44 protein-coding genes and 2 tRNA genes are annotated in these 53,837 nt (G+C 45.4%); 16 read left to right on the top strand and 30 right to left on the bottom strand.

The window, feature by feature from the left end:
- Nucleotides 1–10,819 (top strand): Ig-like domain-containing protein (locus QT990_RS24200; RefSeq protein ID WP_333465842.1); only part of this gene is annotated, 10,819 nt, incomplete at its 5' end.
- Between the two features lie 63 nt (nt 10,820–10,882).
- On the opposite strand, the gene QT990_RS24195 is transcribed toward QT990_RS24200, so the two are convergent.
- From QT990_RS24195 to moaC, 3 genes are all read right to left on the bottom strand, one after another.
- Entirely contained in the window at nt 10,883–11,185 is a 303-nt protein-coding gene (locus tag QT990_RS24195; RefSeq protein WP_333057367.1) for a DUF3181 family protein, read from the bottom strand.
- A gap of 64 nt (nt 11,186–11,249) precedes the next feature.
- Nucleotides 11,250–11,507 (bottom strand): 2TM domain-containing protein, encoded by a 258-nt coding sequence (locus QT990_RS24190; RefSeq protein WP_006633890.1) that lies wholly within the window; start codon nt 11,505–11,507, stop codon nt 11,250–11,252.
- 187 nt (nt 11,508–11,694) lie between these two features.
- Complete coding sequence (gene moaC, locus QT990_RS24185; protein ID WP_333465841.1) at nt 11,695–12,219, bottom strand: cyclic pyranopterin monophosphate synthase MoaC; 525 nt, start codon at nt 12,217–12,219, stop codon at nt 11,695–11,697.
- 78 nt (nt 12,220–12,297) lie between these two features.
- On the opposite strand from moaC, the gene QT990_RS24180 reads away from it, so the two are divergent.
- Nucleotides 12,298–12,371 (top strand) — tRNA-Arg (locus tag QT990_RS24180).
- A 270-nt stretch (nt 12,372–12,641) separates the two neighbouring features.
- Here QT990_RS24180 and QT990_RS24175 read toward each other — a convergent pair.
- From QT990_RS24175 to QT990_RS24165, 3 genes are all read right to left on the bottom strand, one after another.
- Nucleotides 12,642–13,886, bottom strand: a complete 1,245-nt coding sequence (locus QT990_RS24175; protein WP_333465840.1) for an MFS transporter — start codon at nt 13,884–13,886, stop codon at nt 12,642–12,644.
- Nucleotides 13,887–14,044: 158 nt separating this feature from the next.
- Nucleotides 14,045–15,232 (bottom strand): glycosyltransferase family 4 protein, encoded by a 1,188-nt coding sequence (locus QT990_RS24170; protein WP_333144820.1) that lies wholly within the window; start codon nt 15,230–15,232, stop codon nt 14,045–14,047.
- 251 nt (nt 15,233–15,483) lie between these two features.
- Nucleotides 15,484–17,208 (bottom strand): DUF2079 domain-containing protein, encoded by a 1,725-nt coding sequence (locus tag QT990_RS24165; RefSeq protein WP_333144819.1) that lies wholly within the window; start codon nt 17,206–17,208, stop codon nt 15,484–15,486.
- Nucleotides 17,209–17,261: 53 nt separating this feature from the next.
- Here QT990_RS24165 and QT990_RS24160 point away from each other — a divergent pair, with 53 nt between their 5' ends.
- Nucleotides 17,262–18,500: a histidine kinase gene (locus QT990_RS24160; protein ID WP_333144818.1), complete on the top strand. Its 1,239-nt coding sequence runs from the start codon at nt 17,262–17,264 to the stop codon at nt 18,498–18,500.
- A gap of 164 nt (nt 18,501–18,664) precedes the next feature.
- Here QT990_RS24160 and QT990_RS35870 read toward each other — a convergent pair whose 3' ends face one another.
- The 9 genes from QT990_RS35870 to QT990_RS24120 all read right to left on the bottom strand — a co-directional run bounded on the left by QT990_RS35870 (nt 18,665) and on the right by QT990_RS24120 (nt 25,592).
- Nucleotides 18,665–18,841 carry a hypothetical protein gene (locus tag QT990_RS35870; RefSeq protein ID WP_445252073.1) on the bottom strand — a complete coding sequence of 59 codons (177 nt, stop codon included), beginning with the start codon at nt 18,839–18,841 and terminating at the stop codon, nt 18,665–18,667.
- A gap of 90 nt (nt 18,842–18,931) precedes the next feature.
- Nucleotides 18,932–19,336, bottom strand: coding sequence for an 8-oxo-dGTP diphosphatase MutT (gene mutT / locus QT990_RS24155; protein WP_333144817.1), 405 nt, complete (start codon nt 19,334–19,336; stop codon nt 18,932–18,934).
- 188 nt (nt 19,337–19,524) lie between these two features.
- A complete protein-coding gene (locus QT990_RS24150) occupies nt 19,525–19,866 on the bottom strand; it encodes a DUF760 domain-containing protein (protein WP_172187001.1) in 342 nt (113 codons plus the stop codon).
- 221 nt (nt 19,867–20,087) lie between these two features.
- The gene (locus tag QT990_RS24145) at nt 20,088–21,047 is read right to left on the bottom strand and encodes an RNA polymerase sigma factor, RpoD/SigA family (RefSeq protein WP_333106022.1); all 960 of its coding nucleotides are present in this window, start codon (nt 21,045–21,047) and stop codon (nt 20,088–20,090) included.
- A 609-nt stretch (nt 21,048–21,656) separates the two neighbouring features.
- Entirely contained in the window at nt 21,657–22,454 is a 798-nt protein-coding gene (locus QT990_RS24140) for an RNA methyltransferase (protein ID WP_333465839.1), read from the bottom strand.
- A 73-nt stretch (nt 22,455–22,527) separates the two neighbouring features.
- A tRNA-Leu gene (locus QT990_RS24135) sits at nt 22,528–22,609 on the bottom strand.
- A 158-nt stretch (nt 22,610–22,767) separates the two neighbouring features.
- Nucleotides 22,768–23,445, bottom strand: a complete 678-nt coding sequence (locus QT990_RS24130) for a PEP-CTERM sorting domain-containing protein (protein ID WP_333465838.1) — start codon at nt 23,443–23,445, stop codon at nt 22,768–22,770.
- A gap of 102 nt (nt 23,446–23,547) precedes the next feature.
- On the bottom strand, nt 23,548–24,573 hold the full coding sequence (locus QT990_RS24125) for a site-2 protease family protein (protein WP_333465837.1): 1,026 nt from the start codon (nt 24,571–24,573) through the stop codon (nt 23,548–23,550).
- A gap of 773 nt (nt 24,574–25,346) precedes the next feature.
- Complete coding sequence (locus QT990_RS24120) at nt 25,347–25,592, bottom strand: hypothetical protein (RefSeq protein ID WP_333290687.1); 246 nt, start codon at nt 25,590–25,592, stop codon at nt 25,347–25,349.
- A 49-nt stretch (nt 25,593–25,641) separates the two neighbouring features.
- Between QT990_RS24120 and QT990_RS24115 the strand changes: the two genes are divergently transcribed.
- Together QT990_RS24115 and QT990_RS24110 are read left to right on the top strand one after the other, a co-directional pair.
- Nucleotides 25,642–31,266 (top strand): S8 family serine peptidase, encoded by a 5,625-nt coding sequence (locus tag QT990_RS24115; RefSeq protein WP_333465836.1) that lies wholly within the window; start codon nt 25,642–25,644, stop codon nt 31,264–31,266.
- A 64-nt stretch (nt 31,267–31,330) separates the two neighbouring features.
- Nucleotides 31,331–31,561, top strand: coding sequence for a hypothetical protein (locus tag QT990_RS24110; protein ID WP_333465835.1), 231 nt, complete (start codon nt 31,331–31,333; stop codon nt 31,559–31,561).
- Nucleotides 31,562–31,564: 3 nt separating this feature from the next.
- Here the strand turns inward: QT990_RS24110 and QT990_RS24105 are convergent, their stop codons facing one another.
- The 8 genes from QT990_RS24105 to QT990_RS24075 all read right to left on the bottom strand — a co-directional run bounded on the left by QT990_RS24105 (nt 31,565) and on the right by QT990_RS24075 (nt 35,112).
- Nucleotides 31,565–32,755 carry a transposase gene (locus tag QT990_RS24105; protein ID WP_333306402.1) on the bottom strand — a complete coding sequence of 397 codons (1,191 nt, stop codon included), beginning with the start codon at nt 32,753–32,755 and terminating at the stop codon, nt 31,565–31,567.
- Between the two features lie 234 nt (nt 32,756–32,989).
- Nucleotides 32,990–33,280, bottom strand: coding sequence for an endonuclease domain-containing protein (locus QT990_RS24100; protein WP_333306400.1), 291 nt, complete (start codon nt 33,278–33,280; stop codon nt 32,990–32,992).
- A 261-nt stretch (nt 33,281–33,541) separates the two neighbouring features.
- Complete coding sequence (locus QT990_RS24095) at nt 33,542–33,751, bottom strand: hypothetical protein (RefSeq protein ID WP_333058272.1); 210 nt, start codon at nt 33,749–33,751, stop codon at nt 33,542–33,544.
- A complete protein-coding gene (locus QT990_RS24090; protein ID WP_333144809.1) occupies nt 33,748–34,092 on the bottom strand; it encodes a hypothetical protein in 345 nt (114 codons plus the stop codon). Before QT990_RS24090 ends, QT990_RS24095 begins: the two co-directional genes overlap by 4 nt.
- Before the next feature lie 178 nt (nt 34,093–34,270).
- On the bottom strand, nt 34,271–34,414 hold the full coding sequence (locus QT990_RS35865; RefSeq protein ID WP_442921846.1) for a type II toxin-antitoxin system PemK/MazF family toxin: 144 nt from the start codon (nt 34,412–34,414) through the stop codon (nt 34,271–34,273).
- Between the two features lie 25 nt (nt 34,415–34,439).
- The gene (locus QT990_RS24085) at nt 34,440–34,628 is read right to left on the bottom strand and encodes a type II toxin-antitoxin system PemK/MazF family toxin (protein WP_333212237.1); all 189 of its coding nucleotides are present in this window, start codon (nt 34,626–34,628) and stop codon (nt 34,440–34,442) included.
- Entirely contained in the window at nt 34,628–34,921 is a 294-nt protein-coding gene (locus tag QT990_RS24080; protein ID WP_333144806.1) for a hypothetical protein, read from the bottom strand. The genes QT990_RS24085 and QT990_RS24080 overlap by 1 nt, the downstream gene beginning before the upstream one ends.
- 35 nt (nt 34,922–34,956) lie before the next feature.
- Nucleotides 34,957–35,112 carry a hypothetical protein gene (locus QT990_RS24075; protein ID WP_333144805.1) on the bottom strand — a complete coding sequence of 52 codons (156 nt, stop codon included), beginning with the start codon at nt 35,110–35,112 and terminating at the stop codon, nt 34,957–34,959.
- Between the two features lie 26 nt (nt 35,113–35,138).
- On the opposite strand from QT990_RS24075, the gene QT990_RS24070 reads away from it, so the two are divergent.
- From QT990_RS24070 to QT990_RS24060, 3 genes are all read left to right on the top strand, one after another.
- A complete protein-coding gene (locus QT990_RS24070; RefSeq protein WP_333144804.1) occupies nt 35,139–35,417 on the top strand; it encodes a hypothetical protein in 279 nt (92 codons plus the stop codon).
- Nucleotides 35,404–35,724, top strand: a complete 321-nt coding sequence (locus tag QT990_RS24065) for a hypothetical protein (protein WP_333465834.1) — start codon at nt 35,404–35,406, stop codon at nt 35,722–35,724. Before QT990_RS24070 ends, QT990_RS24065 begins: the two co-directional genes overlap by 14 nt.
- Before the next feature lie 117 nt (nt 35,725–35,841).
- Complete coding sequence (locus tag QT990_RS24060) at nt 35,842–35,991, top strand: hypothetical protein (RefSeq protein ID WP_333144802.1); 150 nt, start codon at nt 35,842–35,844, stop codon at nt 35,989–35,991.
- 22 nt (nt 35,992–36,013) lie between these two features.
- Here the strand turns inward: QT990_RS24060 and ald are convergent, their stop codons facing one another.
- On the bottom strand, nt 36,014–37,102 hold the full coding sequence (gene ald, locus QT990_RS24055; RefSeq protein WP_333144801.1) for an alanine dehydrogenase: 1,089 nt from the start codon (nt 37,100–37,102) through the stop codon (nt 36,014–36,016).
- 925 nt (nt 37,103–38,027) lie between these two features.
- Between ald and QT990_RS24050 the strand changes: the two genes are divergently transcribed.
- From QT990_RS24050 to QT990_RS24020, 7 genes are all read left to right on the top strand, one after another.
- Nucleotides 38,028–39,566, top strand: a complete 1,539-nt coding sequence (locus tag QT990_RS24050) for a DEAD/DEAH box helicase family protein (protein WP_333144800.1) — start codon at nt 38,028–38,030, stop codon at nt 39,564–39,566.
- A 97-nt stretch (nt 39,567–39,663) separates the two neighbouring features.
- The gene (locus tag QT990_RS24045; protein WP_333144799.1) at nt 39,664–39,840 is read left to right on the top strand and encodes a hypothetical protein; all 177 of its coding nucleotides are present in this window, start codon (nt 39,664–39,666) and stop codon (nt 39,838–39,840) included.
- Nucleotides 39,841–40,607: 767 nt separating this feature from the next.
- Nucleotides 40,608–43,433, top strand: coding sequence for a C2 family cysteine protease (locus tag QT990_RS24040; RefSeq protein ID WP_333144798.1), 2,826 nt, complete (start codon nt 40,608–40,610; stop codon nt 43,431–43,433).
- A gap of 270 nt (nt 43,434–43,703) precedes the next feature.
- A complete protein-coding gene (locus tag QT990_RS24035) occupies nt 43,704–44,165 on the top strand; it encodes a DUF3598 family protein (protein WP_333144797.1) in 462 nt (153 codons plus the stop codon).
- A gap of 15 nt (nt 44,166–44,180) precedes the next feature.
- On the top strand, nt 44,181–45,395 hold the full coding sequence (locus QT990_RS24030) for a DUF790 family protein (RefSeq protein ID WP_333144796.1): 1,215 nt from the start codon (nt 44,181–44,183) through the stop codon (nt 45,393–45,395).
- A 146-nt stretch (nt 45,396–45,541) separates the two neighbouring features.
- Nucleotides 45,542–46,261, top strand: coding sequence for a DUF2786 domain-containing protein (locus tag QT990_RS24025; RefSeq protein WP_333144795.1), 720 nt, complete (start codon nt 45,542–45,544; stop codon nt 46,259–46,261).
- A 42-nt stretch (nt 46,262–46,303) separates the two neighbouring features.
- The gene (locus QT990_RS24020) at nt 46,304–46,906 is read left to right on the top strand and encodes a hypothetical protein (protein ID WP_333144794.1); all 603 of its coding nucleotides are present in this window, start codon (nt 46,304–46,306) and stop codon (nt 46,904–46,906) included.
- Nucleotides 46,907–46,941: 35 nt separating this feature from the next.
- Here the strand turns inward: QT990_RS24020 and QT990_RS24015 are convergent, their stop codons facing one another.
- The 3 genes from QT990_RS24015 to QT990_RS24005 all read right to left on the bottom strand — a co-directional run bounded on the left by QT990_RS24015 (nt 46,942) and on the right by QT990_RS24005 (nt 50,368).
- The gene (locus tag QT990_RS24015) at nt 46,942–47,598 is read right to left on the bottom strand and encodes a restriction endonuclease subunit R (protein ID WP_333144793.1); all 657 of its coding nucleotides are present in this window, start codon (nt 47,596–47,598) and stop codon (nt 46,942–46,944) included.
- A gap of 71 nt (nt 47,599–47,669) precedes the next feature.
- On the bottom strand, nt 47,670–48,965 hold the full coding sequence (locus QT990_RS24010; RefSeq protein ID WP_333144792.1) for a tetratricopeptide repeat protein: 1,296 nt from the start codon (nt 48,963–48,965) through the stop codon (nt 47,670–47,672).
- Between the two features lie 8 nt (nt 48,966–48,973).
- On the bottom strand, nt 48,974–50,368 hold the full coding sequence (locus tag QT990_RS24005) for an ATP-binding protein (protein ID WP_333144791.1): 1,395 nt from the start codon (nt 50,366–50,368) through the stop codon (nt 48,974–48,976).
- Nucleotides 50,369–50,586: 218 nt separating this feature from the next.
- Between QT990_RS24005 and QT990_RS24000 the strand changes: the two genes are divergently transcribed.
- Complete coding sequence (locus tag QT990_RS24000) at nt 50,587–50,904, top strand: hypothetical protein (protein WP_333144790.1); 318 nt, start codon at nt 50,587–50,589, stop codon at nt 50,902–50,904.
- A 146-nt stretch (nt 50,905–51,050) separates the two neighbouring features.
- Here QT990_RS24000 and QT990_RS23995 read toward each other — a convergent pair whose 3' ends face one another.
- The 3 genes from QT990_RS23995 to QT990_RS23985 all read right to left on the bottom strand — a co-directional run bounded on the left by QT990_RS23995 (nt 51,051) and on the right by QT990_RS23985 (nt 53,490).
- The gene (locus tag QT990_RS23995; RefSeq protein WP_333144789.1) at nt 51,051–51,611 is read right to left on the bottom strand and encodes a Uma2 family endonuclease; all 561 of its coding nucleotides are present in this window, start codon (nt 51,609–51,611) and stop codon (nt 51,051–51,053) included.
- Between the two features lie 357 nt (nt 51,612–51,968).
- Nucleotides 51,969–52,685 (bottom strand): GUN4 N-terminal ARM-like repeat domain-containing protein, encoded by a 717-nt coding sequence (locus QT990_RS23990; RefSeq protein WP_333144788.1) that lies wholly within the window; start codon nt 52,683–52,685, stop codon nt 51,969–51,971.
- A 232-nt stretch (nt 52,686–52,917) separates the two neighbouring features.
- Nucleotides 52,918–53,490, bottom strand: coding sequence for a hypothetical protein (locus QT990_RS23985; RefSeq protein ID WP_333144787.1), 573 nt, complete (start codon nt 53,488–53,490; stop codon nt 52,918–52,920).
- Nucleotides 53,491–53,837 lie beyond the last annotated feature (347 nt).

Raw genomic sequence — 53,837 nt, 5'->3', positions numbered from 1 at the left:
CACTACAGGTGCAGCTACTTGGAATTTCACCACCGTAGCTGACACCACAGCGCCGACAGCCGCCAGTTTCACCCCCGCAGACAACGCCACCAGTGTTGCAGTTGTTGCTAATTTAGTTGTCACCTTGAGCGAAGCCGTACAAAAAGGTACAGGCAATATTGTCATCAAGAAAGTCTCCGACAACTCAGTGGTGGAAACCATTGATGTCACATCAGCAAATGTCACAGTTACTGGCAGTAGCGTCACCATTAATCCCACAGCAAATTTAGTTGAGGGTATAGATTACTACGTTGAAATTGCCGCCGGTGCGATTAAAGACTTAGCAGGTAACAATTATGCCGGCACTACAGGTGCAGCTACTTGGAATTTCACCACCGTAGCTGACACCACAGCGCCGACAGCCGCCAGTTTCACCCCCGTAGACAACGCCACCAGTGTTGCAGTTGTTGCTAATTTAGTTGTCACCTTGAGTGAAGCCGTACAAAAAGGTACAGGCAATTTGGTTATCAAGAAAGTCTCGGATAACTCAATTGTTGAAACTATTAATGTGACGGCGGCTAATGTCACAGTTAGTGGCTCTACTGTTACAGTTAATCCGACTGCTGACTTGGCAGCAAACACTGCATACTATGTCGAAATTGCCAACGGTGCAATTAAAGACTTAGCAGGCAACAATTATGCCGGGATTGCAGGTGCAACAGCTTGGAATTTCACCACGGCTGTTGCCGCTGACACCACACCACCGACAGCCACTTTCACCCCCGCAGATAACGCTACCAGTGTGGCGGTGGGTGCGAATTTAGTTGTCACCTTGAGCGAAGCTGTACAAAAAGGCATCGGCAATTTGGTTATCAAGAAAGTCTCGGATAACTCAATTGTAGAAACTATTAATGTGACGGCGGCTAATGTCACAGTTAGCGGCTCTACTGTTACAGTTAATCCGACTGCTGACTTGGCAGCAAACACTCCATACTATGTCGAAATTGCCAACGGTGCAATTAAAGACTTAGCTGGTAACAATTATGCCGGGATTACAGGCGCAACCACTTGGAATTTCACCACTGCTGCCGCCGTTGACACCACACCACCGACAGCCAGTTTCACCCCCGCAGATAACGCCACCAGTGTTGCAGTTGCTGCTAATTTAGTCGTAACATTGAGTGAAGCCGTACAAAAAGGCATCGGCAATATTGTCATCAAGAAAGTCTCGGATAACTCGCTAGTAGAAACTATCAATGTCACCTCAGCAAATGTCACCGTTACTGGCAGTAGCGTCACAGTTAATCCCACGGCAGATTTAGCGCCTGGTACTGGTTACTACGTTGAAATTGCTGCTGGTGCAATTAAAGACTTAGCAGGTAACAATTATGCCGGTACTACAGGTGCAGCTACTTGGAATTTCACCACCGTCGCTGATACCACAGCGCCGACAGGCGCCACTTTCACCCCCGCAGATAACGCCACCAGTGTTGCAGTTGCTGCTAATGTAGTTGTCACCTTGAGTGAAGCCGTACAAAAAGGCATCGGCAATATTGTTATCAAGAAAGTCTCGGATAACTCAGTGGTGGAAACTATAAATGTTACTTCCACAAATGTCACCGTTAGCGGTAGTACAGTCACAGTTAATCCCACGGCAGATTTAGCGCCTGGTACTGGTTACTACGTGGAAATTGCTAACGGTGCGATTAAAGACTTGGCTGGTAACAATTATGCCGGCACTACAGGGGCAACTGCTTGGAATTTCACCACTGCTGACACCACAGCGCCGACCGCTGCCACTTTCACCCCCGCCGATAACGCCACTAATATTGCAGTTGCTGCTAATTTAGTTGTCAACTTGAATGAAGCAGTCCAAAAAGGCACTGGCAATATTGTCATCAAGAAAACCGACGGCACGCTGGTGGACACTATAAATGTTACTTCCCCCAATGTCACGATTAGCGGCTCAACCGTCACCGTTAATCCCACAGCAGATTTAGCGCCCGGTACTGGTTACTACGTTGAAATTGCTGCTGGTGCGATTAAAGATATTGCAGGTAATAATTATGCCGGTACTACAGGTGCAACTGCTTGGAATTTCAATACTGCTACTGCTGTACCGGCTTTCGTGGAAGACTCTAATATCTCCTTGTCTGGTGGAGATTACGGTTCTGCAAGCTGGGCAGACTATAACGAAGACGGCAACGTAGACTTATTATTGACTGGTATGCAGTATGGCTCAATACTGTACAAAAATACAGGGAGTGGTTTTACACAAAACACCGGGATTTCTTTGCCCGGTGTTCGTAATAGCTCTGTAGCTTGGGCTGACTATAATGGAGACGGAAAACAGGACTTGTTGTTGACAGGTGATGCTTACCCCAGGATCTCCCGGATATACAAAAACCAAGGCACTGGTTTTACAGAAGACACCAATATTTCCCTACCTGGTGTTTCCTTCGGCTCCGTAGCTTGGGCCGACTATAACGGAGATGGAAAACAAGACTTCCTGTTGACTGGCTATGCACCTTTTACCTTAGGCATTGTTTCTAAACTGTACAAAAATACCGGCACTGGTTTTACAGAAGACACCAGTATTTCCCTACCTGGTGTTTCCACCAGTTCCGTAGCTTGGGCAGACTATAACGGAGACGGAAAACAGGACTTTCTATTAACAGGTAATTCAGCTTCAGGTGAAATATCCAAACTGTACAAAAATACAGGGAGTGGTTTTGTAGTAGACACCACTATTTCCTTGCCTGGTGTTCAGGAGGGTTCTGTAGCTTGGGCCGACTACAACGGAGACGGAAAACAGGACTTCCTGTTGACAGGTTATGGAGCAAATTTTGTTAGAACCTCCAAATTGTACAAAAATACAGGGAGTGGTTTTACAGAAGACACCAGTATTTCTTTGCCCGGTGTTGGTGGTAGTTCTGTAGCTTGGGCCGACTATAACGGAGACGGAAAACAAGACTTTGTGTTGATGGGTTCGTCGATAACCAAAGTGTACAAAAATAACAGTGTTTATCCAGATATAACCGTACCAAGAATTAACAGTTTAACACCGATTAATAATGCTAATAGTGTTGCTACTGATGGAGAATTAGTAGTCACTTTCAGTGAATCAATTGCCAAAGGAACAGGAAATATTGTTATCAAAAAAATGGGGGATAATTCCATTGTGGAAACTATCCCGGTTACGGGTAACAATGCCACTATTAGTGGCAGTCAGTTAAAAATTAAACCAACAGTTAGTTTAGCTGAAAAGACCGATTACTATGTAGAAATTTCGGGTGGTACTATTCAAGACTTAGCTGGAAATTCTTCTGCTGGAATTAGTGGTAACGGCAACTGGAAATTTCAAACAATTGACTCAATTGCTCCCACAGCCATAAGTTTTACCCCTGCCGATAATGCTCGTAATCTCAACGTTTCTGCGAATTTAGTAGTGAACTTCAGCGAACCTATTCAGAAAGGCTCGGGCGATATTAGTATCAGGAAACTATCTGATAATTCCCTTGTTGAACGCATTCCAGTTACGGACAATAAAATTACCGTTAGTGGAAACCAACTCACGATTAATCCAACGGCAGATTTAGCCCCAAATACGGACTATTTCGTTAGAATTGCCGGGGGAGCAATTAAAGACTTAACGGGGAATAATTTTGCAGAAATTTACGACAATGATGCTTGGAACTTTATTGCCGATAAAATTGCACCCACAGCAACAAGTTTCACTCCCACTCATAATGCTACGGCTGTTGCAGTTGCCAGTAATTTAGTTGTCAATTTCAGCGAACCCATTCAAAAAGGCACGGGCAATATTGTCATCAAGCGAAAGTCTAATAATTCCGTTTTTGAAACCATTTCTGTCGGAGCAAATAATGTCACGATTAGTGGCAGCCAACTCACCATTAACCCAACTGCTAACTTGGAGCTAAACACACAATACTACGTCGAGATTACTAACGGTACAATTAAAGATTTAGGAGTAAATAATTATGCGGGGATAAGCGGAAATAGTGCTTGGGACTGGACAACAAATGCTGTTAATGTTCTTCCCACAATTTCTATTAATGATATTGAAGTTGATGAAACGGGATCGAATGCTATCTTTACCATTGCGCTTTCAACAGCAAGCACTACACCAGTAACGGTTGACTATGTAACCGTTGACGACACGGCAAAAGCAGCCGATAAAGACTATACAGCGATCGCCAAAACTCCGATTAAATTTGCATCAGGTGAACAAACAAAAACTATAACCGTCCCAATCTTGGAAGATAATAATATATGGGATCCTGATGAAACATTTAAAGTTGTTTTGAGCAACGCTCAAAATGCTGCGTTGAGTAATAAAGTGACTGGGGTAGCTAAAATCAAAGATAGCAATAAGCCTGTACTTAGCCTAGAAACTCGCCTGGACACCCCGATCTCTGTTCAAGAAGGAAACAGTGGTATTTCTAATACTTACGTTCCTATTTCCCTTGACAAACCGAGCAGTGTTCCGGTCAAAGTTAAGTTTGAAACTTATTATGGGCCAAATTGGGTGAACGACTTAGCAACGCCAAATGAGGACTATACCCCCATTCCACTCCAAACTATAACCTTCAATCCCGGAGAAACCAAGAAAAAGATCGATATAGCTATCAAAGGCGATCTCATTGACGAAAAAGATGAGTTTCTTGGTGTTCGCATCAGTGATCCTGAGAATGCTTTATTGTCTACATTATATAGGAATGATCGGGGTATATACATAGAAAACGATGATGCTCCGCCAGAAATTTCTGTAGAAAATATTACTCTGAACGAGGGAAATGCTGACGGGAATAACAATACCTTTTCTACCCAAGCCAATTTTACAGCTACTCTCTCTAAGCCATCTAGTCAACCGATTAGTTTCTATTATCGGACTGAAAATGTAAGTTCTTATGGTCAGATCGGGGCTGCCTATCAGCCGGTTCAACGGACTCTCGCAACATTTGCCCCAGGTGAAACCAGTAAGACGATTAGAATTCCAGTAAGAGGTGACACGGCATTTGAAGAAAACAGCACTTTAAAGTTTAAGCTGATTCTTGACACCTATGGCACTAATGGGAGCATCGCTCAAGATAAAGGCAATGCGATCGCAACGGTACTCGATGACGATTCCAAACCGACAATTTCTGTTCCCGATATCAATGTTGCGGAAATAGTTGGTTCCAGCAGTGGAGATGGAGTCGCTAATGTTGAGATTAAGCTGTCTAGTCCCAGCACAGAGTACGTATCGGTTAACTACGCATTCAAAGATGGTACGGCAATCGCGAATCAAGACTATAAGCCAGTCGCCGCTGGTACAGTCTCATTCGCGTCAGGCGAAACCACTAAATCCATATCGGTTCCGATCATTAACGATGGCAAGCAAGAACCGGACGAGACTTTTTCTGTCATTCTCAGCAATCCCGTCAATGCCCCGCTTGCCAAAGATACTGGAACCATTACGATTAACGACAGAATCGACCTTTGGATTGATGAGGCGCCCGTAAGCATGACTGAGGGCGACACTGGTAAAAAAGAAGCGACTTTTACGGTCAATCTTGCAAAAGCGCTCAACGTTCCAGTAACGGTTGACTACAGAACAACAGGTGCAAACAATGGTATCGATTATACGCACCTTCAGGGCAAGCTTGAGTTTGCCCCCGGAGAAACAAAGAAAACTATTAAAGTGCTGGTGAATGGTGACACCGAGATTGAACCTGACGAAACGTTTAATCTTGTTCTCAGCAATGCCACTAATGTCGCCCTGACAAAAAATACAGGTACAGTAACAATTGTTGATGATGACAAACCAGTAGCTACGATTAGCGATACTGCCATTATTGATGAGGACAAGGGAACCGCTACATTTACCGTCACTCTTTCTAAACCCTTGCCACCAAATGCACTGCTTGGATTTACAACTAAAGATGGTACAGCCAAGGGTTCTGACATATATAGTAATAATTCTGACAATGATTACACCGCACTCGACCCATATAATGCTCTTGATTTCGAGCCGGGACAAACCAGCAAAACTATCACCGTTACCACCAAGTCGTTAACGGATGACCAAAAAAACAGACTCCGTGGGCTTGAGGCTGACTTTGTTTACGTTAAACCTGATACCAAAGCAGAAGGTGATGAAACGTTTAGCCTTGTTTTAAAGGGTAATAGTTTTGTCAAGGCTGTAGGGGAGGGGACAGTTGTCATTGATGATTTTAATGACTCACAATCCTTCTATCCTGACGGTGCTAGACCCAACATTTCGATCGACCCTGTTGTCCTAATCCCCGAAGGAGCAGAGGGGACTACTACCTCAGCCATCTTTAACCTCAAGCTCGATCGCCCCGGCACAACCCAAGCTCCAGTTAGCCTTCGCTATCGCACGCAGGATGGCACTGCTACAGTTTTAGATAAAGATTACCAGGTGATCGACCCACAGCCAACTTTAACGTTTGCACCAGGAGAAACTGAAAAAACGATTCGCGTTAACATCAATGGCGACTCCAAAGCTGAATTTAACGAGCGCTTCAAACTGATCTTAAGCGGTCCAAGCAATGTCACCTTAGACAATAGTGTTGCACAGGGGATTATCTTTGAGAGTAGTAACGGTAAGCCGTCAAGAGCGAGTATGGCTCAACTCGCTTTTGATTTACTGGGAGCTTCGGCTGCCCAGGATAATAAAAATGTCGCTCTACCGTTCTTTGGGAAATTTCCAAGTGATTTACTTGAGAATAGTTTGTCTAAGGTGGGTCAAAGCTTTGCGAATGTACTGGTTGAGAACCCTCAACTGACTGGCAAAGAGCTAAAAGAAAAGCTAACAGCAGTCTTACCGCAGGGATTTTCTTTAGATCTTTCTCAATTTGAAGTAACAAATGATAAGTTACAATTTCGGATCAAGGCAGAGGAAAAGTTTGAAGAAACTTCTCTGGGGAGTAAGGGATTTAATCTCTTTGACCGCATCAAATTTAAAGACAATGGCGCAGGTGGCAGTTCTACAACATTGAATTACGATCTGGACGTGCGCTTAGAATATAAACCAGAACTCGGATGGTATATCGACACCGGATATACAGAACTCACCAGTCTAACTGAAGAACAAATCAAAGCCGGTTATAAGTTGTCTAACAGTATCATGGGATTTTTGCCTGTGGAATTTACTGGCAAGTCGGATGATACAGGTTTAAGTCAATCTCTGGCAAACTATCAATTAAATTTGCGCGATATTGATGGATCAGGAAATGACTCTGATGGCTATGGACTAACTGCAACAGAAATAGCACAGAATTATTCTTCAGCTAAAACTCAACAGGTATATGAGTCTGAATTGAAAGCAGGTGGGACGCTCAATCTTGCCGGTCAGGTGACAGACAAGTATTGGTTCGCGCCACCTTTCCAGTTCGACCTATCTACTGACTTGCCTCTAGTAACCTACAGCAACGGCAAAGAAATTAAACAAGAAAATCCAAATTCTTTCAAGCTTCATAACATCAAATTAGATTTAGGGAAAACGATAACAGATATTGTCAACCCAATTTTTGGCAATGATGGTTTTGTTTCGAGTATCCTTAAACCCATTCGACCAATTATTGATTTCCTCAAAAGCGATACTAAAATTTTTACGGGAATTGACAATGCCTTAAAAAGTGTAGATTTTGATGGCAGAACGACTTCTTTCTTTGATAGTGACTCTGATCGGAAAGTCACTATTTTGGAACTCGCAACCAAACTGGCAGAATTGTCAGGAGATCCTAAAGCAAAAGCTGCTTCTTTGTACGTCAATGCTGTTGTTCAAGTAGATGAGTTTAGCAGATTAGTTGAAGAATCTACTAAAGATGGTAATAACTTTGCACTGAGTTTTCAACCTTATACCTGGAGCAAATCAGGTACTGAAGAAGCACAAGGTTATGACTTAATTAAGAAACTAAGTAGCAACGCTCAAGAATATGCAGACAAGTACAAAGAGCTTGAGGAGAAGGAAACAAACCGTAAGACTGCATTAAGCAACAGTCTCACGCAACAGAAAAAAACATCAGGGGTAAAAAACCAAGTTAGCGGGACAAAAGATCAAAATAAAAAGAGTAAAGTTGCGGACAAACTGTCAGGGGTAATCGAGAATCTTAGCTTTCCACTCTTTAGCGATCCTGAATCCACTGGAAAGCTCTTGGCTGGAAATGACATTCCCATCATGACGTACAAACTGCCCGAATTAGATTTATCTCTAGCTGGGTTGAGATACGATCTCGTTCCAGGGTTATTGGGAATTGAGGGTGGTATAGATTTAAAAGTTCGTCCCATCGATATTGGTTATGACACCAACGGTATTAAAAAGATAGTTCAAAGCCTTGAAGCCAACAATGGTTATTGGTATCTGGCGGATCTTTGGCAGGGGTTTTATGTCAGCGATACAGAAAACGCTGACGGCACCGGCGACGATGTACCAGAAGCTACGCTCAAAGCATTTTTGCAACTGTATGCTGGTTTAAATAGCCCTGTACTTACGGCTAAGGTAACAGGGGGAATCGAAGGCACAATCGATATGGATCTGGTGGATCGTAGCACTCCACCAGATGGAAAACTGCGCGGTTATGAACTGAGCGATATATTGTATAATCCCGGTGCATCTTTCAACTTTAAAGGCTCGATAGATGCCCGGGCTAAGGCTGAATTTGGTGCATTAGGTATCACAAAAGAGTTCGACTTAGCTAAAGAGAATCTGTTCAAGTTTGAGTTTGGAGCAAAACAGGGAACAGTACAGGCCAGCTACATTAGCACCGCTACTCTGTTCTTTGATGCCAACTTGAATGGTGTGCAAGATGCTAGTGAGCCATTCACTCAAACCAAAGCAGATGGCAGCTATGAGATAGAGATTCCCCTTGAAACCTTTGATACTAACAAAAATAACTCCCTTGATCCCAGTGAAGGGAAGCTAGTAGCGATTGGCGGTACTGATACAGCCACGAATTTGCCCCTGGATACGCCCTTGTTTTCCACAGCCAACACGATGATGGTGACTCCTTTAACAACGCTTGTGGCGGAGTTGGCATTAACTGATATTTCTTTAGAAGAAGCAGAAACTCAAGTAAAAGCAGCTTTGGGTATTCCCTCTGGTGTTAAGTTGAGTCTATATGACTCTCAGGAAGCGATGGCTAATGAAGAACCTAGTGGTTTAGCTGTCTATGCCTTGGACGTTCAGGTTCAAAACACTATTGTCCAAACAGCTAAGTTTATTGATGGAGCAAGTAATCTATCGCTGACTCAACTTGCGGGGGCGGCAATTGGCGCGATCGCCAATCAAGCTAAGGGCGGCACTCCTTTAGATTTGGGTAAAGCAGAAACAATCTTAGCGATGGTTCAAGGAGCCATTACTCTAGCAGCAAAGTCCGATCCAAAAATCAATCCAACCCAGCTAGAGAATGCCGCTAAAGCCGCTGCTCAAATCATGGCTCTGGGCAATCAAATGGTCAAGGAGCTCGTCGCTAGCGGTCGCCCCATCAAAGATATCGCTCTTGACATCACCAAATTGCAGGCGGTGTCTGTAGGTCAAATTGCGGTGGGACTGCCGGAACTGGCTGCGGGCACTGTGACAGTTGAACAGTTCCTCGCTAACAACACCAAAGAGGCGATTCTGGCTCGGATGGAGAAGGTGAAGGTTAATGACCCCACTGTTCGCCCTGTTGTCGAGACGATCGATGGTAATAGCCCGATCGTTCCAGAGGAACCTACCTCTGGCGAAATCGACACCGAAACCGACACCGAAACCGGCACTGACACCCCAACACCGATCGCTCCCACCCCACCGATCGCTCTGACCCCATCAGTAACAGCCTCAGAAACACCCACACCATCGGAAACAGCCTCAGAAACACCGACACCATCGGAAACAGCAACCCCCACCCCAACAACTAATAACCTCTCAGACGATGAGTGCATCTGCGACAAAATTACCTATCCCAACTTAAACCGACCAAACTCTGTTGAAAACACCATACTCGACGCATCCGGCCTTCAGATAGGCACTGCCCAAAACGATGAATTACTAGGTAGCGATGCTGCCAACATATTCGAGGGCAAATCCGGGGATGACAACCTATACGGTGGTGCCGATAATGACATTATTAATGGCAACCAAGGCAATGACTTCATCGCCGGAGGCAAAGATGAAGATACTCTCTACGGAGATGAAGGAAGCGACATCATCCTTGGCGAATCGGGTAACGATTTAATCTTCGGAGGCAAAGGCAATGACTTCTTACATGGCCGCGAAGGTATTGACATCATTTATGGCAACAAAGATGATGACTTCATCGATGGTGGTAAGGATAATGACACCTTATATGGAGGCAAAGGTAACGACATCCTGCTTGGTAGTCAAGGTGATGACAATCTGTTTGGACAACAGGGTTCGGATACAATCTGCGGCGGCGAAGGTAATGATTTAATCAACGGTGATGAAGGAGCAGATATCCTGGGAGGGTGTGCCGGAAATGATACCATGCACGGAGGCGCCGATAACGATACTCTCACTGGTGGCAAAGGCAACGATCTCCTGGATGGAGGCATGGGAAATGATAGTTTGATTGGTGGTAGTGGCAACGATATCTTTGCCTTAACAACTGGTGAAGGATTTGATATTATCGCTGATTTTACCGTCGGTCAAGACTTGATTGGATTAAGCGGTGGTTTGAGTTTTGGTCAGTTAGAAATAACTCAAAATACTCAGGGAACTATTATTAAGAATCTCTTGACAGGGGAGCAGTTAGGTGTGATGGTTGGAGTGAGTGCGGATGCGATAACATCGGCTAATTTCATGCTGGTTTAGGAAAGGAAAAAAAGCGCGATCGCCCTTCGGTACAAAAAGACCAAAAAAGGCGATCGCCCTTTACTACATCTTCCGCTGAAATTCCTCAAGCACATCCATCAACTGAACTTGACACTGCATTGGAATCAAATCTGCCAGCGGCACTTCCCGCTTGCCGCCGCCCAACTTGACTGGAATTCCTTGCAAAACTTGTCCAACTTTGTCAGCATCTAAATCGCCATCTTCCAGCATCGAATAAAGTTGTTGGGCAACAACTGTATGCAGGTGGGCATCATTGAGATACAAATGCCACTTGGCAATATCAATGTAGACATTTTCGCCGATTTCGGCTGCTAAGGATTCGATCGCCTGTGTAGTATTAGCCATATCAAAAAAGCCGAAAGTTATTTGTTATCAATCAAAAGACTTAACAAATCGCCGCCAACTGCCTTCAGCCCGAATCTTTAGTGAGGGGCGAATAATCGGCGATCGCAAAATGGTAAATCGCGTGGGCCAAAACTACTAGAGCCCATCCACCCGTTACCGAAATTGCCCAAGGCCAATCAGCCTTTTGCAAATTGTGAACAAACCACAAACCTGAATTGGTAGCAGAAAAAAGACCGACGTGGATAGCAAAATTCATCCTGTCATCTAAGCGACGGTACTCTGGATCATTGCGATCGGGTTTGCGGGGCCAACGAGGAGGCATAGTTTTTCACTTGATAGTAGTTCAGTGCCTATTTTAATCATAAGTGCAGCTTTTTGAATGCTGCATCCCTCTTTCGGCAGGAAACTTATACCATTTTTCTAAAGATGTGCTATGGATGAAGTCTTAGCCCCCCCGCGGGAGGGGGGGTTGGGGGGGTAATATCTAGCGCTACTTTATGAAATTGGTATTATGCCTCTACATTATTTTCATAGTCTCCAGACTTGCCACCACTTTTACTCACCAGGCGAATCGACTCAATGGCGATCGACTTTTCCAATCCTTTCGCCATATCATACAAAGTCAGCGCCGCCACCGAAACCGCCGTCAGCGCCTCCATTTCCACCCCTGTTTCCGCCTTAATTTTCACCGTCGCCCGAATTTGATACCCCGGCAACCCAGCATCCGCTATTACCTGCACCTCCACGCTACTCAGCGGCAGAGGGTGACACAGAGGGATCAAATGTGCAGTCTGTTTCGCCGCCATAATTCCAGCCAGCCTTGCAGTGCCCAACACATCACCTTTCGGCGCATTCCCCGCTTCAATCGCCGCAAACGTCTCCGGCAGCATCCGCACCCGGCCAGCAGCCACAGCTTGCCGCACAGTGGGCACCTTCGCCGAAACGTCCACCATTTGGGCTTCCCCGCTGTTGTTGAGGTGAGTTAGCTGTGCCGCATCGGGCAATTTAGAAAAATTTTGCGAAAGGTCTTGCATTATTTTGGTAATGGTGTTACTGTTAGATTCTGTGAGAAAAGAACTTAATCAATTTTAGATTAAATCTGAACTCAACAGGGGCTTGTAGCTTAGTTGGATAGAGTGCATGGCTACGAACCATGAGGTCGGGGGTTCGAATCCCTCCAAGCCCACTACTAAAAGTTATGAATTTTGAGTTTTGAGTTTTGAATTAAGAAATTAATCCAACTCAACCTTCAAGACTCATAACTTTTTTAATTTGTACGTTTTACATAAAACCCACTCTTTGTGGAACAGGCATCTTGCCTGTTTGTAAGAATGGTGCGCGGGGACAAAAACCCGGTTTCTGCCTCAATATCTGTCGCATAGATTCACGATTTTTGGGAGAAACCGGGTTTTTTGGTAAGTCCCATGATTGCCTCTTCCTTCTTGCTTCTGTAATATCATCGATTCAAAGCATAAACATCTTTGCCTCGACCGATCGCAAATTTCATCGAATTAGACAAGCCCTTGCTAGACTGAGTAATAAAAACCAGCAAAGCCAAGCCAGCGAGTCCAGCCGCAAAACCAAACATATTTCTGTAGCCAACTTGTTCAGCCACAAAGCCTAAAGTCGGCCCCGCAACCGCAATCCCCAAATCAAATCCGCCAATACAAAGCGAAAACAAGCGGCCCCTTTCATGAGGTTCGCACCTGTCCGACATCAGCGTTACCATCATCGGCAAAACCGTACCGCCCGCGCAACCTTCAACCAAAGCTGCTATTAAAAAAGCACTGGTGTTGTTAGCAAAATACAACAATAACATAGATACGGCATAACAGATTAAGCCCCCAGAAATAAACAAGCCGCGACCGTATTTGTCCGAAGCCCGTCCCGTGACCAACCGTATACCGAAACTGGCGATCGCCGCCGTAGAATAAAATAATCCCGGATTCAAATTAGCCTTAGTTTCTTGGATAAACAAAGGCATAAAAGTGCTCAAAGTTCCAAATACTAAACCAACCACCAATAACACTAAAGCCGGAATCCGCACTCTCGGATTCCACAGCATTTCCCAGTATTTTTGGCTATTTTTGTCCTCCGATAGCGAGTCCGATTTTGTTAAATCTGCAAAATTAGGTTCCGCAATTTTGCAGGTAAAAAATACAGCCGTTGCAGCGAAAGCCGCCGACATCACAAACAAAGGAGTATAACCAACCCAAGCTTGCACAAATCCGCCAATAGCCGGCCCAAATGCTAGACCAATAGGATTCACCAAGCTCATGTTACCGATTAATTCGCCCCGCTTTCCTGGCGGCGATAAATCTGTTACCAAAGCGCTATAAGCTGTAGTAAAAGCGGCGATACTAATGCCGTGAAAAACGCGAATAAGTAACAGTAAGGGGATAGATTGAGCTAACAGGTAGCCCAAAGGGGCGATCGCAGCAACTGACGCACCTAGAAGCAAAACTTGTTTTCGCCCCCTGCTGTCGGCTATTTTGCCCAATTGTGGCCTCGATAGCAAAAGTCCGATCGCAAATGCACCCATCACAAAACCAATTTGCTGTTTTGTGCCGCCCACATATTGAACGTACAACGGCAAAGTTGGCAGTAGCGAAGCCAAACTCGACCAGAATAGCAGGCCTGCGGTGAATAAAATCAGTAAGCTGCGTCTGGGTTGGGGATCGATTTCCCTAAAAATATTCAAGATGCTAATTCCCTTTAAATCTTCCGAGTGCACTCAAAGTAAGTTCGAGTGTCTCTATCATTGTGTTACAAATCCTTAAGATTTGCACCAAAAAAGTTGAAATTCGACTCACTGTCAACTGTCAACTGTCAACTGTCAACTGTCAACTGTCAACATTCTTACCAATCAACCTCAGCCCTTTCCTCCACCACCCGTTCATAAACCCACTGGGTTTCTATCGCCAACTTAGGCCAACTAAACCGGCGTTCCAAATCCTGATAAGCATTGTCAACCAACCACTGCGCGTAACCCGGATTTTTCAAAACCTCCAAAATTCCCCAGGCCAAAGAATCCCGATTGTTTGCCTCAGTAACAACGCCAGTTTTAGTGTGCAGCACCACCTCTGGAAGTCCGCCCGCATCCGAAACCACCACAGGCACTCTTGCAGCAAAGCTTTCTAACGCTACAATCCCAAAAGGTTCGTAAAGACTGGGGAAAACCGCGCAGTCAGCCACCGTCTGGAATTTGTCGAGATGTTCCTCAAACATGAAGCCTGTAAAATAACACTTATTCCAAATTCCTAAATGCCAAGCCAACTGTTTTAGATGGTCTGTATTGCCGCCGCCAACAATTACAATTTTCGCTTCCCCCCCCATTTCCCAAATTACTTTAGGTGCAGCATTTAGAAATACAGCAATGCCTTTTTCGGAGCTAATTCTTCCTACATAATATACTATTTTTTCGTCGTCTGTCGCAAACTGTCGGCGGAAGTTCATCGCGTCAAATTCGTGCCAGCGCGGTTTTTTCTCCGACCTAATTCCGTTGTAAATTACCTCTATTTTGTTCCACGGAGTCGATAGTACCCGTTCGGCTTCCCGCCGCATATAATCACTGCAAACAATTAGTCGCCAAGCATTGTAAGCGAGGTCGTTTTCCTTGGCATTAATGTAGCGCTGCCCTTCATTGTGGATGCCGTTGAAGCGCCCGTATTCGGTGGCGTGGATGGTGGCAATTAGCGGTACTTTAAAGGTATGCTTGAGGGCGATCGCCGCATCTCCCACTAACCAATCGTGAGCGTGGATGATATCAAAGGGGCCTTCCTCAAGCATCAGTTTCCCGCCTTGGTGGCCCATGCTTTGGTTGAGGTTCGCCACCCAGTGAAAAAAGTCCCTGGCGTGCCCCACCACCACCCGATGCACACGTATTCCTTCTACCACTTCGTACATCGGTGCGTGGCCGAACTCTACTGTAATTAAGTGAATTTCGTGTCCCAGCTTCACCAATTCTGGATATAGTTCCGATACGTGGCGGGCGATACCGCCTACGATTCTGGGAGGAAACTCCCATGCCAATACCAAAATTTTCATCTTTCTCCCCTCCAAAGCTTTTATATATCTTAATGTTTAGGATTAACAGACTTATTGTATAATTATCAACCTTAATTTTGAGTTGAACGCAAGTTGATGCCCAATGCCTGACTTTTGGCAGCAACAAAGACAGAAAATCATGCCTCAACCGGGTTTTTGCATGAAATTGCTCGATCGCCATTACCTGAAAAAAACAGGTTTCCTCAAGATTTGAGCCACTGAGGGCAGCAATGGCGATCGTGGCTACCAGCTTACCCTTTCTTCAAAATCGGCTCCAATTCGCCGCGAAAACGGGTCCAAGCAGCAGCCGATGCAGAATTAGAAACAGCACCCTGACGCATCAAAATCGCACCGTCTTCAAAGCCAACAATTCCGTACTCTCCAGATTTGGACATTCGATCGATCGCCGGTACGATCTCCCGCAACTGTCCCCGTTCCGTGCGAAACGCAGCCTGATACTGCTGCAACTGCCAGAGATCGGCAATTACATATTGCATCTTCACTGCCTGCCCCGCATCATTGCGGAGTTCCAACATCGGAAACCTGAGAATTTCCCGCCTGCTTGACAAAATCGGCACAATAGTATTCGTCGCTGCCACGCTAGCATCAGCAGGAATTTGAGCCAATAGCGGCCGCACTTGCAAAACGTGCTGCCATTGTCTGACGAGAGGAACCTGCACCCAAGGATCGATCGCATCGGGCAAAATCAAAGAAAAAGTCCGATTTGGGTTAGAAGTGAAGGTAAAAAATAGCGACAAGCAGATGCAAAACGCCCAAAAGCGGCGAAACTTTGAAGAAGAAGGCAGAGGAAATAAAGCAGAAGGAAAACGCAAAAACATTCTTTCCTCTCTCACCATTCTATCTTCTTCCTTTTGACGCTGGGCCCACCACAGAATCGCCCCATAAAAAAGCCCGGGAACCACAGTCATCGCATAGCGAATATTAATCGCCAGCACCGACTCTCCTTTCGCTAAAAATAGCTTCAGCAGCGGAAATCCAGCTATCATCCAAGACGCAGGCGCGAAAGCTGGAACCAAAGCTAATGGCAACCACTGGCCAAGGAGGTATCTAATCTTAGCAAAAAACGGCGTAAATAATTGAGCCACCAACCGTCCGGGATTGCTCACCATTCCCCAAATAATTTCTAGAGTAGAAGCTTCATCTCCCTCGGCATATTGACCGAAGCGCTCCATCATAAACCGCTGGGATATATCAGCAGAAAACAAAGGCATAATCAGATTGGTCAGGACGATCATATAACCAAAACTGAGTATGCAGACAGCCAAACCAGTCCGAGGGTAGCGTCGGCTCAAAATCAGGTAAACTCCGACGCCAAATAAAACAACTCCCCCATCTTCTCGCACGGCCAAAATTAAAGTGGCCAGAATCCCAAACAGCGGCCACCAGCGCTTCTCCATCGCCAGCAGCAAGCCAAAGACATACAGCGGCATTTGACAAATATCGTGAAAATTGCCCATAGTCGGGCCGATGACCGCGTTAGCGCAGTAATAGCTCACAACAATTGTCGCCGACAGCCTCGGTTCCAGATAGTGTCTGGCGAGAGCATAGAGCACTCCTCCCGCCGCCGTAATTAAAGTCACTTGCAACACAGTCAAAGTGACGGGCGAGGGAAACAGCGAGTAAATTGGCAGCCACAGCATCAGCGCCGGGGTGAAATGCTGCCCCAACCGGTAGTAAGATACCTCCGGGAGCTGGTTTTGGTGAACCACATTAGTGGACAACGCCGAAGAGAGGGAACTCTCAAACAACTGACCCCGAGTGCCATTCCAAAAAAGTTGATTGAAAATGCCTTGGTCGTAAGTAGCGTAAAAGCTGTAGTAGCGGTGCAGCGTCAGCAACAGGCACAGCACAAAAAAGGCGGCCGCCACTTGAACCACCACCCGCAGCGACTCATTTTTCTTCCATCTCAAAAATATCATCTGCCCGCTTGTAATGAAATTATCGGACAATAGCATAAATCTAAAGTAAGTATTAAATTAAAGTAGAAGTGAAATAACTCGGCTCGGCAATGCTCAATTATTTTCACCCGATCGAAAAGCTCAACAGCGTCCATCCAACACCAGACAGCAGCGATACCGACGGTTCTCCCGAACAGCCGGCCCATTCCGCACCGCTTTTACAGCTTTTGCTGTTTGTAGACAAGCGTCCCTCTTCCAGGGAACAGACCAGACACATCCGCAAGTCCCTAAAGGATTTGAAGGCAGAGTGGGACTTTGAGCTTCAAATCATCGATGTAGGAGAACAGCCCGATTTAGCCGAACACTTTAAACTTGTAGCCACTCCCTCGCTGCTCAAAATTCATCCAGATCCGCGACAAACTCTCGCCGGCAGCAATTTAATCGCCCAACTCGAACACTGGTGGCCCCGGTGGAAGCGTTCTGTAGAAGAATACGCAGCTCAGCAACAGTCGGCCCCAGCTATTCCTGGAACCCTGACTGACTCAAAACCCATCTATTCCGTTGCTTGCGCGGCCGAACTTGTGCAGCTTTCCGATGAAGTTTTTCGCCTCAAACAGGAAAAAGAACACCTGCAAGAGCAGTTGCAGTTGAAAGACCGGATTATTGCGATGCTAGCTCACGACTTGCGTAATCCCTTGACAGCCGCATCTTTGGCTTTGGAGACTTTGGAGTCAAGTCAGAAGGTGAAAGAGGGGGAAAAGTCGCGTTTGACACCGAGTCTGGCGGCTCATTTGATGAAACAAGCCCGCCGCCAAATCCGAATTGTCGATCGTATGATTACAGATATCCTGCAAGCAGCCCGGGGTACAAACGCTCAACTTCACATTGAACCAAAAAGAATCGAACTGGGGGCGATTTGTCAAGATGTAATCCTGCAGTTTCAAGACAAATTTCAGGCGAAAAGTCTGAACATAGAAACAGACATTCCCGCAGATTTGCCCTTGGTTTATGCCGATCCCGATCGCATCAAACAAGTCATAGTCAACCTGCTGGACAACGCCAGCAAGTACACGCCCGACCAAGGAACTGTTAATCTTTCAATTCTCCACCGCACCGCTTACAAAGTTCAAGTCAGCATTTGCAACAGCGGCCCGGGAATTCCTGAAGAAGATTGCGCGAGCATTTTTGAAGACAGCTTTCGCTTGCAGCGAGATAAATCAACAGACGGTTACGGCATTGGACTGTCTCTGTGTCAAGGCATCATCCGCGCCCACTACGGTCAAATTTGGGTAGACTCTGTACCCGATAGAGGCAGTTGTTTTCACTTTACTCTGCCCGTCCAAAAATAAAAGTTAGCTGTCAGTTGTCAGTTGTCAGTTGTCAGTTGTCCGTTGTCAGTTGTCAGTTGTCAGTTGTCAGTTGTCAGTTGTCCGTTGTCAGTTGTCAGTTGTCAGTTGTCAGTTGTCCGTTGTCAGTTGTCAGTTGTCAGTTGTCAGTTGTCAGTTGTCCGTTGTCAGTTGTCAGTTGTCAGTTGTCCGTTGTCAGTTGTCCGTTGTCCGTTGTCAGTTGTCAGTTGTCCGTTGTCAGTTGTCAGTTGTCCGTTGTCCGTTGTCAGTTGTCCGTTGTCAGTTGTCCGTTGTCCGTTGTCCGTTGTCAGTTGTCCGTTGTCAGTTGCAACCGAATTTGATATTACAGCAACCGCGCCCGACGGTTAGGACGTTCTTAATTCCTAAAACCCTTGCGGAAGATTGCTTATTGCTTCTTATTTCTGGTATACAGCTCAAATTTTCCGCAGTGCAGCAATAATCTGTGCGTTTGCCTTGGGAAAAGTAAATTGGTCAATTTCATCGAGTGTCACCCAGCGAATTTCATCGCACTCGATCGTTTGCGGTTCCCCGCTGACGTGGCGGCAGTGGTGCACGTATAGTCTAACTGTAAATTTAGTGTAGTCGTGGTCAATTGTAATCAAGCGATCGCCAACTTCTACGACAATCCCCAACTCCTCCATAATTTCCCGTTTTATGCAAGCTTCGATCGTTTCCCCCGGCTCTATTTTACCGCCCGGAAACTCCCAGAAACCCCCGTGCAGTCCATGTTGTCGGCGCTTGTCAATCAAAATTTGTTGGCGATCGTTCCAGATTGCAGCAACGCCGATAACTTTGTGGGCAACAGGAGAAACAGACATATTAATTAGGAATGGGGAATGGGGAATGGGGAATTGGGAATGTAAGAATAATATCAATAATTATTCAATTATTTAATCTAAAATCAACCCTCTAAAATCTAAAATCTAAAATCTAAAATCTAAAATATTAAGCCCCCATCTTGCGAGGGGGGGCTTGACACTTGGCTCACTTAAATGTTAAGAATCTACTAATCATCCGAGCCATGTCTCTCACTGGCTTGTATCGACTTTTCAAAAGTCATTCGCTGTTCGGCATTTTTCAGAAAATAACCGCTAATCATAGCCGAGGCGAGCAATCTACCCAAATGTTCGCGACTGGTAGTGACTGTCACCCCGAAGTGTTCCGAAGGCAAATTCCCCAATAGTCCAACAATATTTCGTTCCATTACTTGAAACACTTCGTGAGAAGTCGGCTTAGACAACTGAGAAACTGTGTCGGGAGCCATTGACTGCACGTATTGCCATAATAAGTTGGCATTTTCTCCGTCTTCTTCAAAGAATTCTGGGGATTTATTAGATGAGTTGCTCACGAGTACCTCCGTTTCAGAAACAGCTTGTTATGTTAGACGCGGGCGGTTAAATTAAATAACCCTTATCTGATGGCTGCTGATCTTTATTACTAAGTAATTACTAATGTAGCAGGACAGTCATAGCAACCAAGTGGGCACAACCGAATTAAAAGCGGCGGTTTTTACGATTTTAGATTGGGGATTGCAAGTGGGGGGGACCCGATCGCCAATCCCCAATCTAGCTAGCTGGCTAGATAATCGTTGATATCTTGCTTGCGCTTGCGGAGTTTGGTCAAAGCTTCCCGTTCTATTTGCCGCACTCGTTCCCGACTGATGTTGAGACGATCGCCTATTTTGGCCAAAGTTAGGGTTTGCCCGTCTTCTAAACCGAACCGCAACGCGAGCACTTCTCGCTGTTGCTGAGTCAGTTCCGCCATTAGGTGGTCTAAGTCAGTCCGCAGGGAAGATTGCAGGGCAAAATCTTCTGGCGTAGTACCGGTATCTTCCAACAAATCGCCCAACTCTGTATCTTGATTGTCTCCCACGCGCAAGTCCAGGGAAAGTGGCAGGCGCGCCCGATCGAGATATTCGCGAATCTGTTTGGGAGTCAATTCTAGCTCTGATGCCAATTCAGCAGCCGTGGCCGCGCGGCCGAGCTGTTGAGCAAGTTGGCGCTGAGCCTTTTTAATTTTGTTGAGCTTTTCGGTGATGTGGATCGGCAAGCGGATGGTGCGGCCTTTTTCGGCGATCGCCCGGGTAATTGCCTGACGAATCCACCAATAAGCATAAGTAGAAAATCTGTAGCCCTTAGTCGGGTCAAATTTTTCTACTCCCCGCTGCATCCCGATCGTGCCTTCCTGAATTAGATCCAGTAAATCTACGTTGCGCTTGATATATTTTTTGGCAACAGAGACTACCAGGCGGAGATTCGCTTCCACCATTTGGCGCTTTGCCCTTTCCCCCTGCTCGATCGTCCGCTGCAACTGTGCCTCAGACAGCCCAACTGCCTGTGCCCATTCAGCCGCCGTCGGGTCGCGGCCTAACTCTTCGGCTAAAATATTTTTCTCCTGATGCAGTGCGGTTGAGCGCTGTACCTGTTTCCCGTAGAGTATTTCTTGCTCATGGGTCAACAAGGGAACGCGGCCGATTTCCCGCAAGTAAGCGCGAACAGAATCTGTATCTGAGGACTTAAGAGTTTTCATGAGCTTTTCCCGCTGAGGATCTGTGCCTCTAAAGGTTTGCGGTAGTCGCAAACCCCTAGCTTTAGCTGGGAAGGAAAGCGGGCGGGGACTTGCGCTTTCCTTCCTTTTAAAGAGGCTTAATTTTATGGTAGCTAGCTACTACTCCCAGTCAGCACCGTCTCAGGTTAGGTTTTGGTTGGGGCGAGCACAATACTACGTTATGTTAAGAATCTTAACATTTGTGAGAGCACTTGACTACACTTCTTCATATTTATTTCATGCCAGCCTGGACTGTTGATACGAGAGCAATTGCTTTCCTGGCTTTACAGTTTGCATCAATATAAACAAAATCGGCCAAATCTCAGAGGGGGAGAGGGGCACAGGGGGATATGGGGCACGGCTGTTTCATTATCTTGTAGGGGCTGCCCCCCGTGGCTGCCCTGAATATGAAGTTACAGATATTGATGAACCCGCCCCAACAGATAATGACTAATGACTCATGACTAATAACTAATGACCGAAAACATCCAGGAGACAAGCCCCCGGATTCATCCGTCCAGAAATAAAAAACCTGTATCGGATAAACTGGCCCCCGAATTTATCCGTGGGCTCAATGCTTCAATCTAAAATCTAAAATCTAAAATCTAAAATCGATTGACTTCTTTGCCGTTGAGCTTCGTACAAGATGAGGGCTGCGGCGATCGACACATTTAAAGATTCTACGCCACGACTCAGGGGAATTTGGATTTGTCGATCGGCCAAACTCCTCAATTCTTCCGACAAACCAGAGCCTTCGTTGCCCAAAACTATCAGAGTGGGCACTCGCAAATCTACTTCCCAATAACTTAAACTTGCCCCGGCGACGGTTGCTAAAATTTGCATTCCTCCATTTTTATACGCAGAGACTTCGGCGGTTAAATCTGGACTGACTGCCATTGGCAGCTTAAACCAAGCTCCTGCTGAGGCGCGGAGCACTTTGGGATGGTCTAAATCGGCGCACTCAGCGCTCAGCAGCAAACCGTCGGCATTAGCAGCCGCAGCCGTGCGGACGATCGCCCCCAAGTTGCCGGGATCTTGGATTGTTTCTAGGGCTATTCCTAAAGTTGACAATTTTGCGGGATCTGTTGCGGTGCGGGGTGCGGTGGCGACAATGCCGTCGGGTTGGACTGTAGTGGCGATCGACTCTAACACTTTTGCACTTACTAATTCTGTGCGATCGGCTAAATTACCAACTTGCTGCCAAAGTTCCCCGTGATCCTCCAGCCATTCGGGAGTGCAACAAACAGTTGCTAGCGGATATTTGGCCGCGCAAGCTTCTTCGAGCAAGTGCGTCCCTTCGAGTAAAAATAATTGTTGTTCCCTGCGTCCCTTCGAGCTGTGCAGCTTGCGGATTTCTTTAACTAGGGGATTTTGAATACTTGTCAACATTGTTTAATTCAGCAGAGCGAATGGGGTTATTGCCTGTATCGGGTTAACCCCAAACTTCCTTCTGCCTTTGGAATGCGGAACCCGGGACTTGAACCCGGAAGGCTTGCACCACATGAACCTGAATCATGCGCGTCTACCAATTCCGCCAGTTCCGCATCGGTCACGAATTACTACTCTGCCATACCTCCGCGAATCTGTCAAGTGTTTTGGGGAATTTATTTTTTTTCTGGGCTGCGAGTAATAGGGAGAACTTTGAGATCCCCCCTATCCACCCTGCTTAATTAAGGGGGGCTAGGGGAGATCCAAATTAATATTACACGTTTTTTGCCGCCCTTCTCTTCCACCACAAACCCATTCCAGCAGCCACAAACGTACCAACAGCAGTCATCGGTTCCGGTACAGGTTCATACTCATAAATTGCACTAACTGTAGTGTTAGCCACAACCTTACCCCCAAAACTACCTCTAGCCGGACTCCCCAGAATTTGAGTCAAACCAGTTGTCGCCACGCCTGCAGTAAAAGTATCACCATCGCAGCCAGTTAAAGCACTTAAAAACTGCGGCAAATCATAACTCTTCGACACAGTACCAGAAGCCGAACCGCTAACACTTCCCGTACCGCCACTAGCAATCCTCGTTTCCGGCGGGCTCGCTAACACACTTAAAGTCAAATTAGGGTCAACTTTCAACAGCGGAATATTCACAGCAATACTTGCATTAGTCGCCGCCGTCCCCATAAAATCTCCCGTCAAAGGAGTAATGCTAACACTGTTATTAACAGTAGATTTAACCGTAACATAAGCCCTTAATAGTGTTCCTAACAGCGAATTAAACTTGGGTAAAACCACATTCGTGCTGCTATTTAACGGCTGCGAACCCAAATTCACAGTGTAAGTTTGAGTAAGAGTTGCCGCTTGTGCAGAAAAACATTGACTGACAACTGCAAAACTCAAACTTCCGCTAACAATTCCCAACTTTTGAAAAACATTCATTTCGATAAACTCCTACAATAATAAAGTTGCATTTTGTGGCACGGGCGTCTCGCCCGTTAGGTTAATCGTGGCACGGGCGTCCCGCCTGTGATTAATCTGCGGTTAAAAACTCCAAACCCGCAAAACCAAATTACCCAGCAATGACGCTAGATAACTCAAAACCCAAACAGTATAAAGTATACTCAAAGGCGCGTAAGCCGCCAAAATCCATTGCGTTTCCGCTGCTTCCTCCATCTCCTCCCTCCGCAACAAATCCACATAAAAATCAAACGACCTTTGTCGCAGATTGTTAATGCCAGTTCCAGCTACTAACAAATAATAACCGTCAAATCTATTCAACGGATTCAAATTAATTGCAACTGTCAGCAAGGCGGCCACCATCAACAAATAACTAATTTGATGCCAAACCGGATTTGACTGAGAAAACAGCCACATCCAAACAGCAAATGCCCAAATTGTTACTTGGATTAATACTCCGGCTGCTACTACTAAAACCCGCTGTTTCCGCCTGACTAAACTGTATTGATCGCTTGTATCTGTGTAACATCCGGGGATGAAACACATAAACAGCAATCCAATTTCTTTAACTATGCCGCCGTAGTGTTTGAGCGTGAAAGCATGACCTAGTTCGTGCCAAGCTATTACCAGCATTGTCAGCAAGACCAATTGGAAAATAGTCTCATTTTTTCCGGCTATCCACAACTGCTGATGTGAGGCTGCGATTTCGGCAGAGGAAGCCAACCACACTGCTACGGATGAAGAGATGAAAGCGCACAGAAAAAAGCCAAATTCCCCTGTCCAAATCCAGCGTAATTTGTCGATGTGCCGCGATAGCCAAACATCGGGATTGACTAGGGGAATTGTGAAGGATAGCAGGTTAAATTTGGCTTTCGGTGGCTTGGTTCCTTCTAGCATTCCTGCTTGTGCTAAGTCTTTCAAAAGATTTTGCAGATTTTCTAAATCGAGGTCGTATTCAGCGAGAATATTAGTTACTGGTTGTTGACTTAGTTGCACAATTACCTGTTTGTCAAAGTCGTCTACTTGAATACAGGTAATGTCTTCGGGATTGCGAAGTATCCAATGACCGTCGGGATGAGGTATCCACTGCACCGCTGATTTTAGTTGCATGGTTGGGCAGAAGGAAGAAGGAAGAAGGAAGAAGGAATTACGCGTTTTAGGCCGAAACTCGATCCCCCCTAGCCCCCCTTAAGAAGGGGGGGACAAGAGTGTTCGTAAATTCTCCCAAAATATCGGGGGAAGAGTGTTCGTAAATTATCCCAAAATATCGGGGGAAGAGTGTTCCTAAAGTCTCCCAAAATATCGGGGGAAGAGTGTTCCTAAAGTCTCCCAAAATATCGGGGGGGATAAGAGTGTTCCTAAAGTCTCCCAAAATATCGGGGGGGATAAGAGAATTTACTCAAACTCCCCCTTCTTAAGGGGGATTTAGGGGGATCTGGACTTTTGGATCGACCACGGGGAACTGTGCTTGAGTTTTATTAAATTGTCATGGATCGATCGCCCAATTACGTTTGTATATTTCCTCCTCTGGGTTTTTGAGCATTTCGAGCAGGCCTAAGTCTTCCTGAAAACGGAAAGTTTAAGGGCTGAGTTTTCCCCTGTTTTAATGAAGCAGGGAAGTATTGAAGTAGTTTTTGAAGAAGCTTTAGTGATATTTGTTTGGGCTTTAGACTTTAATCCAAATTTCACCTTTGTGTTCATATTATCAGAAAGCATAAAAAAAGCAAGTGTAAATTCTAACTATTTTAGGAATTACGCATTTTCCACCTGTCATTGCCTGGAAAACGAGCGTGTAGCGGATGTTTCTGGTTGAGGCTGGGATTGCTATCCCCTTGCAAGGCGTAAGTCATAATTAAGTTGCCGTAAAAAAGTTTACACAAACTTTACGATCGCACATAGAACTTGGGTGTATGATAATCGTGAAGAAGCAAAAAATCATATAGATTACGCATTAACAAAGTATTTGTCCGATCGCCCGCCTGACCGTTAGCAAAGCGCGGCAGATGTAAAGCGATCGCCCATTCAGAAAATTTGTTAAGTTTGCGTGAATTCTCAAATAAACAGAAATTTTTGACGATTATTGAAAAATCCTTGTCAACAAAGGATTTTGGTTGAATGTCTGAAGGCATTTAATTAAGTTCGTGCGATCGAATTCATATTAATCAGGGTGCAAAAGTTATGGAGTTGCTAAATTTTGGTGGCAAAAAACGCAAAGAGGCTCAAGATTTTGGGAATTCAAGTAAAACAAAGAGTCGGAAACGACCGAAAAGTTTTAGATTAGAAACAATTGTGACTCCGAGTGTGGGGGTTGGGGGTTGGCTGCACGAGTTTGACTACTTGCATCAGTTATTGGGTTCTTTGTCGCTGTCTGATTTAGATTTACCTAATTTCTTTGCTGATAGCGGTGTTTGCCCGATCGACCCTTCTGGAGATCCAACTAACAATCTACCGCCGCTGATTGATTTTGACCCGCTGGGTCTGTACCATGATGGGATTGCCACTCAAACCCCTTACAATCCGGGCGGTGCGTTTGAGACTTTGCCGATTGCTGTAATTCCTGTCGATCCGCAGTCGCCGAATCCTAACAATCCGAATGCAATTCGTCAATTGCTAGATTTTCCTTTGGTATCTCAGCCGTTGGTGGGGTCGATTGATACTGGTGTGAGTGCGGATAGTCCTTATTTGAATTACGCGAATATTAAGAAGGGCCGCGATTATGTCGGCGGGGATGACAATCCGTTGCTGAAGCCTGGGGAAGGTAGCGAGCACGGTACTTTTATGTTGGGGATTATTGATGCGATTAATAAGACTGCGCCGAAGTGGGTGGGAAGGGCGATCGATTCTGGGAGATGGGCTGATTCTTTGGTAGAGTTTGTGGATGCTGCGAAGGCTTCTGGACAGAAAAATGCGATCGCGAATCTCAGTTTGGATTTGACTCAGAAGAATCCTGACGGGAGTGTGACAACGCGCTATGAGTTGACTCCAGCAGAACGTAAGGCGTTAGAATATGCGCGGCAAAATGGAGTTTTGCTGGTAGCGGCGGCTGGTAACGACGGCGGTGTGATGTCGGTTTTGGGTCAAGCTTCGCAGGAATTTGATAATATTTTTACTGTTGGGGCTGGGGATATTAACGGGCGATCGATCTATTCTAGTTATGGCCGCGGTTTGGATATTGTGGCGGATGGGGGCACGACTGAACACCCCGGTTTATCGACGGTGGGAAATGATTTGGGCACGATGGCGGGGACTTCGGTAGCGACTGCGAAAGTTGCGGGGGCGGCTTCTTTGGTTTGGGCGGCAAATCCTGCTTTGAACTATCGCCAAGTGATGGAGATTTTGAAGTCTACGGCGAGGGATTTGGGGCCGTCTGGGTGGGATGATGAGACGGGTTTTGGGTTTTTGAATACGTTGGCGGCGGTGGATTTGGCGAAGAAGACGATGGCGGAGGTTTATCAGCCTACTCCGTGGGTGACGCCGGATACTTGGAGTGGGGAAGGGAAAGTAACGCCGGAGGAACGGGCGGCGCAAGGTGGAACATCGTTTAATACAGCACCCTTGCAACTGTCACCTAATTTCACAGATAGTGGCATAGTTAGTCCGGCTCAACCGGCACTCTATCATACATTTACGGTAACTGAGCCTGGGTATTTCCGCTACACGGTTAATCCAACGAATGGCAGTACCAAATTGCCTCTTGTCAGTGTAGTAAAAGCTGATGGCAAACCGGGTGGTTTTGAATTTATACCGGGCGAGCCTTCAGGCGTTTTTAACTCCGTGGGTGTTACTATTGGCGATGAAACTTTCGGTTCAACGAAAGTGCAAACTCCTACTTCTAAGACAGCAGCCGTATTTCTTGATGCAGGAACTTATGCAGTTAAGGTGGCTTCTGGACAGGATACTAGCATTAAGAATTATGGCTTAACTACTGAATTGATTCCCGATCGCTCTTCTGCGTTTTCGGGTTCGGCTCAGTTTAGAATCCCACTCCAAAATAATATCAGTGGGATGTTTACGTCTGCGCCCACTTCTCCAGAATTGAATGTACCAGCAGTCAGTAATCAGTCTTATCAATATGGAATCGAGGTAAACGACCCTGTTAAGTTCACCTTAAATTCGCAATCAAATATCGGTTATGCCGAGATAGAAATTAGGAAAGTTGTGGGTTCAGGAGAGCAGTGGGAGTCAATTACCACATACTCAACTGATGGAAGTCAGCCGATCGACCTAAATCTAAATTTGAACAAAGGACGATATAAGATTTATGTCAAGACAACAGTACCATTAAAGGGTTCCGTTACTCCACTTGTCACTGACCCCGATGGAAGTCTAGCTACAGCTCGAAATATTGGTACGTTAAGCAGTAATCAGATAAAGTTTTCTGATTCAATTGGCGGTAGTGATAAAAGTGATTTCTACCGATTTGATGTTAGTCAACCGAGCGAAGTAGCTCTTTACCTTAAGAGGTTACAAGGCAATTCGGATATTAAACTACTGGATGCTCAAGGCAAAGAAATTGATAAAACATACAATCCCAGTGGTACAAATCCGTCTGACGTTATATTTAATACGGTCAATCCTGGCACATACTATGTACAGGTTTTTTCCAGCAACAATGCGAATGCTAACTACGAACTTAAACTAGACGCGACTCCAGTTGCTAGTTCTGGAACGCCTCAGTCTGGGGGTTCATCTGTCAGTATTGGCGCGTCTCCTGTACCCAATACAGGTGGCGGATCTGTGAGTATTGGCGCGTCTCCTGTACCCAATACAGGTGGCGGATCTGTCAATATTGGCCCGTCTCCTGTGAAGCCACCAGTTGCACCTCAACCTGGTCAAGGAGGAGTACCTCTGAATGCGGGAAATTTTCAATACACAGCCATAAGTAATGGTGTCACAACCCACTACTACACCAATGGCTATCTGACTATTCAACCGACTGGGTATAAGACGTGGTATGGTAAGGGTTCTAGCTCTTCAGTTGCTACAGTTCAAACACTTGGAAAACCAACGCAAGTTATACCCGATGCAAATCGGCAGTTGGGTGAATTTATTGGCAGATATGAATACAAAGGTCGCCTGCGTACAGGAGATAATACTGACGGCTACTATTTCGCAGTAAAAGACCGCAGTTTGCTAAATTTTGCTCTCAGGAATTTGGGTGCCGATGCTAGTTTAAAACTTTATAAAGTAAACCCAAATGCAAGCAAGTCCTTGATAAGAGAAGCCCCAGCAGCGGGTCAAGGATTTGACAAATTATGGTCAGAAACTCTCGACACTGGCAACTATTATGTGGAAGTCAACAAGGGAAGTGCCACTGCGGATACTGATTACACAATGGTACTAAATCTGGCGAAGACTTTGAATGATGCCAATCAGAATAATTTTAATAGCCAGCCTAATCCATTTTTGGGAACTTTCACGGGTCGGACTGTGATTAGTGGAAATTTAAGCAGCAGCAATCCAGCTAAAAAATCAAGTACGAATGCGTATGACAATGACCGCTACCGCTTGAATATTAATAATTTGGGCAGTCAGTCTCCTAACATTTTACGGCTCGGTTTGAATGATTTAGCTCCTAACACCACAGCTAAAGTAGTTGTGTATGATGGCAACAATCAACCAGTGAAAGAACAGCTATTTTATCCCGGTCAAAATAGTCCCCTTGAAGTTTCGGGATTAGCAGAAGGGCCTTATTTTGTCGGAGTGGAACAGGTTCAAGGCGATACTCCTTACAATCTTGCGGTACAGCTTGACCAAGCGGGTGAAGATTGGAGCAGGGTTCGCAATTTAGGTGATTTGACGGGTCAGCGAAAAGAATATGAGGACTTTGTAGGAGCAACCCGCGATGGTTCAGACTATTACAAGTTTACGATTAAAGACTCTCGCTTGTTACAGCTTGCTCCTCGGTTATTTGATAGTGATAATCCGGCTGGTGTAAAAGTAGAGTTGTATGATGCCAATAAGCAATTGGTAGGTTCACAGACTTTTACAGCGACTAACCCAATATACAGCAAAGAGTTAGCTCAGGGTGACTATTATGTGAAAGTGGTTCCGGCGAGTGCAAATGATACGAACTACCGCTTGGTGGTGAATCTAACAGCACCGGGGATAGTTAATACTGGAAATGTTACCTACAGCTATAATAACCCATTATTTCCTGACTCTTCTAGCAGCAGTGGTGGAAGTAATGTTATTCCTCCTGCTAATAATCAACCTCAGTCAAATAATAACCCAGCAATTAACCTTGCTAATTTCAAGGGTTGGGCTATGCCCAATATCGGTGTTGCTTTACGTAATAGTCCTCACACTAATGATAAAAATGGTGAAGCTATTCCTTATGGGACTTCGTTAAACTTTGATGCTTGGACGTATGGGGATACGGTTGTTGATTATAAGTTGGGAACACCTAATAATAGCTGGTTTAGAATAGCTAAAACAAATTATTGGGTGCCGAGTGCTTATATTTCTGGTACTCCTAATGGATTACCGGGTAATCAGCAACCTAATAGTGCAAATAACTCTTATTCACCTATTCCAGGTGTCATACCACCTCCCGTTGTCACTATCGGTACAGTTAGGAATGCCACAGACGGTAGCACCAATGTTGACCCTGGAAAAAACATTAGTTTTTCAGTGGAGTCTAATACTGAAGATATGATTTTCTATATTGGCGATCGAGCCGTCAAAGCCAAGGAGGTTACTGATAATGGCGAAAAGTACATCGTTACGCTTCAGATTCCTAACAATATGCAATCTGGTAATTATCTAGTTACGGTACTTGCTAAAAATCAAGCTGGTTTGACTCAGACTTTTGAAAGCAATAATGCTATTAATGTCAAATTTGGTCAATTTGGTCAAGTAGTGATCGGTGGTGTAAATAATCAAACACCACCTTTAGTTGGAGCTGACTCTCCGTCTATTCCTGGTGAAAAAGTTGAAGAGCCACTCCCAGACCCATCCAAAGATTTCAGTGGAGTGAAAGGTATTAAAAATTTCGGAATAGATAGGCTAAAAAGTAGATATTTAACTAATGGCTCTCAACTTTTGAGCTTTGATGTTTTGAATTTCGGATATGCTGATGGAGTTATTGAAGTTTATAATGCGAAGAATGAGTTAGTAGAAATTAGAGGATTTGATGGGGCAAAACCTCCAGTTGGGGTTGTTGACTTTTCCCTTGAAGCTCTAGAAAAATTATACAAAACTCTTTTTAATGGATATTCTTGGGGTGATCCTAGAAAAACAGAGGCTTTTGAAACAACAGAAGTCAGAAATGTAGTAATTCCACCAGGCGGATCATTAAAGATTACGAAGTCTAGTGAAAGTGCATTAGTTTATAATTTAATGACTTTTGGCTTAGATTTATTCTTTAATAACATGGCACCAGAAGATCTGAATTTTCAACAACAAATTTTTTCAAAACTTGCAGAAGAGAAGGTTCGGGATCTGGTCAAGCCTGACTCTTTTACAGATAACGCTCAAACTCTATTGTCTTTATTAAGTGGGAGTTGGGTTAATAATATTAATCCTGAAGTTGTTGATAAAATAATCAGAATTATAATAGCTACTTTGAGCGAAAAAACCTTCGAGTATATTCTGAAAAAAGCTGCTACATCTAAAGCATTGAAACAAGCAGAGGATCTCATATTTGCGGGTGTTAAGTTAGAGACTTTAAAAAAATGGGTAGAAGGAATTAATCAAGGGAATAATATGTTTTTACAAATCCTTGATGTTGTTCGCTCTCAACAAGGCAATGCTTCATTTTATTTAAACGCTAACGGAGTAACAAGCACTCCAAAACCTTAAGCAACAAAAAGCTTTGTCCATAAAGGTTTTAGATAAGGTTTTGGAGAGAGACGTGAGTGTATGAATGGGGATAGAGAGAGCGATCGCTCTTTTGGGATGGAAAGGTCGATCGCTCTTTTGGCAAGGAAAGGTCGATCGCTTTTTTTACGAATCGCGCGATCGATCGATATTGAGTCAACTTTTCCATAGTACAATTAAATTATGTTGCCTAATATTTTATCCGATCGCCTCGATCGCATCGGGCCACCCATTCAACTCCCCTCCCCTCATGTCCCTTTCAGGGGTAGGTTTTTAAAATTTAAGCCGTAGAAAAGTGAGAACGGCTTGGCCAAGGTTCAGGAATAAAGCTACCAATCGGTAAAGGTTTGCCCAACAGCAAAGCTACTAAAATCGCTAAAAAACCGCGCCGGAAGCAACTTAAAAGACGGGGGGAAGTTTTTGACGTGGTGGTTCGCAATCTAGCTACATGGTGAGGCGACAAAGACTGCAAATCATTTTTAGGCAAATTGCTGTCAACTTCACCCCCAACACTCACTAACCAGAGAGTCGCTACAGCAATCGCTAACCACAGCCGCTCAGCGCGAGCTGGGTCAGTCATTTTGGTCTGATGCCATTGCCAACCCCCGCGTTTAGTATCTTTAAAACCACACTCAATCCAAGCTCGCATTCCATACCAACAACTTGTAGCCATCTCAGGAGACAAATCCGTCACAATTAACCAAGGGTCAGCATAGCCGACATCCCAACGGGCGATTAAAGTACATTTAATTGGCTTGTTTTTGAAACAAGTCACCCGGCCACACCAAGGCAGACTTCCCGGCTCTGAAACGGCTGTCTTCAAAGGGCGAAAATCCGACTGGCCCTCGGGACGAAATTGACCGCCTAGATTAACTCGTAAATAAGGATGCCATTCTAGTTCGACAATTTTGTCGTACAACCAGTCAGCATAGAGTCCTCGGTCAGCCGCTACAATGACCTTCCAATCTGAGGGGATACAACCCATGAAAACATCAAATAATTGCAGCCAGTAAGGCTGCCAAGCTCCTTTGGCAGTAGCTTCAACAATTTTCCAGGCCACTGGAATCGCACAACCTCGATACAAAACACTGATTGCTAAGACTGTGAAGCGTTGCCCCAAAGTGGTGGCATCCATCGCCAAGAAAAGCTGCTTATTCTCAGTGTCTTGCCACAGGCTTAAAATCCACTGCAACAGCGGGACAAAGCTTTGTGTAACGTCCAATTCTTGGCGACATTTTCCCGTTTTATCTTTTTTTCCCCAATACCATTCTCTCAATCGCTGCCGCATGGTGTTCTCTTTTGTCTCTAACAGATTCGCCAAAAAAGTGGCGACAGTGGTTAGGCCACAAGACTGCACCATTGCCATACCAAAGCTCCACATAGCTAAAACTCTGGCTTGCGGCTTGCTCAAATGAGGGAGTTTCCCCGCGACAAATCCTATCCAATTTTTTAAACTCTTTGGCGTACTCATAGGGTTTGCTCAGGTTGAGAATAGCTCCGGAGCTGTGTAAAACTCACTGTTTCTATACTATCCAATCCGGTGTCATCATTAAAAACCTACCCATGAAAGCCCTCATGTCCCCCCCTTCTTAAGGGGGGCTAGGGGGGATCTGGTCTCAACAATCACCCTCAATCAAACCCAACAACTCCCCACAAACCCCCTCAAAACTCTGCAACACCTCAACATTCGTAAACCTGACAACCTTCAATCCATACCCTGTAAAATCCCGGTTCTTTCTGCATCATATAGTTTCCCTTCTTCCGTAAAATGACTCTCCCCATCAATCTCAATTACTAACAGTAAAGCCGCACAATAAAAATCTACGATAAAATTGTCGGTCGGGCGCTGTCTCAAAACTCGAAAAGGGAAATTTCTCAGAAAATCCTGCCACAGTTTTTTTTCCGCAGGAGTTGGATTTTTCCGCAGTTGTTTGGCGATGGGGATGAGTTTTGGGTTGTATGGTAGGTGGAAGTTGGAGTCGTTTAGTTTTGGCATGATGCCGGTACGATCACCCCTAACCCCCCTTAAGAAGGGGGGGATAAGATGTTAATGGAAATTATAGGTGATGGGGCGATATTTAGGGAATAGTTTCAGAATTAGTTTATCTCAAACCATGTCTACTTGACAACTAGGGCGATCTTTTGGGGATAGGGAAAGGTCGATCGCTCTTTTGTTATGAGTCAAAAAGTGCGATCTATCTTGCTGTTTTCGTCAATATTTAAATTATAGTTTTGGGGCGAGATTTAAGAAATAATTTCAGACATTGACTGAAAAATTAGCAGCCTCAGCATCGTTAATTGCCTGCCTCAACCGCACCAAACGCCTTTGTCTGCTGTCATTTTCCAACTGCATTGTAATGTCTTCTAATTCCAGAGTCGCTGCTTCCATTGCTAAACGACTGCGGCGCAAATTAGCCAATAATCTCTTGGCTGTTTCAGGATTGGGAATACGCGGTTGGCTAGTCATGGCAAATTCCACTCCGTTTTCACTTCTTGAATACTCCGTTCCATTGCCGGAATTTCGATTTGGATGCGTTCAATAGATTGGTTTACTAAGTTTAGCATATCAACCGAAATTGTGGGTTGAGACTCAGCTATGCGTAACTGAAAATTAGACAGCCGATTAAACCAGGGTGTAGCACGTTCAGCCACACTTTTCAGTTCATCCAGAAATGGTATCGTATCACTCGTTTCTCCAAAAAGTTCAAATAGAGTCAATTCTGCTGCTGTTGCTGCGTCAACAATATCTAGCAACTGGCGTTTCAAATTCCAGATAATTTCCGCAAGTTCGTTGGGGAATTTTGCCATACTTGCACGCTCCTCATAACTCGTCAATCATTGTAATTATAAACGATCGTGCAGTCCGCGTGCGAAGCTATCCCATAGGAAATCGCTTTTTGGGGATATGGAAAGGGATCTCGGTCTTGTGGATGGACAGGGGCGATCGCTCTTTGGGGCTGTGAGTGCGATCGCGCTTCAACTAATTCTATTCTTCTACATTCTCAAATTCATCCATTTGCAATGTATACTGCAATGCTACCTGTAATCTTGATACATAATCTGCTGAAAGAGTGCCCAATTTTTTGATTAATCGCTCTCTATCTACCGCTACTATTTGATAGCAAAGCACGACAGAATCTTGTGTTAAACCACCTTCACCAGTCGGTAAAATAATTGTCCCTGGTATTTGAGCATCGTCGCAGATTACTTGTTACCGGAATTACGACTACTGTTGTAGTAAAGCGGTCTAATGTATCTCGCTGTACAATAATGACTGGTCTAATTCCTGCTTGTTCTGACCCTCTAGAAGGATTCAAATCTGCCAAATAAATATCTCCTAGCATCAGATTTTATCCTGTTGCTGAAGTCGAGGCAGATAATCACTTAAGGCGACTTCTGCAAAAGCTAAATCATCGGCGGCAAACTCAGCTTTTAGTATCGCAGCTTCTTCATCAGAAATGTCATCCCATTCTCGAAATAATTGTTTTTTATTAGCAGATTTTTGAAGTAGATATTGTTGAGTAGCTTGCTGTTTGTCAGCCAGATATTTCCAGATTACGCCCTCGATTTCCTGTAACTCTAAAACTTCCAGCATTTCAAGCTGATTAACAATTTGTTTGAGGATTGCCTGTGACATAGGTTTTCACTTTTTGCGCTTGCCTAGTTTGTCTATTATACAACTATTCGCGTCCAGTGGGTTAGCGATCGCTCTTTTGTTATGGAAAGCTCGATCGCTTTTCTCGATCGAGGAATCTCGCTTTTTGCTTCGAGGAGGGGCGATCGTTTTTCTAAGGAATGGAGCAAATTTATGGTAGATAAACGGGTCAAAGCCTGTGTCCCTAGAGCGTCAAAATATGATAAACTTAGTTAAAAGCACTCGCCTTCAAGATATCCAAGCCATGAAGCTTATTTCTTTATCAGCACATTTTGATGGGCAATCTATTCAGCTAGATGAACCCTATAAGCTTGAACCAAATATAAAACTCATTGTCACAGTCCTCCCGGAACAATTAGCAGAACGCGAAGCCTGGTTGCGGTTGTCAAGGCATCAACTAAACAATGCCTACAATCAGAACGACGATTACCCGCTCGATGCAATTAAAACACCAAATCCTGACTATGGAGGAAGCTGATGTTGTTCTCACCCCAATTCCTCAAGCTGACGGGACAATTAAGAATCGTCCAGTCATCCTTCTGAGGGAACTACCTCCTTATGGAGATTTTTTAGTTTGTGGTGTTAGCACCCAACTACATCAACAGGTTCCAGATTTTGACGATATTATTTCCCCTTCAGACCCAGACTTTGCTCCCAGTGGTTTACGGTCTCAATCGTTAATTCGGTTAGGTTTCCTTGCTGTATTGCCTCGCAATCAAATTATCGGTTCTATTGGAGCTATTTCATCGCAAGCGACATCAACGCTTACTAAAAACTCTGAATGATTATCTTGTGAATTAGGGAGAAGGTCGATCGCTCTTTTTGGCATAAAAAGGTCGATCGCCCTTTACTCCTTTTTCTCGATCGAGGGCTGCATCAGCAACTAGCGCAACGACTGAATTATGCTGCCTAATATTTTATCTGATGACCTCGATCGCATCGAGCAAGCCATTCAACTCTCCTCACTCAAAGTCTCCCTTCTTAAGGGGATGCGAGGGGTATCGACACTGTTGCTCCTACCCGCACCAAAATACAATTTAGATGCGGGATAGCTTACTTAAAAAAAAGGGGAATCTAATCGGCCAAATCGGGGAAAACCTCGCGCACGGCCGGATGCACCAATCGGTGATTCTGCACGTTCAATCCCTTCGCCAAACTCGGATTCATTTCCAAAGCTTTAATCCCGTTATTTGCCAACTGCAAAACATAAGGCAAAGTGCTGTTATTCAAAGCTTGAGTCGCAGTCCAAGGCACGGCACCGGGCATATTTGGCACGCCGTAATGCACAACTCCTTCCTCAACATAAGTAGGATTTGTGTGAGAAGTTACCCGCAAAGTTTCCACGCAGCCGCCTTGATCAACGGCTACGTCAACAATCACTGAACCGGGGTGCATCTTCGCAACAAATTCGCGAGAAACCAGCACCGGAGCTTTTTTACCTAAGACCAAAACCGCACCGATTAACAAATCAGCATCGGGAACAACTGCTTCAATTTGCAAAGGACTGCTGTAGAGGTATTCTACTCTGGAACCGAACAGAGTTTCCAGGTAGGCTAGGCGATCGACATTTACGTCTAATATCTGCACTCTCGCGCCCATTCCTACAGCAATTCGCGCTGCTTCTGTGCCGACAATGCCGCCGCCCAAAATCACAACTTTACCCGGTCTCACTCCCGGTACGCCGCCCAAAAGCACTCCTCTGCCACCTTGCTGTCGTTCCAGAAAGCGAGCTCCGAACTGCACGGCCAAACGCCCTGCAATAATGCTCATCGGCGTTAGCAGCGGCAATTTTCTGTCCGGGAGTTCGACGGTTTCGTAGGCGATGGCCTGGACTCCGCTGCTGATTAAATGCTGGGTTAATGTGCGATCGGCCGCCAAGTGCAAATATGTAAACAGCAACTGCTCTTTTTGAATCAGCGGATACTCAGCAGGCAGCGGTTCTTTAACTTTAACAATTAGTTCGCGCTTCCAGACATCGGAAGCATTTAAGACAATCTTAGCGCCTGCTTCAACGTAGTCCTCGTCCGCAAAACCGGCCCCAGCACCAGCATTCGTTTCCACAAAAACTGTGTGGCCTTTGTCCGAACAAGCCCGGACACTTGTGGGGCTGAGCCCGACTCGAAACTCTAAATCCTTGATTTCCTTGGGGACGCCTATTTCCATCTATAACCTCTAATCTCAGGCATACGTCGATCGAATCTAACCTAAAAACCATCCCCAGCGGGACAATACCATTGTAGATTTTAGATTTGGCAATCCGGCTGGGCTATGAGAATTTTTGTGGGATTTTCTGCCAGTGCGATCGCAATTTCCCAAATTGATCGTTTTCCATCAAGTCGATCGTCTTTTTAGATTGTTCCTACTTTATTTGATATGCGTGGTCGGCATTCATATACATTACGTCAAAATACTCGTAAGTCAAGCCGCTTAAAATGGTTATTCTACATTTACCTTTTCTAACCCATTTTTTGGTTTTTTTTTACTTACTTTTTATTTAAATTACTCCCAATTATAATCAATGAGGTGCAGTTTTTGGGGCTTGGTAATAGAAATGATTTTTTCTGCAAAGCACCCGTATTGAGCTACCCGTTCAGCAGCCCTACTATTTTTATATCTTCCCACATTTTCGCCAGACTTTCAACTATAGCAATCCTAAATCATTCATGTAAATTTGTAGGGGGAGTGCTAAGAGTGCCTATCCCCTATCTATCGGGGCAACCACGGGGGGATTGCCCCTACAATAATTAGGCGAATGATTTAGGGTGGTTATATAGCAATCCTTGCAAGAGTCGTAAAATTTTTACCCCACCCCAACCCTCCCCGAACCCGCGGGGAGGGAGTAAGAAATTCACAAATGATTTAGGATGGCTATAAGTAGGTACGTGCCAATGAAATTTTGACATTTTGGCAAACTTATAGGCTAAAAAAAATGGTAAAAATCTCAACAAACAACCCGAAACGGTATAAAGTAGAGGGTGGTTCTATAGATTTGCTTATAAAAAAACTAACTTATAGAGAGTTTGGTGTCAATATATTTGATCGGTCACTTATAATTTAACAGGCATAACTCGCCCCCATATCTAAACAAATGCCACGGATACCTACCTTAACATTCGATCGCGGAACTCTCTTGCTACACCCGCCGCCCAAAGGCAGAGACTGGGTGGACTTTGCCACTTGGGACGATCGCGTGGAAAAATACCGCATTCGAGCAATTCACTACCGCCCGCTGGTAGAATGCCTCCAAGCCGAGTGCATTCACTTCACCGACGAAGCTAGGGCATACGAACTACTCGAACTCGTACCCAGCGTGGAAATGCAGCCTTACCCACATCAAGAACAGGCCCTCGCAGCTTGGCAGGAAGCAGGAAGCCAAGGAGTAGTCGTCCTCCCCACCGCTTCCGGCAAAACTTATCTGGCACAATTAGCCATGCAAGTCACTGGTCGCAGTACATTAATTGTAGTACCAACTCTCGATTTAATGCACCAGTGGTATGCTAATTTAAAAGCAGCTTTTCCCGACATCGAAATCGGATTGTTGGGCGGAGGTTCGCGGGACAAAACGCCAATTTTAGTGGCAACCTACGACAGTGCAAGTATTCATGCAGAAACCTTGGGCAATAAATACGGTTTGCTGGTTTTTGACGAATGCCACCATTTGCCAACGGACTTTTATCGAGTAATTTCCGAATATGCGATCGCGCCTTTTAGACTGGGACTGACAGCTACACCCGATCGCACAGATGGCCGCCACAGCGATTTACATTTCCTGATCGGCCCGACAGTATTTAGCAAAAGACCCGAAGATTTGGCAGGCGATGCTTTAGCCGACCATAAAATAGTTCAAATTATGGTAAAACTGTCAACAGAAGAAACCCACCGCTACGCCGAATTAATCAACATTCGCAACGACTTCTTAAAACAGTCTAACATCAAAATATCTAGCCTCGATGGTTGGAAACAGTTTATCATGGCAAGCGCGCGATCGCCCCTGGGACGGCGCGCCATGCTAGCCCACCGCCAAGCCAAAGAAATCGCCCTTTGTACTGAAGGAAAACTGCGAATTTTAGCCAACATATTAGCAGAACACTCTCCCCAGCGCACCCTAATTTTCACCGGAGACAACGCCACAGTTTACCGAATTTCCCAAGAATTTCTCATCCCCACAATAACCCACCAAACCCCAGTCAAAGAACGCCACGAAATCCTCGATCGTTTTCGCAGCGGCGAATACAAAACCCTCGTCGCCTCCCACGTCCTCAACGAAGGAGTAGACGTTCCCGACGCCAGAATTGCTATCATATTGTCAGGAACCGGCAGCGAACGCGAATACATTCAGCGATTGGGTCGAGTTCTCCGCAAAAGCAGCGATGTAAATAAGTTAGCTATTCTCTACGAAGTCGTCACCGAAGACACCAGCGAAGAAAGAACTTCTCAACGCCGCCGAGGAGGAATGCAGCCTCACAAACCCCAACCACAAACACAAATAGAACCGCCAAAGCCTGAATATCACAAATTAGAAACTGTCAAACCGACACCGATTTACGGAGTCAACCGGGAGGCGACTAAAAAAGCAGCCGAATCACCAGCAAAATGGGGAGAAGATAATGATGAAATTCCCTGGTAGCAAGCCTAAACTATTTCTGAACACTCTCTTTCTTTCTTTCTCCCTCTTCCATTCGCGTTCTTCGCGACGAAGAACATCCCAACGCCGCTGAGGAGGAATGCAGCCTCACAAACCCCAACCACAAACACAAATAGAACCGCCCAAGCCTGAATATCAGAAATTAGAAACTGTCAAACCAACACCCATTTACGGAGTCAACCTGGAGGCGACTAAAAAAGCAGCCGAATCACCAGCCAAATGGGGAGAAAATTATGACGAAGAAAATAAAGATTGAATATTGCCAACTTAGTGTATAGCCTGAGAATGCCAAATTCAGCTCCGTTAGCCCCTTTATGAAAAAGGCTATTGAAAAATTTTGACCTCAAACTATACGGCTATTCTGGATTTGTAGTGGAAGTAGTGTAAGCGTCTCGCTCACGCAGGCTTTCGGGCCTTTACCACCGAAAGTTTTATTTTTATTATCACCTAAAACTCACGAGAGCGGGGGCTTTGGCAATTTTTACCGGTAGTTTATCGCCAGTGTGCCATCTGCGACACTGATTTTTGGGAAGCTTACAAGCTTCACGGGGTTGTCACCCCGTGAACCCATACAGCGTTGACTTTTCCAACTGATTCAGCAAGCCTTCATTAATTATACAGATTGCTTTGTTATCTCTCTAAAGTATGATATATTTGTCTGATAAGAGTTAATAAAGATGCAATAGCTCATCAATATTGTCGTCAGCAACTCCTAAGTAGACGAATAAATTGGCTGTTCTGAATTGGTGGTAGAAACGGTAGTGTGAGCATCCGCTCACGCAGGCTTTCCGGGCTGTAGCACGGGAAGTTTTATTTTTAAAATTACCTAAAACTCACGAGAACCAATTACAACGTCTGCCGGACTTTATCCTCGAACTTAGTTAAGGACAGACTAAGACATCAAGGGGATATTTCAGCCGGATTTGGGATACACAACTAATTCACAGCTCTAACTAATTCCGAGGTATTGCTGGTGGGATTTTTCATGTCTTCATACATTCATCATTAAGGGATCATATACTAATGGCGTCCAATAACTTGTTTGATTTGACCAGCGGTGTCGATATTTTTACGATCGACTCCAAAGTTCCGGCCGGTTTTGGGATTCGATCGCTCGCAGGAGCAGATTCCATTGTGGGCTCAGATCGCCCGGATTTGGTGTATGGGAACGACGGCTCGGACTCGATCTCCGGTGGAATCGGGAATGACAGCCTACAAGGCGGACGCGGAGCCGATCTGCTGTTGGGCAATGCTGGAGCAGATTATCTCCAGGGAGAACGCGGTAATGATGTTATCTATGGCGGTGAAGGCAACGATACATTAATAGGTCAAGAGGGAGACGATTTCCTAGCCGGGGGTGCTGGAGTTGATAGCCTAATTGGCAGCGATGGTTCCGATGCTTTTGTTTTGAATGTCGCTGATGCTGTAACCAATCCGGCTCTCGCCGATACGATCGCCGATTTTAGCGATGAAGAGGGCGATGTCATCGCTCTGACGGATGGAGCAGGCGATGCCCTGACTGAAGCCGACGTAACGCTGGAAGCGAATGGAACCGATACATTCATTCGGCTGAAAGCAACTGGTGCAATCTTGGCGCGGGTGCAGGGAGTCAGCCCTGCTAGCCTGAGTGGCTTATTCAGTACCGTCAAAGCGACACTGGACGATACGGAACCGGGGGCTACAGTGCTGGGTTCGATACCGGGAGGAGCTAACCTTCAGGGGGCAGTGAGCGATGAAGATTATGCCGACTTTTTCCAATTCCAGGTGAAGGAAACGAGCATTGTTAACTTGGGCTTGAGTGGCTTGAGCGCAGATGCGGATGTGGCACTATATAAGGATAAAAACGACGATGGGGAATTAGGAGGAGATGAAATCATCTCCGCATCGGAGCGATCGGGAATTGCGAATGAAACCAGTGAGAATGTAACTCTCGATCCGGGTAAATATTTCCTATCGGTGGAGGCCTTTGAAGAGAATACCAACTACAGCCTGAGTTTGGCAGGTGTTGCCGGGACTGTAGCCCCTGATTTGGCGGGCGATCGACCCAGCACATCACGGACTTTGCCAACCGATGGGGAGGTGGAATTGCATGATTATGTCGGCGGGGCTGATGCAGTGGATGCCTATCGCCTGGAAGTGCTCAACCCCGGCGGTTATCTAGATGTGTTTGCCGAGAACCGGAAGGCGGATCTAAACCTTACTGTGTGGAGCGATCGCAATAGCAACAACCAGTTGGATGCGGATGAGATTGTTGCCCAGGGAACCAATGAAATCCAGGAAGATAACATCAACCCCGGTACTTATTTCGTCAATGTCACCGCCCCAGGGGTGGCAACGCCCTACAAAATTGCTGCTATTTCCGAACCTGGCAGCCGGGTGGACATTGAAGCCTATGAGCCACTTTTCCCCGGCGTCCCCACAACGGGCACCTTGACTCAAAACGATGACTTCGATCCGAACGATCTGGAAAACTATGCCGATCCCTATCTCCTAGAGGAACTGGGTGCTGGGTTAACGGTGACTGTGACTCAACAATCGGATGACTTCGATGCCTATTTGACCGTGGTCGATCTGCTCACGGGCGAAGTGATCGTTGAAAACAATGACATTAACACCAGTGGCGGAGACTTCAATGCCCAGGTGAGTTTCACCACGGAACAGGGGGGTCAATATGTAGTGTTTGCCACCAGTGTGGATGCTCCGGGCTTGGGTGACTATACTCTGAATACCACGGTGACGGGAACGGCGGTTGCAAACGCGGTACGCAGTGCGAGTGCTGACAGGCTGAATGCCACTGTGACGGGAACGCCGATTGCAAACGCGGTACGCAGTGCGAGTGCTGACACTCAGTTGCCCCGCGCCACATTTCTAGAAAAGGGGAAGCGGGCTGATACGGGTCTCAAAGAAGATACGCCTCATAAATTAGTCTATGCGCCTCTAACGGGCGGTCGAGATCGGCCGATTGAAATCTCTGGCCTCAACCAAGGAAGGTTCGGCGACTGCGCCTTTCTTGCAGCCCTGGCGGCCACGTTCGGCAAGATCGAAGATGTCAGCCAGCCGATCTCCAAGCAGAGTGGAGTGCTCAACGATCTCATTAAGAGCGATGGTAACAACTATACCCTCCAGTTCTACAACTACAGAACAGGCGAACCGCGCATGGTCACCGTGGACGACCAGGTGGTGACCAAGGAAAATGAGAAGACCAAGAAAAATGAAATGTTTGGGGTGAAATGGGATCAGAAGCAACGAGACCCGAACCAAGCGTCGGGGGAATCCATCTGGGCCCCCATTGTTGAACGTGCCTACGCTAAGTTCCGGGGTGAGGAGACCGGTCGCGATGGCTATAATGCGATTGGGAATGGCGATTGGCCGGGGGTTGCCCTCAAACGGCTCACAAATCAGGCGATCACAGAAATGGCGTGGAATCCCGACAACCGAGCCAATCCAAATTATATGGTGAGCGAAAATTTAGGTGAGAGTGGCAAGCCCAAGAACTCAAAAAGTATTACGAGCGAGCAAATCTTTCAACAGATTCAAGATGCCTTGAATGGGGGTCGCTATGTCACGGCAGTGGCAGGCTTGGAGGCCAGGAAGCGATCTGAAGATTTGTTTGTTAGTAATCATGCCTACAGTATCCACAATGCCTATGAGGCGGCTGATGGTAAAAAGATGATCCTACTGCGGAACCCCTGGGGGTATGACAATTCTCTGAGAAAGAATGAAAACAACATGGGGGTACCGCTATTCGCACCGGAAGATCCGAATAAGATCGGAAATGATGGGTTTTTGGCGATCACCTTCAACCGGTTGTTGCAGCAATTTCGTCGGGTGAGTCTGACCCAGCCATAGTATTTATCGCTTCTTCAAAACCCAACTGTTAAGCTGGAACAGATGTAGGTTGGGTCTCGTTTCGCGAGACCCAACCTAGTAAACGGCTGTTGGGTTTCCGATTGTCAACCCAACCTACGCAATAGGTTCCAACTCGTACCGACACGCAATTTTGGGCTGCGCCTCAATTAGAGGTCTTTGAGTAATATCCTCTTCTATGATTGTGGCTACACTAAAATTAAAGGAAGCTGGAATAAAATATCATCAACAACTAATTCACATTACCTAAAAATGAGCGAAACTGCACAACTAACTAACTTTAAAATTTTTCCCAAACATACAGGAGTTTGGGAGGGAGACTGGACAATACTCGATGCCGACTGCAAAGAAACCCGGCGTTTTAAAGCAGTAGTAACCCAGAAAATAGTTGATAACGAGTGGAGGCAAACTAACCTTCAAACTTATGCCAATGGCCAGAGTGAAACCCAAAATTTTGTGGGTTATGTTGTCGGCGAAGGTCAAGTGCAAATTGAAGGTCGCGACTCGGTTTTTTCCAACTACAATACACTAGCGACAGAAGTTGGAGATGAGTTGATAATTTTTCAAGTATGGGACAAAGCAACTGGCTTGATGAGGGCTGTTGAAACAATCCATCTTGTCAGTTCCGATCGCCGAATTCGGACTACCCAAAGCTTGACAGAAGAGGGAAAACTTAGGGGAGTTATGGTGATTGTTGAACAAAAAATTCAGTAAAAATTTTCACTGCTTATGTTACCCACTGATTTATTAAGTCACCGCCAAAACGGGGAATCAATTATTCCTCTCCGCCTCAAGATAGATGCTAAAAACTTAGAAGCAGCTACCGAAACGATAAACTGCTTTCAAGAGTCGATCGGCAAAACCCAAGGCGAGCTCGACGGACGCTTGCTAGAATTAGAAGGCGACAGCCCGGATTATCGGCTGAAACGGGGATTAGCGCACCTGCTGAAAGGCGGTTTCTGCACCTTGGAAGTCATCAGTCCCCTAGAACCCTCAGAGTTGAGACAGCGGGTTTTTGCCTTGTCCGCGCGATCGACTCCCAGCCCTCAATCCACCCAATTAACCCTGGAAAAAGTAGCAAGTGAACTCAGCCAAGACTTAAACAGAGAAGTTTTGCCTCGCGAAATCACTACAGGTTTATACGCGGATTTAAACGAAAACAAAATCCTCACTGAGTTTAATGCACCAACTCCCGAAAACTTGCTTCACAAATACAATCTTTCTCAAGTTCAAGGCATATTTTACAGAGCAAGTCAAGTCCAATTAACCGCCCACCGCAACGATCCAGGAGAATACAAACTCTTATTTCGCTATCTGAAACTATTTCAATTAATGACTTACATCGAAGGCGATGCAGACCACGGTTTTACACTGACAATAGACGGCCCTACAAGCTTATTCAAACCCAGTACCCGCTACGGCTTAGCCCTGGCGAAAATGCTGCCCGCACTGCTGCACGTCACCAAATGGAGTATGCACTCGATACTGCACACAAAAGACCCTTTTAGCGGCGTTTTGAAAACAGGTAAATTCACCCTAAATTCCGACTGCGGTTTAGTCAGCCACTATCCCCCTGGCAAGCCTTATGATAGTATGTTAGAAGCAGCATTTGCTGAAAGATGGAATTCCACAAAAACCGAGTGGCAACTAGAACGAGAAGTTGATTTAATTCCGATTCCAGGTAGTGTGATGATTCCCGACTTTCGGTTAGTGCATCCCGACGGACGAGTGTTTTTATTAGAAATAGTTGGCTATTGGCGGCCGGAGTATTTGCAAAAGAAATTTGCACAAGTACAGAAGTCTGAATGCGATCACTTGATTTTAGCTATTTCCGAACGGCTGAATTTAGAAAAAGCCGGGGTGAATGTAAATGATGTGCCAGCAAAAGTAGTCTGGTTTAAAGATAAATTGTTGCCCAAATCAGTCCTGGAAGTCCTCGAATAGAGTTCTCGGCGGTTGAAACCGCGACTACACAAACAAAGTCCGCCTGCGCGGACTAAGAAATAAGAGGGATATTTAAGTCAGATTTGGTATTATACTAAAGTCACCTCGATCGCCAAATCCTCTCTCACCCTAAAACCGATTGAAAAATGGCAGACACAAGTATTGTCGAAAGAATCAAAAAGCTTTTAGCCCTCGCCACCTCATCCAATGAAAACGAATCGACTGCTGCGGCCGAAAAAGCTTCCCTTTTACTGGCACAGTACAATCTCAGCCTCGCGGATTTAGGGCCAAATCACCAAGAAGAGATTGACGAAGACTCAGTTGAAACAACATCGAAATTTGTCACTTGGAAAATGATGCTGCTTTCGGGAATTGCCGACGCTAACGGTTGCAATGCCATGCGAAATACTTATAATGGCAGTATGTTTTTGGTGGGAACTTCTACAAACCTGATTGTTTGCAAACATCTGTACGAGTATTTGAGTTCTGCAATTGAAAAAAGGGCTAAATACCGCAAAGGAAACGGCAGGGGGTTGGCGTATCTGAATGCTTTTCGGGTTGGATGCGCGACGAGGTTGAGACAAAGATTGTTGGAACAAAAACAGGAGATGGAAGAGTCGGGGATTCCGGGTTCGGGGGATGTGGCGGCGACTCCAGCGATTGTAGTGCGATCGATGTTTGAGAAAAATCAACAGGCGATCGCCGATTATCTAGAGGGCCGAGGGGCTAAAATTAAAACAAGAAGTAGTTCTCAAGTCAGCAGCGCGGCGGGTTTTAATTCGGGGTATGAAGTCGGCGATAAAATTAGTTTGCACAAGCAAGTGCAGCCTGAAGAGGAACAAAAACAACTCAATGAATCTCTGTGAGTTTAAGTATAGTTAGCCATTCAATTTATACTGTTAATCCCTATGCCCTACAGTTCTTTCACCACAATCGGTAAAGTCAAGGAAGCATTTAATCTAACCACTGTAGAAGCAGTTCGTTTTTTGCCTAACATTGACCCTATTTCCCCTTCTCCAGCACTGACTGCCTTTTTGGAAGAAAGCCTGCCGTTTGCCTCATCCGCCAGCGAAAAAGCTCGTTCTGAAGGAATTATTTTCCCTGTTTTGCTAGAAGCGAGACGAATTTTACAGCGGCGAGTCAGCTTATTTTCTGGAGAAGACTTCACAGTAGACGAATCAATTGGACTGAACGGCGTGTGTGATTTTCTCTTTAGCCGTTCCGAAGAAATTCTAGAAATCGAAGCACCGGCCGTCATCATTGTGGAGGCAAAAAAATCTGACCTCAGAACAGGATTCGGGCAATGTATTGCTGAAATGGTGGCAGCACAAAAATTTAATGAGGCTAAGAAAAAGCCGATTCCCATAATTTATGGTGTGGTAAGCAATGGCACTCAGTGGCGATTCCTCAAACTCGAAGGGCAAACAGTGACAATTGACTTGATTGATTATCCACTTCCTCCTGTCGAGCAAATTTTGGGTTTTTTGGTATGGATGGTGCGGGAAGGTTAGCTGATTTTATGTGATAATTTAGGGGCTTTTTAGTATCAGTTACCGAGGCGAGTATTTTGTAACTTGCCAATAGCTTTTAGAACTTGTAAAATCTGGATAGCAGGTTCACAGTCCATTAAATTTAGTAACGGCATCAACTGAAAAGTAGGAGGAGTTCCCGACTGGATGTAAGCGAACTGATAGCGCGCTCCGTTTGTCACTAACCCCCAGACGGATGTTTGATGCTCTAGGCTTTTATAAGCATACGCGAGTAACTGAGGCAAGCCGGCCAATACATCGATCGCACTATTTTTCGTTTCAATTACTAAAATCCAGAAAGGTACATCTGTAGTTGTGAGTGTATTTTTGTCGATCGCTAACAGATCCAAACGCCCTGTAATAGTTGCGCCTTCATCTTCTACAGCAATATCGGCGATACCTTCTTCCAAAAACATCTTAATTGGCGATCGATAAAAACCAGCCAGCCGCAGTAACGGGCCAACAGATACTAACTTGACTTGGCCTTCAGAAACCTTGCCATCTGTCAGGTAGCTATCGAAGTCTTCGCAGGTTTGTATAAGTTCTTGTTGTTCAAATTCGGTTAAAGGTTCTAGGGATAATAACGGAGTGAATGAGCCGTTGGGCAATTTCTGGAATTTTAGCAGGCGGAGAACTTCACTGAGAGTTAAATTTTTAGCATTGAGAGCAGTCATAGCCTAAGAATATTGGGATACGATAAATTCTACCTCTTATTTTAGCTCGTGCAGTTTCAGAATCTCATAAGCTATGCTCGATCGAGCAGCAATTTTTCTTTTAACTCTTGACATTCTTTTGCTAGCGGGATGCCTAATTCTGTGGATATGGACAAAGCGCGATCGCAATACTCAAGCGCTAGAGAGAGGTTGCCTAGTTTCAGAAAAACTACCGTCAGTTGACTGAGAGCATAAGCCTCCATAAAAAGAGCGCCTATTTTTGTACAAATATGTATTGATTTCTGTAAATATTCTAGGGATTGTGAATATTGACCAAGTGCGGCTAAGATAGCCCCTAAATGACACAAATCCATTGCTTTTCCATAGCGATCTCCTATTTCATCTGAAATCGCTAAACTTCTCTGCTGACAATCAATTGCTTTCGTATAATCATTAAGTGAATAGTAAGCTAGCCCTAAATTTCCCAGAGCTATTCCTTCCTTGTAGCGGTGTCCAATTTCCTGCCAGATTGCCAAACTTTGCTGGGAGTAATCAATTGCTTTAGCATAAGCTCGCAGGTCTAGGTAAGTTTTGCCTAGATTCGCTAGAGCATTTCCTTCTTCCTGGCAGTTTTCTATTTGCCTAGCGATCGATAAATGTTGTTGATGATACTCAATCGCCATTGTGTAATCTCCAAGGTTATTGTAAGCAACTCCCAGATTTCCTAGGGCAGTTCCCATCCCCTGTAGGTCCTCCAGTACCAGCGCAATCGTCCAACTCTGCCAATAGTAATGAATAGCTGTAGTATAGTCTCCAAGATTCTTATAAGCAACTCCCAAATTTCCACAAGAACTATGCACACCCTGTAGGTCTGAAAGTTGGAGTGCGATAGTCAAATTCTGCTGATGGTACTCCATAGCTTTGGCATGGTCTCCAAGATTCTTATAAGCAATTCCTAGATTTTGACAAAGAATAGCATTTCGGGGAGAATCTAACTTGCTTAAGAGTCTTTGGCACATATCAATCAGTTCATAATTGTATGCCCAAACGTATAGCTGAATACGTAATTCCTCATGACTTGACGAATTGATGCTAGTAGTAATAATTCCCCAAGCTCTTTCCCAGTCTTCCACTTCGCACAGATGGTGAAATGCTTCCAAGTATCGCCGAACTTTCTCAAGATTGGAAGCATCCGGCTTCAGTTTGTACCTCGTCAGCCAATTTTTAACCGCTCTGTACTGAGCGCGTTTACAAGGGGGCAGTTCCCTAAACTCCGGTGCTGCTAGATCAATTCCCAGATTAGCCAGCATCCACTCTCCCGGTGGCGTGATGTCAACATCCAAACCATTTTGACTTTTAAAATCAAATTCAGCAAAAGCACTCTTCATATTGCCCACTACCTCGCTGTCAATTGCTTTAAGTGTTCAAGTGCTACGCTGCGAATTAAATTGTGCTGCCGCAAGTGTATCTCATCGTCAATTAATTCTTCTTCTACCAAAAAGCGATCGCGCAGCGCCTCCAACGCTAACTCTTGCTTCTGGTCATCGCAATCCCAATCTTCCAAATGACTCAGCCAAAACTCTTCCGGTACTGCACAGCGATACACCGAAGCTTCGCAAAGCAATCGATAGGCATTCAAAACATCTTTTTTCAATCTCTCAAACGTCTTTTCCAGCCGGACTAGCACATTTTTTCGCAGTTCGCGAGTATATCGATCCAGTCGCCAGTCGTCATCTGCTGATGCCGTTATTCCTTTGGTCTTAGCTTCCTCAATTGCCTTCTCCACTTCTTCAATTTCCTGCCCGTATTTATTCCAATAACCCGTCACGTTACCATAAAAAGGATGACTGCCAATTTCCCCAGCAATCACCCGCAAAGCCAATGGATGCCCTTCATAAGCAGCGCCGATTCGTTCTAAATAAGGTTTGTTTGGTGAATCTATATCAACCTCTAGTCCAGTTTTATCGAACAAGGCTAACTGTTCTGATGGTGTCAGTCCCTTCAATTCTTGGCGATACCAGAAATTTTTATAACGAGCCGGAATTTGCTCTGGCAAATCCTGCGATGTTACGATGATACGACTTTGGAAAGATTCTACTGCCAAAAAAGTTTCAAAAAATTTTGCCCACAACTCATCCTGAAAACCATTCCAGCCTGTTTCTTCATTTCCTTTTAAAATCAGTTCCAGAGAATCTATCACCACCAAATACCGATTTTCTCGCAATCGCTTGACCAATCTATTCAACAACCGCTGTGTATCTTTGCGGTCATCTGGCGTAATCCGTTCTCCCCACTTTTCCAGCCATCGAATCGCCACACTAGCAAAATCAGAAGCTTGCTGCTGGTTTTCAAAATTCTCCTGATGAAACTTACGATCGTCGTCTTGTAACTCCACCGCCAATCTTTCAGCTAAAGCCGTTTTACCAATTCCCGCGATGCCCAGAAGAATTAACAAGCGACACGATCCCTGAACTTTCTCTGTGAGTTGACTAATCAAGTCTTTTCGACCAACCCAAGCATCGTCACAAGCAAAAAACTCTGCTCTCGAATCTGTCTGAGACAAGGGACTATCATCAACAATATCTTCCCAGTTATCCAATTCTATAGCCTTGCAAATCTTGACAAAAACCTCCTGCCCAATAGGCTTTCGCCGCCAAAACCGCTTTAAAGTTGCGACTGAAGTTTGGGCATCTCCGCACCAGCTAGAAGCTTGTTTTTCCAAGCCTTTCTTTCGCCTTGCCCGATCGACTATTTCCAGCCCAGATTCAGATGCTCTTAGAGTAGCTGCCATGCTGATTTTTTAACCTTCAGTAACCATATTTAACTTATAACATCTGCCAATTTGTGGCGCGGCTCAATTTTGGCTCACTTTTGGATACAGCGCCAGAGGTGCGTTGAAATTGAGCCGTCAAACCTTTGCTGTTCAAGGAATATAGAGATGGGAAGCAAGTTAGGCGATATCGCTCATTTCCCAGTTAAAACAATCATTTCTTCATCATGAGTAAGACTATGCAAGCACAAAATTTCGTTCAACTGGAACTACCAGGCGTTTTACCTAAAAAAAACGACACCCTCAAACAAATAGAAGAAGCCATGCAAGGAATACTAGACCTAACATGGAAAACTGTGCTACTTCACATATCAGCACGCACGACTAAAGAACTGATGCGACAGCACGGAAAACTGATTGGTCTCCATGATGGCGAAGCCCGGATTAAAGTCTCGTCAACACCACTTTTGCTAATGGCCATTCAAAAACTTCCCGATGTTGAATCAGCCTTCAGAAAAGCTTTTGGCACTACAGTCAAAATCCGTCTCGAAGTGTAAGTGATATCGTTTCCGGTGACAGCGTATTATTCAATGCTTTGCCCGCGTGCGGTGCGTGACAGTCAATAGTCCCACCGCCACTCCTTCAAAGTTTTCCCGTTGTCACGCACCCTACGACTGATATCTTGCACAGAGTACGATCGCCCTCAATCAATCAATTCCGCTTCTTCAAAAATCTGTCTAGTCGTCAACTCCAAACCAGGCAGCAACTCATCCAAAATTACTGTATTATCCGTATAAACTTGACTCGAACCATCGGTCAAAAAACTTCTAATTAAAATAGCCTCTGGATCTATCGCCCAAACTCGCGGAACGCCCGCCGCCAAATAATCTTTCGCCTTCTCTTCAAATTCCTTCATCGTTTGATCGGGCGATATAATCTCAATCACCAGTTCAGGAATTGCGGGACAAGCTTCATTTCGCCGCCAACTTTTCGGCAGACGTTCATAAGAAATGTACGTTAAATCGGGAACAGGTGCCCAATCTTTATCCTGACGTTTTAACAAAATTGCCCATTCTGGAAGCACTCGCCCGCGTCCTTTACACCATACACGAATCAGGTCACACAAAGCTCCCTGTAAACTGGAATGAAAAAATTTTGGAGACACTTTAGGAACTGCTTCACCATCTACAAACTCACAATATACATCTCCGTCGGGCAAAGCTAGAAATTCTGCTAAAGTGAGTTTGGTTCCGATGCCTACCATGACTCCCAGCCCTCTCGCTAATTAACTCCTATCATGTCCGATCGCTCACCCATAATACATTGGTCGGGGCGGGTTTGTGAGATTGTCCGTTTTTGGCAAATATTATTGGTGAACCCGCCCCTACAGGAATCAGGGTAATCGACCGGACATGATATCAAATATCAATTATACAAAATTTCCCAACATTCCTAGAAATACGATCGCCCTTCTCTCTCTATGCCAAAATTGGAACAGGCATCCCGCCTGTGAATTTCTGTGAATTTCTGCGCCTCAAAAATCCCAATCCCAATTCCCCAAAAACAATAGCGGGGCAGGCCATCCAGCCCGCCCCGCATTCTCCAAAAGCCCCAAAACCATTCACTTCAACCAGGCAGGATGAGCCATCAAAGCTGCAAAAGGCTGCACTCCCCGCAACTGATTCGACAGCGGCAAATGACCCCTAGGCGCGCTCAAATCCCAGATAAACTCTTGCGGATACCGCGTCCAATTATTCCCCTTTTTCCAGCCAATTAGTGGCCACAACTTATCCCAATTCTTCCCCGAACCTAGCCAAATTTCCCGCTGCACCGAAAAGCCAAATTTGCCTTCGGAATGAACTTTCCACAGCGTATTAATTGTTTGCAAATCCGTTACGGGCAAACTCTCAACTTGGGTAAAATACAGCCACTTTCTCACAGAAGCTGTATCACCAGCCAATTCACAAAGCTTGTCTAAAGTTAAGCGATCGGCTTCTTGAAATTCCTGTAACGCCAATAATTGTTGCAGCGGAGTGTAATCAATGTTAGAGTCCGATCGCAGCGGCACAACCCCAGTTGGAAAATTCGCTTGCAAAAACTCCGCCACTCTCGGAGAACCAGCACTGTAAAGAATTTGGTAAGCCTTACCCATTACCGCAGTCGGTGCATCTGACTTGCGCTCTAATAAAAATTCCATCAATACATCCCAACCGGAATCTGCTATTTGTTGTTGCAGCAGTTGCAGTTGAGTTTTTTCCGAACCCGACCTCAACTGAGAGCGGAGTTCGGCTGTATCGGCCGCCGAGTCTAGAGGAGAAGTAGAAATCGAGTCAGTCATGAGAAACTATCAGCTATCAGCTATCAGCTATCAGCGATTAGCTGAAGCCCTGGTTTTCCCCCATTGTACAATGGTACTGACTCCGATTCACTTCTGTGTACTCGGATGCCTGCGCGCAACGCCGCCTCGTTTAGCCTCACGCCCGCACACTCTTGGCCAATGGCAGCAATCGCAAATAAGTCTACCATCTGAAATTTGCGATCGATGCCATGTCAAAGAGTTTTTCCTGAACCTAGTCGTCCACGATCGAAACCCATGCAGGGAAGGAAGGCGGAAAAAAGTTTATGTCATATTCCGAGTCTTCCCACTCTTTGACCCAAAGCGGCACGGCGCCGGGGCTAGGAGTTGCAGAAAAGGTGCGTTCTTTGACTTCGATCGAGTGAAATAGCTGTTTTAAAGTATCTCCCCGATCCAAAGCTTCGCTGAGGATGTCGTCCAACTCAGGATCGACCCGTTTGACGCGGTTTTTGTCCTCCTCCAGCCACAGAAGTTTCAAAGACTTCAGATCCCTCGGACTGAGGATGCTCTTGTAGTACACGCGCTTAAGGGTCGCTACGGGCTCCAATGAGCGTTCGATCCTGCGAATTTGCTGAACTCGCAGGTAGTGCCATTCCGCTAAACGCTTGCTTTCCGAAGGCGGGAGAGTACCCTTGCCCGCTGCGTGTTTGTAGTCGTATTTAATCAAACTGCAAGCCATATTGGCTAGCAGGTGAATCAACTGTTTTTCTTTGGGTGTTGCCTGACGCCGTTCCTGGGTTCTTGTCAATACGCGCTGTCTGCGGGTAGTTTCGAGAGTATTTTCCATTGGGTTTTTACGAGATGAAATACGATTGTGCCAGATCCAAATCCCGAACATCAGAAGGTAAGGAAGTTGATAGGCGGGGAAACTCCACCGACAGACTCGCCTTACCTGTTTATTTTCCCATTCACCGTTCTCTGAAACTGACCCCCTCCGGGATTAGGTAGACTGATATTGGGATCTAGTTTCAACCGCCTCGATTAAAGGCCGTTGCGACAACAAACACCACCACAACTACAACCACAACCACAACCGCACTCCGGGGGAACCACACAAGAGCAATTGCTAGGATGATATTTTCCTAGACTTGTAGGTAATACTCACGACAATTGGTGTAGACTGAAGTAGCCTGC

The sequence above is a fragment of the Microcoleus sp. T3_B1 genome, assembly GCF_036700445.1.
GTDB lineage: Bacteria > Cyanobacteriota > Cyanobacteriia > Cyanobacteriales > Microcoleaceae > Microcoleus.
This window is presented reverse-complemented; position numbering and strand designations above follow the sequence as displayed.

What these genes read in the sequence shown, in the direction of transcription:
- QT990_RS24100 (WP_333306400.1), bottom strand. Translation starts at nt 33,280, where the DNA reads ATGCCAAAACTAAACGACTCCAACTTCCACCTACCATACAACCCAAAA.
- QT990_RS24065 (WP_333465834.1), top strand. Translation starts at nt 35,404, where the DNA reads ATGGAGGAAGCTGATGTTGTTCTCACCCCAATTCCTCAAGCTGACGGG.
- ald (WP_333144801.1), bottom strand. Translation starts at nt 37,102, where the DNA reads ATGGAAATAGGCGTCCCCAAGGAAATCAAGGATTTAGAGTTTCGAGTC.
- QT990_RS23995 (WP_333144789.1), bottom strand. Translation starts at nt 51,611, where the DNA reads ATGGTAGGCATCGGAACCAAACTCACTTTAGCAGAATTTCTAGCTTTG.
- QT990_RS24095 (WP_333058272.1), bottom strand. Translation starts at nt 33,751, where the DNA reads ATGACTAGCCAACCGCGTATTCCCAATCCTGAAACAGCCAAGAGATTA.
- QT990_RS24145 (WP_333106022.1), bottom strand. Translation starts at nt 21,047, where the DNA reads ATGAAAACTCTTAAGTCCTCAGATACAGATTCTGTTCGCGCTTACTTG.
- QT990_RS24195 (WP_333057367.1), bottom strand. Translation starts at nt 11,185, where the DNA reads ATGGCTAATACTACACAGGCGATCGAATCCTTAGCAGCCGAAATCGGC.
- QT990_RS24025 (WP_333144795.1), top strand. Translation starts at nt 45,542, where the DNA reads ATGGCAGACACAAGTATTGTCGAAAGAATCAAAAAGCTTTTAGCCCTC.
- QT990_RS24190 (WP_006633890.1), bottom strand. Translation starts at nt 11,507, where the DNA reads ATGCCTCCTCGTTGGCCCCGCAAACCCGATCGCAATGATCCAGAGTAC.
- QT990_RS24140 (WP_333465839.1), bottom strand. Translation starts at nt 22,454, where the DNA reads ATGTTGACAAGTATTCAAAATCCCCTAGTTAAAGAAATCCGCAAGCTG.
- QT990_RS24110 (WP_333465835.1), top strand. Translation starts at nt 31,331, where the DNA reads ATGGGGATAGAGAGAGCGATCGCTCTTTTGGGATGGAAAGGTCGATCG.
- QT990_RS24020 (WP_333144794.1), top strand. Translation starts at nt 46,304, where the DNA reads ATGCCCTACAGTTCTTTCACCACAATCGGTAAAGTCAAGGAAGCATTT.
- QT990_RS24015 (WP_333144793.1), bottom strand. Translation starts at nt 47,598, where the DNA reads ATGACTGCTCTCAATGCTAAAAATTTAACTCTCAGTGAAGTTCTCCGC.
- QT990_RS24050 (WP_333144800.1), top strand. Translation starts at nt 38,028, where the DNA reads ATGCCACGGATACCTACCTTAACATTCGATCGCGGAACTCTCTTGCTA.
- QT990_RS24130 (WP_333465838.1), bottom strand. Translation starts at nt 23,445, where the DNA reads ATGAATGTTTTTCAAAAGTTGGGAATTGTTAGCGGAAGTTTGAGTTTT.
- QT990_RS23990 (WP_333144788.1), bottom strand. Translation starts at nt 52,685, where the DNA reads ATGACTGACTCGATTTCTACTTCTCCTCTAGACTCGGCGGCCGATACA.
- mutT (WP_333144817.1), bottom strand. Translation starts at nt 19,336, where the DNA reads ATGTCTGTTTCTCCTGTTGCCCACAAAGTTATCGGCGTTGCTGCAATC.
- QT990_RS24170 (WP_333144820.1), bottom strand. Translation starts at nt 15,232, where the DNA reads ATGAAAATTTTGGTATTGGCATGGGAGTTTCCTCCCAGAATCGTAGGC.
- QT990_RS24005 (WP_333144791.1), bottom strand. Translation starts at nt 50,368, where the DNA reads ATGGCAGCTACTCTAAGAGCATCTGAATCTGGGCTGGAAATAGTCGAT.
- QT990_RS24090 (WP_333144809.1), bottom strand. Translation starts at nt 34,092, where the DNA reads ATGGCAAAATTCCCCAACGAACTTGCGGAAATTATCTGGAATTTGAAA.
- QT990_RS24040 (WP_333144798.1), top strand. Translation starts at nt 40,608, where the DNA reads ATGGCGTCCAATAACTTGTTTGATTTGACCAGCGGTGTCGATATTTTT.
- QT990_RS23985 (WP_333144787.1), bottom strand. Translation starts at nt 53,490, where the DNA reads ATGGAAAATACTCTCGAAACTACCCGCAGACAGCGCGTATTGACAAGA.
- QT990_RS24080 (WP_333144806.1), bottom strand. Translation starts at nt 34,921, where the DNA reads ATGTCACAGGCAATCCTCAAACAAATTGTTAATCAGCTTGAAATGCTG.
- QT990_RS24035 (WP_333144797.1), top strand. Translation starts at nt 43,704, where the DNA reads ATGAGCGAAACTGCACAACTAACTAACTTTAAAATTTTTCCCAAACAT.
- QT990_RS24000 (WP_333144790.1), top strand. Translation starts at nt 50,587, where the DNA reads ATGCAAGCACAAAATTTCGTTCAACTGGAACTACCAGGCGTTTTACCT.
- QT990_RS24030 (WP_333144796.1), top strand. Translation starts at nt 44,181, where the DNA reads ATGTTACCCACTGATTTATTAAGTCACCGCCAAAACGGGGAATCAATT.
- QT990_RS24115 (WP_333465836.1), top strand. Translation starts at nt 25,642, where the DNA reads ATGGAGTTGCTAAATTTTGGTGGCAAAAAACGCAAAGAGGCTCAAGAT.
- QT990_RS24085 (WP_333212237.1), bottom strand. Translation starts at nt 34,628, where the DNA reads ATGCTAGGAGATATTTATTTGGCAGATTTGAATCCTTCTAGAGGGTCA.
- QT990_RS24165 (WP_333144819.1), bottom strand. Translation starts at nt 17,208, where the DNA reads ATGCTATTGTCCGATAATTTCATTACAAGCGGGCAGATGATATTTTTG.
- moaC (WP_333465841.1), bottom strand. Translation starts at nt 12,219, where the DNA reads ATGCAAGACCTTTCGCAAAATTTTTCTAAATTGCCCGATGCGGCACAG.
- QT990_RS24125 (WP_333465837.1), bottom strand. Translation starts at nt 24,573, where the DNA reads ATGCAACTAAAATCAGCGGTGCAGTGGATACCTCATCCCGACGGTCAT.
- QT990_RS24010 (WP_333144792.1), bottom strand. Translation starts at nt 48,965, where the DNA reads ATGAAGAGTGCTTTTGCTGAATTTGATTTTAAAAGTCAAAATGGTTTG.
- QT990_RS24045 (WP_333144799.1), top strand. Translation starts at nt 39,664, where the DNA reads ATGCAGCCTCACAAACCCCAACCACAAACACAAATAGAACCGCCCAAG.
- QT990_RS24160 (WP_333144818.1), top strand. Translation starts at nt 17,262, where the DNA reads ATGCTCAATTATTTTCACCCGATCGAAAAGCTCAACAGCGTCCATCCA.
- QT990_RS24105 (WP_333306402.1), bottom strand. Translation starts at nt 32,755, where the DNA reads ATGAGTACGCCAAAGAGTTTAAAAAATTGGATAGGATTTGTCGCGGGG.
- QT990_RS24060 (WP_333144802.1), top strand. Translation starts at nt 35,842, where the DNA reads ATGCTGCCTAATATTTTATCTGATGACCTCGATCGCATCGAGCAAGCC.
- QT990_RS24070 (WP_333144804.1), top strand. Translation starts at nt 35,139, where the DNA reads ATGATAAACTTAGTTAAAAGCACTCGCCTTCAAGATATCCAAGCCATG.
- QT990_RS24120 (WP_333290687.1), bottom strand. Translation starts at nt 25,592, where the DNA reads ATGCCTTCAGACATTCAACCAAAATCCTTTGTTGACAAGGATTTTTCA.